Genomic DNA, 47,839 nt, shown 5'->3' with positions numbered 1-47,839 from the left:
AGAAAAAGCCATACTCTGCGGCTAGGCTGATGATGCGTTTCACATCATTGCTGCTTTTCTCGTACATATTGGCGGAAAGGTCTTCGTAGAAAAGCTCTCCGGTGCGCACATAGTAACCTTCTCCGGCGTAAATGTAGGAGAAGGCTTCTATCAGTACGGCCAGGGCCGAATCGCCTTCACGCTTCATGAGGCGTCGCACAATCCGGTTGTGTATGAAGTCGATGTCGATGGGGAAGTAGTCGAGTCCCCGTTTCTTTATTCTGGGCATGGGTTTAATTTTTAACTATTAATTTTTAATTATTAATTTGCCTGTCAATCGCTGAGGGCTTCTTTGAGTTTTCTGCGTTTGCGGGCTATGCTTTCGTTCACCACCTGCTGGGCATGGCGGATGAGTTTTATGCGCAGTTCGCGCTCCGCTACTTTGGTGAGTACCAGATAGCAGTGTGGCTTGTTTACTAACCGTGAACACTCCAATTCTTTCCGTTGCTTACGGCTGCTTTGCTTGCGACATGCTTTGCAGTAGTTGTCCGGACATTGTTTTTTGCTGTTGAAGTAAAAATTTGCCAAGGGAAGCTCTTGTTTGCAGCATCCGCAGAAGTGGGTGGTTTTCATTATTGTCTGTTCCATGACTGATGACTTTTAAAAGATGAATATAAAAGATGTACTTTTTGCTTAATGGTCTGTTTTATAAAGTGTTCTTTCCATAGGCTTTGCGGATGTATTCCCAAAGCTTTACGAGCGTGTTCCCGAAGCTTTACGATCACGTTCCCAAAGCTTTCGGAATATACAGGGGTCGGACGTGTGTTTTTTGTTTGTCGGTGGACTTTCTTGTCGGCGGCGGCTTGTTCTGGAAAATAATTTGCTGGTTTTTCATAATTTGTTTCTCTTTTATTTGTAATTCTAAAACCTACTGATTACTTTTGTTGCTGTAAAATAAATAAGTTTTCGTAAAGAAAGCAAGTGGTTTTAGAAATTAATTTTTAAATAATGCGTAAAGGCGTATAAATGAGTCGTTAATGGCTTTCAAAATATTTACAACCATAAAATAAGAAGAAAATGGATACACTACTGAACGTTTCGGATATAGTGAAAAGAGCAAAGATGGTGCTGAATCTCAGGACTGATGCTGAATTGGCTACTTACTTGGGTGTCTCACGCTCAACATTGAGTAATTGGTGCGCGCGCAACAGGATTGACTTCCCGCTGTTGCTTGAAAAATTGGAAGGCGTGGATTATAATTGGCTGCTGCTGGGTAGGGAAATGCCTGCCGGAGAGATGAAATGTTGCTACAGTGGAGTTCTGCCGGGAGAGGTTGAGGTGATACACGGTGCGAAAACGGCAGAGGTCATGGACGAACGCATTGTATCGCTATACGATATTACTGCTGCTTCAAATCTGCAAACGTTGTTTGCCAACAAACATCAGTACGTAGTGGGGAGGATACAGATTCCGAGTATTCCGGTATGCGATGGCGCGGTTTATATCAGTGGCGACGGCATGTATCCTATTCTGAAATCGGGTGATATCATAGGCTTCAAGGAGATAAGTAGTTTTAGCAGTGTGATTTACGGTGAAATGTACATGGTTTCGTTCAATAAGAATGGCGACGAGTATCTGGGGGTGAAGTATGTGAACCGTTCGGATGTGGAAGGTTGCATCAGGCTGGTGAGCTACAACTCGCACCACGAGCCGATGGATGTCCCTTTCGAGTGCATCCAGGCGATGGCGATTGTGAAGTTTTCAATCAGGAAGAATATGATGATGTAAAGGAGGGATGGCAGGCGGGTGAAGCGCGTTTCATTATACTTCACTCGGCCGCAGCCCGAAGGACCGGCACGTCATTTCCTCTACCCGGACTTCCCACACTTTTACGTTGCGCACGGCAGGTTCGCTGTATTTGAATTCGTAATCGACGTATTGTTGCATGATGATGTCGAGTATGCCCCGTTTCTCATCCATGTCTTCGATGAAGCGGACGTTACCCCGGCACATCACGCTGCGCGACTTCATGCTGTAGCTGCATGCCACCTGCCGGTGCATATACACCAGTTCGTGCCCTTCACAGAAGGTGATGCAGACGCGTGGATGGCGTTCGGCCATTTCCACTTTGCCGCCTTCGGGGCCGGAGTGCAGATAGATTACTCCATCCCGGTAGGCAAAGTTCATGGGAACCACGTAGGGGTTGCCTTCCGGGTCGGTGATGCCCACCATGCAGTAAGGGCATTTGCGGATGATTGCTTCAATTTCCGTTGATTCGGTGATTGCGATTGTCTTCATAAGGCTGAATGGGTGTTTTATCCGGTGCAAAGGTAATCATTTTATTGATAAAGCCCAGACGGCGGTTGAAGAAGCGTGCGAAAAGGCCTACAATCAGTGCGGCGATTATCGTGCCCTCGCGCACACCTTCTATGGTGCCTGCTAATAGCAGGGATGCGGCACAGGCCAGAAGCGCCAGTGTTGTATCAAAACCTATCTTGGTGATTCCGAACTCTTTCCCCGTGCGCTGGGTGATGGCTTTCACAAAGGCTTCGCCGGAGAGCATCACCACGTTGGCAATCACTTCTATGCTCACTCCCAGGCCGAGTATTGCGCAGCCGGCCACCAGTGACAGTATCTGCGAAGTGTATCCCGCAGGAGCAAAGTCTCCCAGCAATGCCATGGAGCAATCTATGAAGAAACTGAAAAGTATTGCCACAGGTATTTGCAGGAATTGTTCTTTCTTGAAGTCCTTTTTCAGGAGCCATATTTGTCCGGCTATCAGCAGGGCATTCAGCAGGAGTGTGAATTGTCCCAGTGTGACGGGGAATTTTAAACTCAATGTATAGGGCAGGCTCGATATGGGCGATGACCCCAGATTTGCTTTAATAATTAAACTAATACCGAATGCATTTACAAATAAGCCCATGATGAAAAATAAATAACGGGCTGTTAGTTCTCTTTTTGACATATTGTTTTCTTTAATTAGGTTCATTGGGTAAATGATAATTTATCGCGCGAAGCGCGATAAGTGACGAGCTACAAGCTACGAGTGACAAGTGCCTTTCAGTGTGATAGCCGGGCGAATAATTATTCAGCCACGAGTACAGCGCAGCAACTCGTTACTGGTAGCTCGTAGCTCGTAACTTAATTTAGCGCGGAGCGCTAAATTATCATTTACTGAATACCCCCATTCTATTGTTGCCGCAAAGTTACTGCTTTTCCCCGCCTCCCCACGGTTCAATATTCGAAGCGGATTGTTCAAAAAGTGGGATTTTCTTGTGTTGTAGGTTCTCAAAGACTATATTTGTACTTCAAAAACGGAACTTTATGCCTGAAGAATACCTATTGCACACCCGCCGGAGAGCGGACCTGCTTTCTTATCCCTGCCGAATGGAAAACGGTGAGGCAGATTGTGTTCTATGAAGATGCCACGGACGATCTGGAACTGACGGCTTTCGCCTTCTCCGCCCAATTCAGGCATGAGATTTTCTACTCGTTGCCATCAGATAAGGTATCTTTCCTGCGCGAACATAACTATAGCTCGTTCCAGGGTGAAGCATGGGACGGGATACGCAGCCATTACCTGCAACTCCTGCAGCAGAAGTCGGCGGACGGCGGAAATGTGTATCAGCGTGAACTGGTCATCTATTGTTGCCGGATGCTGTTCTATGAAATCTGCAACCAGTCGGAGAGACTTTACCAACAGACAAAGTCGAACCATCTGCGCTGGCGCTTGAAGGACAGGTTTATTGCGCTTGTCATAGAGTCGTTCAGGGAAGAACGCTCGGTGGATTATTATGCGGATAAGCTCTGCGTTACCACCCGGCATCTGAGTAAGACGATTCAGCAAACGGTGGGTTGCACGGCGAAGGAGTGGATAGACGATTATGTGATACTTGAACTCAAAGTGACGCTTCACTCCACGGCGCTTTCCATACAGGAGATAGCCAACCGGTTTAACTTTCCGGACCAGTCGTATCTGGGCAAGTACTTCAAACATCACACAGGGATGTCGCCCACGGCTTACAGGGGGAATGAGTGGCAAGCTACAAGCTACGAGTGACGAGATAACAAAGAAAGGCTGTATCAAAATAGATTCTGATACAGCCTTTCTTTAGATTCAGTTATGTTATCACCAGCCCGGATTCTGCTCTATCACCGCACCTGTATTCGTATCGATTACAGTCTGTGGTATAGGGAAGAGGTTCCACTTCGTTACCTGGGCCTTGTCCGACTTGAAGTATCCGCCCCAGAAAGGTTGGTCTGCAATGTACATTGCATGATTGTTGAGGCTCTCGATTCCATCATTTCCCATGCGGAGCAAAGTCACCCATCTTCTTTCTTCACCGAACAATTCGCGTACACGTTCATCGAGGATGTACTGCAACGTCATATCATCTGCTGTAGCCAGTTTCGTGCATTGTGCACGGTTTCTCAGCTTGTTGATGTCGGCGGCAGCGGCAGCTTTGTCGCCTGCACGCAGATTGGCTTCGGCACGTAGCAACAGGGTTTCTGCCGAGCGGTGGGCATACTGGTCGCAATACATGTTAGAGCGGTTGCCGCCATCGGCCAGGTCGTCATAGCCCCAGTCGTCAATCGGGGCAAGTTTGGTCCAGACGGGGAAGAACTCCGTTATCTTCTGCGTATTGTAATCCAACATTTCATAGGGTACCGGCTTGCCGTACATGCTGTGCTTTGTATCCATGCACACAAACTCGCGGCGGATGTTGCAGGGCGCATTGCGCATATCATCTTTGTAATCGCCTGCCCACACGTCACTGATTACATAAGTGGTGGGAGCCATGTTGGCTACACCGCGTCCGCCCACATAGGCCGATACGTTTCCGCCCGGATATACGCTTTCGTCGATATTACCAGCCCACGGTCCGGCTGCCGCACCGTTTTCGGCATATTCAGCTTTCCACACTACATCGCGGAGCACGGGAGACATTTCACGCGGATAACCTACCCAGTTATTTCCACCATATTCATGGTAAACTGCATAATCATTCTGTAGCGTCCATAATGCTTCCGTATTTCCTTCGGCATAATCATAGTTTCCTTCTTGGAAGAGGTCGAAGAACACGTTGCCGTCTGCATAGTAGGCAGCCACACCATTCTTTGTGGTTCCGCCACCGGGGATGCTACGCGTACCGAAACGCTGCGTCATCAGTGAGTGCAATGCCATTACCTTGTCGGCATACTCGATGGACTTCTTCAGGCATTCGGAATCATTATTCTTAATGGTGGCAAGTGCCAGGTAGGCTTCGGCCAGAAAGTGATAGGCGATTCCCTTGGACACCCGACCGGCTTCCGACGGATAATCGGGCAAAGCCGCTGCGGCTGCTTCGAGGTCGGTGATGGCAAAGTTATAAGTTTCTTCGCGGCTGGAACGCACGAAGTCCAGTTTCAGTGTCTGATAGAATTGGTCTACCAGGGGCACACCGCCAAACAACTCACCCATCGTCAGGTAGCCGTATCCGCGGAAGAACATGATTTCACCGTAAGCCTCGTTTCGCTGTGCTTCGCTCTCCCAGGGAAGTCCCTCCTTATTATAACCCTCCAATGATTGGTTGGCATAGTTCACCATCTGGAACATGGCATCGTAAATCTTATTGGAATTGCTGTTGGTGCTCGACCAGTTCGCAAAGTTACAATAACCGTTGCCCGTGCTGCGGAAGTAGGGGGTATCCAGCACATCGGTACCCAGTCCTTTCAGGAAGTAGTCCTGCTGATACCAGTAGCGGATGTGGATGTACAGGTTCGTGATACAAGCCTTCACCTGGTCAATCGTTTCGTACGAGTTATCGGTGGTGTAGATTGTTTTCGGCTTTTCCGTCAGGAAGCCTTCATCGTCACAAGACGTCGTCATGCCGAGCATGGAAGCTGCGGCGGCTATGAATATGTATTTTTTTGTTTTCATCTTTAGTGTTTTTAATAGAGTTAGAAAGTTAAGTTCACACCCAACGAAACGGTACGCGACAATGGGTATCCGTAGGTGTAACCACTACCCAGCGTTTGTTGAATTTCAGGGTCGCCGCCTTCCCATCCGGAGAGGGTGAAAAGGTTCTTGCAAGCCATGTAAACCTTCAGGTTCCCGATGCCTGCCTTCTGCACCCAGGGCTGGCGGAAAGTATAAGACAGACTGAGGTCCTGCAGACGCACGAAACCATATCCCTGCAACGGAGTGTAGCGTCCATCGGTGTAATTGATGCGCGGATATTTGTTGCTCTTGTTTTCAGGAGTCCACCAGCCGTGGTTGAAGTTGTTGTCACCCTGCACGTCGGAAGAAGTGCGGAAAGCGTAGTAGTTCACGGCCTGTCCATATCCGTTGCCGCCGAAGATGCCGGTGAACAACATGTAGAGCTCGAAGTCTTTGTAGCGGAACGTGTTGCCGAAGCTCATGCGGAAGTTTTCTTTCTTGTATCCCAGGATGGTGCGGTCGTCGGCTGTGATTTTGCCGTCTTCGCTGCCGTCCAGGTTGGCAAACTTCACGTCGCCCGGTTCTGCACCGTTGGCTGCCATATATTCGGTATCATCTTCCTGCACGATGCCGATGTTCTTGTAGCCATAGATGGCGCCCAGTGACTTGCCCAGGAAGAGGGAGTTCGTGATGTCGTCCTGCCCGTCTCCGTAGAGTTCCTTTAGTTTGTTGCGGTTCATGTAGAAAGTCAGTGTGGAACCCCAGTTGAAATCCTTTGTCTGGATATTGGTAGTATTCAGATTGATTTCCACGCCCCAGTTGTTCACCTGTCCCATAGTGGCTTTCATGCCGGTCAGACCATTGATCATAACCGGAATGCTACGGTTGAATATCTGGTTGGTAGTCTTGGAGAAGTATCCGTCGAATTCCAGGCGGATGCGGTTGTCGAGTACGCCCAGGTCGAAGCCGTAGTTGAATGATTCGGTTTCTTCCCATCCCAGGTCGGTGTTACCCATGGAGGTGATGCGCTGTCCCCAGCTCACGATTGAAGTGTTGCCGAAGGGATAGCTGTAACCGCCCGACTGTCCAAGGGTGATTTTTGAAAGAGTTTCGTAAGGAGAGAGGCTTTGGTTACCGTTCTTACCCCAGGATGCTTTCAGTTTCAGGTAGCTGATGGCTTTGATGTTCTTCATGAACTCTTCGTTGGATGCAGTCCATGCCAAGCCTACTGCGGGGAATGTACCCCATTTATGGTTGGCGCCGAATACGCTGGAACCATCACGGCGTACCGATACGCTCAGGTGGTACGTGTCGTTGTAGTTATAGTTGGCACGGCCCAGATAGCCCACATTGGTGTGGCGGGTGTATTCCAGCTTGTTGATTTTCTGTGTGGTGGCCAGGTTCAGACCGTCGTAGCTTAGGTTGGTGTTGCCCAGTGCGGCAAAGTCGGAACCGTCGAAACGGCGTTGGCTGTATTCGTAGGAGTCACGTGTGTATACGTAAGTCAGGTCCACATAGTGCTTGCCGAACTGGCGTTGCCAGTTGATAATATTATCTAATACCCATGATGTATTTTTAGTACGTGCACTGTATCCGTTGGCTGAAGCCAGATAATCGGATACGGTAGACTCGGAGTAGCGGTCATCGCTTGAACCTTCTTTTACGTAATAACCTTCGTGGGTGAAGTAATCGCGTTCGATGTTCTCTATGGAGTAGCTACCGTTCAGGCGGTAAGTCAGCCCTTCAATCCAGGGGCATTTCACCAACACGTGTCCTTTCATGGCAACGGTGGTATACGTGTCGTGGTCGTCGATAGTGCCGCTCTCTACGTTCCACATTGGGTTGATGCGGTAAATACCCTCATTACAGGGGAACTTCTCCAGTCCGCCGCCATCGGCACGTTCGGCACGACCGTAGGGACTCAGACGGATGGCCTGATAGAGGTCGTACACGCTGGCACCTGAGTAGTCGTTATAGGCGTAGTTCACTTGTCCGCCCACTTGCAGCCAGTTGGTGATGTCCGATTGCAGGCGTGCCGTCAGTACGGTGCGGTCATAATCGTCGCCCTTCACTACGCCTTCTTGGTCGGTGTAGGTGCCGGACAGGTAATAGTTCACTTTTTCTGTGGCTCCCGAAACGGATGCTGAATAGTTCTGCATGATTCCGGTGCGTGTGCAGTAGTCAAACCAGTTGATGGTATTTCCATTCTTGTAGTTTTCGTACTCAAACTCGCGCATCCATGTCGGGTCGGCATCTTCTGCCAGACCACTCAGCAGGTTTACTTTCTTTACGTAGTTTTCCGGACTCAGCAAGTCAGGTTTTGCGGCTGCCGTAGAGAAAGCCCATGAAGTATTGACGTTGATGACAGGCTTACCCAGTTTACCTTTTTTAGTCGTAATCATAATCACACCGTTGGCAGCCTGCGAACCGTATGCAGCCAGTGAAGTGGCATCTTTCAGGATACTCATGCTTTCAATTGTGGTAGGGTCGATGTCGCGGAAACTTCCCATGTAGATGACGCCATCCATTACAATCAGCGGGTCGGAACCACCATTCACCGATTTCTGTCCGCGCACCTGCAAGGAAGGTGCTTGACCTGCTCCCTGTTGTTGCGAAACCGTGATACCCGTAGCCGTACCGCGCAGAATGTCCATCGCATTCGATGTCGGCATCAGTGCCAATGGAGTTTCCGAAGCTTTTACGGTGGAAACCGAACCGGTGAAGTTCTTGCGTTTGGTAGTACCATAGCCCACTACTACCACTTCATCCAGCATTTCCGCATCTTCTTTCAGTTGTATGTCCATTACTTTGCCTGAGACGGCAGGTATCTCCTGTGTCTGGTAGCCGATATAAGAGATGACTAATGTTGCGTTGGGAGCGACATTCAGATTGAATTTACCATCCAAGTCGGTGATTGTACCGTTTGATGTGCCTTTCTCCAGAACACTGGCTCCGATGACGGCCTCCCCTGTTGCATCTTTGATGATACCTGAAACGGATTGTTTCTGTTGTTGAATAGCTTGCACGGACGTAGCAGCGTTTTCGGCCATCATGGCGAGTGGTTGGGCTGCGATGAAACCTGTGCAAATCAATAAGGCTGTGAGTGCCTTCCGATTTCTTTTGAACGAATTTTCTTTCATCGTTTTTCTTTTTTATTAGATTAAATAAGGTGATTGAAATAATAACATTATTTAGTTTCCTACATTTGTCATTGCAAAATTAAAGGCTAAATAGAAAGTAGTGGATAGAAAAATAAGCAAGTAGAATAGAAAAATCGTTCAAGACGAGTTTTTGATTGGTTTATGTTGAATTTTTAGTGCATCTTTGAAACAAGTAAAACAGATTCAAATGAAAAACACTCTGCTATTTCTGGGGTTGGTTGTTCTGTTGGCAATGAAAGCGGAAGCACAACCCTATACAATTAAAAGGCTGGGGGTAGAAGACGGACTATCCAGCAACTATGTGGTGGGAATCACCCAAGACAAACAAGGGTGCATGTGGTTTGCCACTGAAGGAGGATTGAATAAGTTCGATGGCAGGCAATTTACGGTTTACAAAAAGTACACTTCGGGATTGAGTGCCAATGAACTGAACGCTGTGTGTGCCGATCCGCGTGATAATAAGGTGTGGATAGCTACCCAGCGTGAAGGGCTGTGCGTGTTCGACTGTGATGCGGGTACGTTTACTTCATACAGGGCCGGAAGCGGAACCATTGCGACCAACGATGTCACCAATATCATTCCTTCTTTTGATAAAAAGGGCTTGTGGATTACTACCTATCACGTCGGTATCCATTATTATGACATCGAAACGCAGAAATTTACCCATCTCTACGAGCACAATGTAAAGGGCTTGGGCGGACTTAAAAGTAACGTCGCGTGCGACGACGGACAGGGACGCTTATACGTGGGTCATTATGACAAGGGGATGAGCATTATCTCTCTGAGAGATTCCACGATAAAAAGATATATGCCTGTTCCCGGTGATCCGAACAGTTTGCCGGGAAGTATAGTTGATGCTATTTGTGTGGATGAGCAGGGGAATGTATGGTTGGGAACCAGTAACGGACTTGCTCTGTTTAATCCTGATAATGAAAAGTTCACCTCATTCAGGCATGTTCCCGGAGATGATAATTCTCTATTATCCAATTATGTGATGGATATAAAGCAGATGAAAGACGGGCGGCTGTGGATATGTACAAATATAGGAGGAGTAAGCATCCTCGATATGAAGCAAAACACATTTACTTCTCCCGGTGATATTCATTTTCAGAATATACCTGCTACCAACGATGGACACGGGCTCTCAGGCCCTAACGCCAAATGCGCTTTTCAGGATACTTTTGGTAATATCTGGCTGGGGAACTACCGCGGTGGGGTGGATTTTATCAGTTATGCACAGCCCATCTTCAACATGCTGCCCTACACGGTTGAAAAGGGTGGTAAGCAAAGCAACAGGCAGGTGTGGGGATTATTTGCAGAAAATGATGAGGTGCTGGTTGGCGGCGAGGGGGAGTTTGCTGTTTTCCGGAAAAATAAGTTGAAAGAAACTTTTGCATTGCACCCTTTGCAGCCCAACACTCATATTAATGTTGTGTACAAGGACTCCCGGGAAAAGCTCTGGATGGGAACTTATCTGAATGGCATCTTGCTGCTTGATCCCAAGAACAGGCGGATGGCCCGTATTGGCAAGACACCCTATGAAGGAACCCTGAACGTGCACTGCTTCTATGAAGATAAAGACGGGAGCCTCTGGATAGGAACCGAGAGCGGGCTTTATATGTATAAGGAGGGTGAACTGCAACTGGCAAACTTTATCCAAAGCCAACTGCCGGATACAAAGATACATGGCATTCTGCGGGATAAGGAAGGCAAATTGTGGATAGGAACATTCGGAAAAGGTATTTCGGTGTTCGACCCGAACAATAAACTCATATGTAATTTCGTGGTTGAGAACGGTTTCTGCTCAAATGCCGTGAATCATATGATACAGGACTCCCGGAACAGGATACTGGTTGCCACGCGTGAAGGGGTGGTGATTTTCCATGATACGGCGCAACCGGAAGAGTTTGAAGTGTTTAAGGAACAGAACGGACTGCAGAATAGCCAGGTGCGTGCCATTGCCGAAGACCAGTTTCACCAGATATGGGTGAGCACGAATAGCGGAATCTCCCGGCTGGATGAGGCTAAGAAGATTTTCTATAACTATAGCCATCACGATGGCGTGCCTATGGGCGACTTCATGAACGGGGCTACCTGCATGGCTCCCGACGGAACGATGTACTTCGGCTCACAAAATGGTGCATGTTACTTCAATCCGCGGGAGATTCCCACCAACCGTGAGATTTCTTCCATCACTATCACACGCTTCTGCACCTATCACCGCATGAAGGAAAGCCACGACGAGGAACTGCCCATGTCCATTGCAGGCGGAGAGATAGAACTGCCGTACAATCAGAATACGTTCAAGATATCATTCAATGTGCTGGATTACACCCAGAGCCCTCAGGTGGAATTCACCTATATGCTTGAAGGATTGGAAAAAGCATGGTACAACACGCAGGGCGAGAATCAGGTAACTTTCCGCAACCTCTCTCCCGGAACTTACGTTTTCAAGGTGAAAACGCGCATCCGCAATCAGGAGTGGGACAAGAAGGAGGCTTCGCTGGTCATCCGTATTCAGCCACCGTTCTGGCTTACCTGGTATGCTAAACTGGTTTATGCATTGCTGTTCATCCTCGCTCTTTATGCGCTGTTGCGTTTCTATAAGCGTAAGATAGACCTGGAAAGTTCACTGGAAGTGGAGCGCAGGAAGAGCCAGAATGAACAGGAACTGAATAATGAGCGACTACGTTTCTACACCAACATCACCCATGAGCTGCGTACACCGCTGACTCTTATTTTAGGTCCGTTGGAGGATTTATTGAGTGACGCTACTTTGTCTCCCAAACATGCCAATAAGATTAGCATTATCCATGATAGCGCCACCCGTTTGCTGAATCTCATCAACCGCATACTGGAGTTCCGGAAGACGGAAACGCAGAACCGCAAGCTGACTGTGGCGAGGAGAGACTTGGCGCAACTGGTGCAGGAGGTAGGATTGCGTTATAAGGAGCTGAATCCGAATAGGAAAGTGAATTACCACATTAATATTGAAACTAAGGATACGGAGTTGTTTTATGATGTCGATATGGTCACTATCATCCTGGATAATCTGCTGAGCAATGCTGCCAAATATACTTCGGAGGGAGATATCACACTGGCATTGCGCTCGGTGGAGGACAAACAGATAAAATACACGGAAATCAGCGTGAGTGATACGGGGCATGGCATCGAAGCGGAGGCATTGCCTCATATCTTCGACCGCTATTATCAGGCAAAGAGCAAATACCAGGCTTCGGGTTCGGGCATCGGACTGGCACTTGTGAAAGGGCTGAGCGAATTGCACGAAGCGAACCTGAAAGTGGAAAGCACATTGGAAGTGGGGACTACCTTTACCCTGCGCCTGCTGACGGAAAACACGTATCCGAATGCCATCCACGTTGAAGATAAGGCAGAGAAAAGACCGGTTATTGCGGAGGACGCCGCAAGCATGGAGGCTTTTATGGACGGTCGTCCGATTGTGCTGGTTGTGGAAGATAATTCCGATATCCGGGAGTACATCCGGAGCTCATTCTCCGAGATTTATGAGGTCGTTACGGCCAAAGACGGTCAGGAGGGTTGGGAACTGGCGCAGGCGCGGATTCCGAATGTGATTGTCTCCGACATCATGATGCCGATTATGGATGGTGTGGAACTTTGCAAGCGGGTGAAGGAGGATATGCGTACCAGCCACATTCCTGTTATCTTGTTGACGGCTAAGGATTCTTTGCAAGATAAGGAGGAAGGTTACTCATCGGGTGCGGATACTTATCTGACGAAACCGTTCAGTGCGAAGTTGCTGCATAGCTGTATCAACAATCAGTTGGAAGTGCGTAAGAAGATTGCTTCGCAGTTGGCACTGGCGGATACGAAGCCTATAGAGGAGGGAGTGGTGAGCTCGCTAAACAGGCTGGATAATGAATTTATGCAGAAGATTACGCAGATTATCGAAGAGAATCTGGAAATGGAGAAGATGGATGTGGCGTTTATTGCGGACAAGATGTGCATGAGCCATTCCACGCTTTATCGCAAGATTAAGGGATTGGCGGATATGTCGGCCAATGAGTTTATCCGTAAGGTGAAGATGCGTAAGAGTGTGGAGATGCTGTTGTCCGGTGAATATACTATTTCGGAGATAGCGTATATGACAGGATTCAGCAGTGTGGCTTATTTCAGGCAGTGCTTTAAGAATGAGTATGGGATGTCGCCTTCGGGATATGTGAGGCAGAAACAATGAGGGGGGGAAAGTTGACAAGTTGACGAGGGGAGAAGTTGACAAGGAGACAAAGGGGTAAGGGAAGAAGTTGACAAGGAGGCAGGAGCCATAGCGCAGCCCCTCGTCCCCTCGTCAACTTCTCCCCTCGTCAACTTCCTTTTTACATCAGTGCAAAGTCCAACTGCTTCTTTTCCAAGTTGGCGCGTGCCACTTTAATCGTGATTGCATCGCCCAGACTATACGTGCGGTGCTTGCGGCGTCCGCGCAGACAGTAGTTCTTCTCATCAAATTCGTAGTAATCATCGTCGAGGTCGCGGATGGGTATCATGCCTTCGCACTTATTCTCGTTCAGTTCAACGTACAATCCCCACTCCGTTACGCCGGAGATGACACCGTCGAACACTTGTCCCAGGCGCTCTGTCATAAACTCTACTTGTTTATACTTGATGGAAGCACGTTCGGCATTGGCTGCAATCTGTTCCATGTTGCTGGAATGGTCGCAGAGGTCCTCGTACTTCTTCTCGGAAACACTGCGTCCGCCATCCAGATATTTGGTCAGCAGGCGGTGCACCATCATGTCCGGGAAGCGGCGGATGGGCGAAGTGAAGTGTGTATAGAAATCGAATGCAAGTCCGTAGTGTCCGATGTTGTGCGTGGAGTAACGCGCTTTTTGCATGGCACGTATGGATACGGTTTCAATAAGATTCTCTTCCTTCTTTCCCTGAATGTCATCCAGCAAGTGGTTGATGGACTTGGAAACGTCCGTCTTCGTTCCGCTGGTGCGCAGCTTGTAGCCGAAACGGGCAATGAATTGCGCCAGGTTATCCAGTTTCTCCGGGTCGGGCAGGTCGTGGATACGGTAAGGAAATACTTTGGGCTTCTTGTTCTTGGGCACACGGCCTATCTTCTCGGCTACGGTGCGGTTGGCAAGAAGCATAAACTCTTCTACCAGTTTGTTAGCATCTTTGGATTCCTTGAAGTAAACGCTGATGGGCTTACCCTTCTCGTCTATCTCGAATTTCACCTCATAGCGATCGAAGTTGATGGCTCCCGCCACGAAGCGCTTCTGCCTTAATGCCTTGGCAATGGTATCCAGCATGAGGACTTCTTCTTTGAAGTCACCTTCTTTCGTCTCGATAATCTGTTGCGCTTCTTCGTAGGTGAAGCGGCGGTCGGACTTGATGACGGTGTGAACGACACGTGCATTCTTTACGTAGCCCTTTTCGTTGATGTCGAAGATGACGGAGTATGCCAGCTTCTCTTCGTTGGGACGCAGAGAGCAGATGAAGTTACAAAGGCGTTCGGGTAGCATCGGGATGGTGCGGTCTACCAGGTAGACGGACGTGGCGCGCTTCTCGGCTTCCTTGTCGATAATGCTGCCTTCGGTGACGTAGTGGCTGACGTCTGCTATGTGTACACCCACTTCCCACAAACCTTCTTTCAGTTTGCGGATGGAGAGGGCGTCGTCAAAGTCCTTGGCATCCTTCGGGTCGATGGTGAAGGTGGTCACACCCCGGAAGTCCTCGCGCTTGGCAATCTCTTCATCGGAGATTTCAGCAGGAATCTTGTCCGCAGCTTTCTCTACGGAAGCGGGGTAGACGTAGGGCAGGCCGAACTCGGCAAGAATGGCATGCATCTCGGTGGTGTTGTCGCCCGCTTTGCCGAGGATGTCGATGACTTGTCCGATGGGGTTCTTAGCCTTGTCGGGCCACTCCACTACTTTCACGATGGCTTTGTCGCCTGTCTTTCCACCTTTCAGCTTCTCTTTGGGGATGAAGATGTCGTTGGCGAGCGTGCGGTTCTCCGTCACCAGGAAGGCGTAGGAGTTGGCAACTTCCAGCGTGCCTACAAAGGTGTCGTTGGCGCGTTCCAGTACTTCGATGACTTCACCTTCGGCTTCGCGTCCACGGCGTTTGGCATAGAAGGAGATGCGCACTTTATCGTTGTTCATGGCGTGTGCCGAGTTGCGTTCGGCAACGAATATCGGGTCACCGCCACCTTCGGGGATGAAGGAATTCTTTCCGTTGCTCTTGCGCTGGAAGGTGCCCACCATCTCCACGCCATGGTTGTTCAGCTTATACTTGCTTTTATCCACTTCGGTGATGTAGTCGTCCAGCGACAAGTCGCTCAGGATGTCCTTGCACAGCATCTTCAGGGGATGCGTGGTGAGGTGAAGTTGTTCGAATATGTATTTCAGGGACAGTACTTCGTCAGGTTTTGAATGGAAAAAATCCATGAGTGCGCCCACAAGCTCTTTCTTTTTCATGCGCTTGCCGGCTTTCTTTTCTTTGTTCTTGCTCATAATATATATCTTTTTTATGTTAGTGGCAGATAAGTGACGAGCTACAAGCTACGTGTGATGAGTACCTTTCGGCGTGATAGCCGGGCGAATAATTATTCGCCCTGAGTACAGCGCAGCAACTCGTTACTTGTAGCTCGTAGCTTGTAGCTCGTCACTCGTCACTTCATTCTCTATTTGCAAAGTAAACAAATAATAGTTATCCCTCGTTCAATCTGCCCCTAAAATCTTCTTCTCTGGCAGAAAATAACCGGTAAATTGCAGAAGCAAACGGATTTATGTACTATATTTGCAACGATTTATAAAATGGCTGAATGGCAGAACAAGCATTACAGATGACAGATACCCAACGGGAAAAAGGCATTTACCGGGTGACCGTGGCAGGGAGTATAGTGAACTTCCTTTTGCTTGTGTTCAAGTTCTTTGCAGCAGTTTTCGGGCATAGTGCCGCTATGCTGGCGGATGCGGTTCATTCACTGTCGGATTTTGTCACCGATATTATTGTGATTGTGTTTGTGCGCATATCTGCCAAACCCGAGGATGAGAGCCACGATTACGGGCATGGGAAGTATGAGACACTGGCTACTGCTATTATCGGTATTCTGCTGTTGTGTGTCGGCTTCGGTATTCTCTGGAGTGGGGCGTCGTCCATTTTCCGTTTCTTGCAGGGAGATGCTTTGCAGGAGCCGGGCATCGTGGCGTTGGTGGCAGCGCTGCTATCCATTGTCTCGAAAGAAACTCTTTATCGCTATACGGTATTCAAGGGGAAGAGACTGAACTCGCAGGCGGTGATTGCCAACGCGTGGCATCACCGGAGTGATGCGCTTTCTTCCATAGGTACGGCTGTGGGCATTGGCGGTGCCATTGTGTTGGGCCCTCATTGGCGGGTGCTCGACCCGATTGCGGCGGTGGTTGTGAGCTTTTTCATTATGAAAGTCTCCATCCGGTTGCTGATACCTTGTGTGGACGAGCTGTTGGAGAAGTCGTTGCCTGCCACGGTGGAGAACAAGATACAGGAGACCATCCTGTCGTTTCCCGGTGTCAGTTCACCGCATCATCTGCGCACGCGCCGCATCGGAAGCTATTGTGCCATTGAGGTACATGTGCGCATGGACGGGAAAATATCCCTGGAAGAGGCGCACCGGACGGCCACGGCGATAGAGAATAAACTAAAAGATATGTTTGGCAGGAATACGCATGTGGGTATTCATGTGGAACCGTTGAAATAATGATTAGTGGCTAGTGATGAGTGATTAGTGCTATGCGGCGTCATAGCGCAGCCTACTAATCACTCATCACTTACCGTTAATCACTAAATAAAAAGTAGCGAGTGGAAAGTATATTAATTACAGGAGCCAGTGGATTTATCGGAAGTTTCATCGTAGAAGAAGCGTTGAAGCGGAAGTTCGGCGTGTGGGCGGGTATCCGCTCAAGTAGCAGCCGCGAATATCTGCGCAACCGCAAGATACACATTCTCGAACTGGACTTTGCACATCCCAACGAACTGAGGGCACAACTCTCCGGTCATAAGGGAACCTATAATAAGTTCGACTACATCATCCATTGCGCCGGCGTCACCAAGTGCACGGATAAGCGGGAGTTCGACCGCGTGAACTATCTGCAAACGAAATACTTTGTCGATACCCTTCGCGAACTGAACATGATACCGAAACAATTCATCTATATCAGTACGCTGAGCGTCTTCGGTCCCGTCCGGGAGAAAACCTACCAACCCATTACGGAAGACGACTCCCCCATGCCCAATACCGCTTACGGACTGAGCAAACTTAAAGCCGAGCTCTACTTGCAGAGCATTCCCGGCTTCCCCTATGTCATTTATCGCCCCACGGGAGTCTACGGCCCGCGTGAGAAAGATTACTACCTGATGGCGAAGTCCATCAAGCAGCATACGGACTTTGCGGTGGGCTTCCGCCGCCAGGACCTGACGTTTATCTATGTGAAAGATATTGTGCAGGCTGTGTTCCTTGGCATCGAGAAGCAGGCATGCCGCCGCGCCTACTTCCTGGCAGACGGACAGGTGTACCGTAGCCGTGCTTTTTCCGACCTGATAAGGAAAGAATTGGGTAATCCGTTTGTTATTCGGGTGGTATGCCCGTTAATTATATTGAAAGTTGTATCTTTGCTCGCTGATTTCTGGGCGATGCGCAGCAAGAAGCCCGGTACTCTCAATTCGGATAAGTATAACATAATGAAACAACGCAATTGGCAATGTGACATCGGCCCGGCTGTCCGGGAGTTGGGATTCGCGCCCCAGTACAACCTGGAGCAAGGCGTGAAGGAAACCATTGCCTGGTATAAGAACGAGGGATGGCTTTAGATTTATTTAAAAAGGTAGAAACCCGGAAGGGGTTGTTTGCAGTAGAGAAGATAACACTTATATACAATTTGTTGACTTCTATTTTGATCTTGTTCCTTTTTCAGGAAATGGATCATCCTGGACAGATGTTGATTGACCGTGCCATGATTGCCGGTATGACATTCCTGTTGATGTATCTTTACCGGCTGGCACCCTGTAAGTTCTCCGCCTTTGTGCGCATAGCCATACAGATGTCTTTGCTTTCCTATTGGTATCCCGATACATTTGAGTTCAACCGGATATTCCCCAACCTGGACCATGTATTCGCTTCGGCGGAGCAGTGGATGTTCGGCGGACAACCGGCGGTGTGGTTCTGCCTCCGCTTCCCGCATATGTGGGTGAGTGAGCCGTTCAATATGGGATACTTCTTCTATTATCCGATGATACTGATTGTAGTGGTCTGGTACTTTATCTACCGGTTTCAATTCTTCGAGAAGCTGTCGTTCGTGCTGGTCACTTCTTTCTTTATCTATTATCTGATTTATATCTTTGTTCCGGTGGCAGGTCCGCAGTTCTATTTCCCGGCTATCGGGGATGATAATGTGGCGCAGGGGGTATTCCCTTCCATTGGAGACTACTTCAACCATAACCAGGAGTTGCTGCCCGGACCGGGATACGATCATGGTTTCTTCTATAATCTGGTAGAGGGTTCGCAGCAGATAGGTGAACGCCCCACGGCGGCTTTCCCCAGTTCGCATGTGGGCATATCCACTATCCTGATGATTATGGCGTGGCGCGGAAGTCGCTGGCTGTTTGCTTTCCTGTTGCCGTTCTATTTGTTGCTTTGCGGTGCAACGGTGTACATTCAGGCGCATTACCTTATTGATGCGATTGTGGGCTTTGTTTCAGCATTCGGACTCTACATTGTGGTGACGTGGATGTTTAAGAGGTGGTTTGCACAGCCGATGTTCAAGTAAGATAAAGAACTACTTGTAGACACTCATTTACGGGGTAAGTAGCCTTTTGTTTTTGCCACCGTAGTGGCAAACTTTTGCCATAGGCTTGGCAAAGTCTTGCCACTGCGATGGCAAAAGTTTGCCAAGCCTATGGCAAGACATTGGCAATATAGCGTCAATAATTACCCTATGTAGAGAACAGGGAACCTTCGATGCTGTCGAATATTCGGAACAGTTCCTCCTTTGTTTCCGCACGCAGCATGGCGATACGCGTATCCCGGAAGTTCGGTATCCCCTTGAACAGAGGGCTTGCTGCCAGATGGCGGCGTACGTGCAGAATCCCTCTTCTTTCATCCAGCAGATTGACGCTGTCTTCCACTTCCTGCCGCAGCACGTCCAGTCTCCATTCGGCACTCAGCGGGGGGAGTTCCTCACCCGTTTCCAGATAATGCCGTATCTCCTTGAATATCCACGGGCGGCCGAAACTGGCACGTCCTATCATAATGGCATCTACACCATAGAGGTCGAAGCACTCTTTTGCCCTTTGAGGGGTGGTGACGTCTCCGTTCCCGATGATGGGGATGTGCATCCGAGGGTTCTTTTTCACTTCGCCGATAAGTGTCCAGTCCGCTTCGCCGGTGTACATCTGTGCGCGGGTGCGGCCGTGGATGGTGAGGGCGGCAATGCCGCAATCCTGTAGTTGTTCGGCAAGTTCCACAATGATTTTGTTGTTGGCATCCCAGCCCAGACGAGTCTTTACGGTGACGGGTATTTTCACTGCATCCACCACGGCACGGGTGATTTCGAGCATCTTAGGAATGTTCTGTAGCATACCTGCTCCTGCACCTTTGCCTGCTACGCGCTTCACGGGGCAGCCGAAGTTGATGTCGAGAATATCCGGACGCGCTTCTTCCACAATGCGCGCGGCTTCCACCATTGTTTCCGTGTCCTTACCGTATATCTGTATGGCTACAGGACGCTCCTTATCGCTGATATTCAACTTCTGTTCGGTCTTACTGACGGAGCGTATCAATGCGTCGCTCGATACGAATTCCGTGTATACCATATCTGCACCGAACTTCTTGCACATCAGTCGGAATGCAGGGTCGGTGACGTCCTCCATCGGGGCTAAAAGTATGGGGCGTTCGCCCAGGTCTATGTGGCCTATCTTCATGGACAAATTGAACTAAATGATTATTTCGCTGCAAAAATACGGAAAAAAGCCTACCTTTGTATCATTCATTTATTTAACTAATATGGAATTATGAAAAAAGGTTTGGTTTTAGTTGTGATGTGTGTGGCTATGCTGTTTGCTGCCGCACCTTCGGTTTCGGCACAAACTCCGAGTAACGAATACAAGGCTACGTTGGAAAAAATGCTGGAAGTATCCGGTTCTATGGCATCGGCAAAGGCTATGGTGCCGCAGATGATTGCTATGTTGAAACAACAATCACCTTCGGTTTCAGCTTCTTTCTGGGATAGTTTCCAGAAGAAATGGGAATCTAAATTCGGCTCTAAACTGGCGGAACTTTATGCTCCTATATATCAGAAATACCTGACACTGGATGATTTGAAGAAAATAGTCGCTTTCTATGAATCACCCGTCGGAAAGAAACTGGGTACTTCTACCCCTGCCATGATGACTGAGGGTATGCAAATAGGCCAGCAGTTGGGCATGGAAATTGCTACTGAACTACAACAGGAGTTGCAGGCACAGGGAAAATAGTTACAAGTTACGAGCTACAAGTTACAAGCTACGAGTGCCTTTCGGAACATAGCGCAGCCACTTGTAGCTCGTAGCTCGTAACTTGTAGCTTATAAATATATGATTTATGGATTTAAAAGATTTTGAAATCATGGCCCCTGTCGGCTCACGCGAATCACTCGCAGCAGCTATCCAGGCAGGAGCCGATTCTATCTATTTCGGTATTGAGAACCTGAATATGCGGGCCCGTTCAGCGAACACTTTCACCGTTGAAGACTTACGGGAAATAGCGCAGACGTGTGACGAGCACGGAATGAAGAGCTACCTCACCGTCAATACTATTATTTACGACCAGGACCTTGCACTGATGCGCACCATTATAGATGCGGCAAAGGCTGCCGGCATCTCTGCGGTGATTGCGGCAGATGTGGCTGTGATGAGCTATGCGCGGCAGATTGGTCAGGAAGTGCACCTCAGCACCCAATTGAATATCTCCAACGTAGAAGCCCTGCGCTTCTATGCACAGTTTGCAGATGTGGTGGTGCTGGCACGCGAGTTGAATCTGGAACAGGTAGCGGAGATTTACCGCCATATCTGCGAAGAGAATATCTGCGGACCCGGCGGTGAGCCTATCCGTATCGAGATGTTCTGCCACGGTGCGCTCTGCATGGCAGTCTCCGGAAAGTGCTATCTTTCTCTGCACGAGATGAACCACTCGGCCAATCGCGGCGCTTGCATGCAAGTGTGCCGCCGCTCTTACGTGGTACGTGATAAGGAGACGGATGTGGAGCTGGAAGTGGACAACCAGTATATCATGTCGCCCAAAGACCTGAAAACCATTCACTTCATGAACAAGATGCTGGACGCAGGTGTGCGTGTGTTCAAGATAGAAGGGCGTGCCCGCGGACCTGAGTACGTCCGCACAGTGGTGGAATGTTATAAAGAGGCCATCCGCTCTTATCTGGACGGCACGTTCACGGATGAAAAGATTGCCGTCTGGGATGAACGCCTGAAAACGGTTTTCAACCGTGGCTTCTGGGACGGATACTATCTGGGACAACGCCTTGGTGAGTGGACGAAGAATTATGGTTCGGCGGCTACGGAACGGAAAATCTACGTAGGCAAAGGCATCAGGTACTTCTCTAATATCGGTGTTGCCGAGTTTCTGGTAGAAGCTGCCGAGTTGAATGTGGGAGACAAGATATTGATTACGGGTCCTACTACGGGTGCAGTGTTTATGACGCTCGACGAAGCCCGTGTCAACCTGGAACCGGTACAAACAGTGAAGAAAGGGGAGCATTTCTCGATGAAAGCGGGCAAAATACGCCCCAGTGACAAGTTGTACAAGCTGGTTTCTACAGAGGAATTGAAGAAGTTTAAGGGACTGGATATTGAAAAGAAACGGGGATGACACACTTTTGACACACTTTATAAGTGTAAAGCTATACCTGTAAAATAATTCAGATAGAGTGTGTCACAAGTGTGTTATTTTCGAGTAGAGTGTGTCATAAGTGTGTCATTTAAGTTTTATTATGGAAAAATATATCTATGAATTGGAGATGAAGGTGCGCGATTATGAATGCGACCTGCAAGGCATCGTGAATAATGCGAACTATCAGCATTACCTGGAACATACCAGGCATGAGTTCCTTTCTTCTACAGGTGTCAGTTTTGCCCGTTTGCACGAACAGGGAGTAGACCCGGTTGTGGCACGCATCAACATGGCGTTTAAAACTCCGTTGAAGAGTGCCGACGAGTTTGTTTCCAAACTCTATATGAAGAAGGAAGGCATCAAGTATGTCTTCTATCAGGACATCTTCAGGAAGAGTGACAATAAAGTAGTAGTCAAGGCAGTGGTGGATACGGTCTGTCTGGTGAACGGACGTTTGAGCGACAGCGAACTGTTTGATAAAATCTTTGCACCCTATCTTACCGATAACCTCTAATTACTAACTATCGTGAATAACGACGAACGTATTTGCAGTATAGCCCTCACGCTTTGCCCCGGTATTGGACATATCGGGGCAAAGCGTTTAATAGAGGGTATGGGTAGTGCCGCCGAAGTCTTCAGCCGGCGTCAGGAACTGCCCGGACTCCTTTCCGGCGTAAGCCCTGCCGTGGTTGCAGCTCTTGATAATCCCGCCGCTTTTCTGCGTGCCGAACATGAAATGGAGTTTGTGGAAAAGAACCGTCTAATGTGTCTCACCCTAAAAGATGAGGCCTACCCCTCCCGTCTGCGCGAATGTGAAGATGCTCCGGCAGTTCTTTTCTTCAAGGGCAATACTGATTTCAACCGCCTTCGTGTAATTGACATGGTGGGCACCCGTAATGCCACGGAATACGGTAAGCAGTTCTGTGCCGATTTCCTGCATGATTTATCCGTTCTTTGTCCTGATGTTCTGGTCGTCAGCGGTCTGGCCTATGGTATCGATATACATGCCCATCGTGCCGCCCTTGCCAATAACCTCTCCACCGTGGCCGTTCTTGCCCATGGGCTCGACCGTATTTATCCATATGTCCACCGCAAAACAGCCATTGACATGCTGGAAAATGGTGGGCTGCTCACTGAATTTCTTACCGAAACCAATCCCGACCGTCATAACTTTGTCAGTCGCAACCGCATTGTGGCGGGTATGAGTGATGCTACCATTGTTGTAGAGTCTGCCGATAAAGGCGGTTCCCTTATTACGGCAGATTTGGCTATAGGCTATCATCGAGATTGCTTTGCCGTTCCCGGGCGCATCACGGATGCTTCTTCGAAGGGCTGTAATTTGTTGATACGCGATAATAAAGCCGCCCTCATCCAGTCTGCCGAAGATTTCGTGCAGACGGTGGGTTGGAATACTACGGAGCAGTCTGCCAAACCGGAAGGTATTCAGCGCAACCTTTTTCCCGAATTATCCGGAGAAGAGGAGTCTGTTGTTCGTATTCTCACCCGCTTGGGCGACTTGCATATCAATACGCTGGTGGTAGAAGCTGATATTCCCGTGAACCGTATGACCAGCCTGCTTTTTGAGTTGGAGATGAAAGGTGTAGTGCGCGCATTGGTGGGCGGAGTGTATCATTTATTAGTATAGATGGCCTTAGGAGCCATCTTTTTTTATACCTTTGCTCCCATAACCATATCATTGTGCTATGAAATACCTCTTCCTCTGTATATTCCTTTTCCTGGGAGAATTGTCTGTAAGTGCACAGCATATGCTCTCCCGGCAATTCCCTTTCTTCTACCAATTGTCTTCCAATGAAATTTTCGATATCTATCAGGACCGCACAGGTTATCTCTGGATTGGTACTACAAACGGACTGGCACGTTATGATGGTTATGGATTGCAGACTTTTCGCTCCGACTACAAAAATCTGAACCTATTGAGTGATAACTCCATTGTATGCATCACTGATAATAATGCCTATGTATGGATTGCTACAAGAAAGGGGCTCAACCTCTACGACAAACAGACTTGCCGGATTCTACCTTTTCCCGATGAAAGGCTTCGGACTCAAGCAATCGACTATATAGTGACTGATAAAACCGAAACCACCTGGGTAGGTTCCGGAGGAAAAATCTATAAGTGCGATTCCACCGCCCATGCCATACAGGAATATGAACTCTCTCCCGCATCGGGCAAGCGGTCTAATATTAATTCTATATATGTTGATCGTGAGGGACAGGTGTGGATACTTTCCAGTGCAGGTTTGTTCGGATATGACAGGCAAACCAATTCTTTTGTGAATTACCCGCAACTTGGGAGAAGCAATTCAACGTTTACTATGTTTCAGGACAAATCGGGCAATTACTGGATAGGCACATGGGGAGAAGGATTGTGGCAGTTTTTCCCGGATAAGGCAGGAGAAGAATGCTACAAACGGCACCATGTATTGAATCCCCGGAGTGGTGAAACCGAACCGATTTTCTTTAGCATGACGCAGGATGATACTTTCGGTTACCTTTGGCTGCTATCTTACGGAGGGCTCTACGCACTGCAACATACAGATGAAGGAACATTGGAACAGGTTGACATACACGATCTGGTGGATACGCAGATGATGTACACCAGAATCTGTAAAGACCGGGAAGGTAATTTGTGGCTGGCTTCCTATGATATGGCTTACACCATTTTCTTTGATAATTCGAACATAGACAATTACCGCCTGCATCAATTTAAAGAGCAAACAGGATGGGATGCCAATCTCTTGAATCTTTGTGTGGACGGGAATAATGTCATGTGGATGAGTCAGGACAGATATGGACTTTGCCTGTACGATTTGTCCCGGGAACTTTTTGCAGACGTTAGCAAAACAGCCAACCTGGGGGAGGCGGATATTCTGATAAAATCCGCTTCCAAACCCGGAGTGTGGGCAAGTATCCGCGGAGTTACCCGTTTGATGAGGCTGACCTGTCAGGAAATGAAAGTCCGGGTGGAAGAAGATGTTGATTTAAGCAAGTTGATTGAGAGACAAGAAGCAATCAAAGAGCTGGTGGAAGATAGGGATGGTAATTTGTGGATAGCTACATGGAACAATGTGTATGTGAAGCATCCTGGCGACCGGAGTTTGATAATTCAGGATGCCAGCCTTCCGGTGATGTCTTCTCTGGCCTCCGATATGCAAGGGAAAATCTGGGGAGTATCAGTGGATAAGCAAATCTACCGGTTGCATTATGCCGATGGTAAGATTAACCATGAACCGGAGGGTAGCTTTTCAGCGTATTTTTATGAGAAGGAAGGGGTAAAGAATATCTGTGTGGATGAAGAGGGGTGTTTGTGGGTAATCTCCTCTCTGGGGAAAATCTTCAAGTCCGATAAAGAGAAGCAGACGTTTGAAAATATGCCCTTGGATGACGTCATAGACAACTGCTCCGTGCTGGGCTTGCTGGCTGATAAGGGGTATGTCTGGATTGTAACGAATAAGAAGGTGCTCCGGTATGATATTTACCGGAAGGTCTATACAGACTATACCACTTCGGATGAGAATGTGTTGGTGGATGTTTTCAGGTACAGGGCCTTTAGCGTAGACGGGCGGGGCGGACTGTATGCCGGCGGGCATCGCGGATTTACGCATATTCGTTCCGGCGATGCCTTGTCGGTGGGCAAAGTTTATCCCCATCCGGTCATCACGGATGTCAAAGTGGGAGATAAGAGTGTTTTCTTTCCCTATGCTTCGGAGAAAAATACAGTGGAAAGTATATCTCTCAACCCGAACGACCGGAATATAGAAATATTTTTCTCCCCCCTGCAATACTCGCTGAATACCAAACTCAGGGCTGCTTATAAGCTGGAAGGAGTGGATAGGGAGTGGGTTATCCTGAATAATGATAAATACTCGGCTTTCTATAATCAGTTGAAGAAAGGAGTTTATAAATTCAGGCTGAAACTGGAATATGAACAAGGCAAATGGACTGAAGACGAAGTGTTGCTGACCCTTGAGAAAAGACCGGCTTTTTATGAAACCTGGTTTGCCAGTCTTGTTTATATTCTCCTGACCGGGCTCTGCTTCTATACCGTAATCCGGCTCTACATGCGCCGCATCAGGCTGAAAAATGAAGTCAAGCTGCAAGAAGAACTGACACGCACGAAGTTGATTTACTTCACCAATGTTTCCCATGAACTGCTGACGCCTCTCACCGTCATATCCTGCATATCCGATTATTTAGACCAGAAAGCGCCTGCCATGCAACAGCAGACCGTCATGCTGAGGGCCAACGTGGACAAGTTAAAACGGCTGATACAGCAGGTGCTCGATTTCAGGAAAATGGATGTGGGGAAATTGAAGTTGAATGTTTCCGAAGGAGATATTAATGAGTTCATCCTGAATATCTGCCGGATAAACTTCCTGCCTCTTGCCGGGAAGAAGAATATCACATTGGAACCCCGTATCCATATAGAAGAAGGGGCTGGGTATTTGGACTTTGACAAGTTGGATAAGATATTGCACAACCTGCTGTCCAACGCTATTAAGTATACGCCGGAGAATAAACGGATCGTCGTCGAAGCATGGGCGGAAGCAGGTGAAGAAAATCATAGAATGTTGTTGTTGAAGGTGAAAGATGAGGGTATCGGTATTCCTGCCAAGGAGATAGAGCATGTCTTCACCCGCTTCTATAGTAGCCGTAAAAACAGGGGAATAGAGTCGAACGGTATCGGGCTTTCTTTGACGAAAGACCTGGTGAACCTGCACCACGGCACTATCGTGGTGGAAAGTGTTCAGGGACAAGGTACGTGTTTCACGGTGAAGCTGCCCATTGATAAGGAGAGTTACACAACGGATGAACTGGTGGATGAAACGATGGTCTTACCATCTGCTCCGGACGGACAGTATTCCGAAGATTGTACCGTTTCGTCCGATGATGCGGACAAGCTCACGCTGTTGCTTATTGACGACAATACCGAACTGCTCTCCATGATGAGGGAGATATTTAAGGAACGGTTCACCGTGCTGACGGCTGTAGACGGGTGGCATGCCTGGGAAAAGCTGAATAACAATGAGGTAGACGTCATCCTGTGCGATGTCATGCTACCCGATGTGAATGGTTGGGAGCTTTGCACACGTATCAAGGGGGATATGCGTTTTAATCATATCCCTGTTATTATACTTACAGCCAAGAATGGCATCGACGACCGGGTGGCAAGCTACGAGGCCGGTGCCGACGGATATATTGCCAAGCCTTTCGAATTGAAGATACTCTTTGCCCGGGTGGATAACCTGATACGGTCTTCGAAGATGCGCCAGGCTGCTTTCCGTAAAGAGGAAAACATCAATCTGGAAGGGCTTGCCTATCCATCGGCGGACAAACAGTTCCTGCAATCTATTATCGATAGTATAGAACAACACCTTGAAGAGTCGGAGTTCGACCTGGAACATCTCTCTACGGAAATGAACATGTCCAAATCTACCCTGTACCGCAAGATAAAGTCCATGACCGGAATGACGCCTTTGGATTTCGTGCGGAATGTCAAGATGAAACGTGCCTGCATGATGCTTCTTGCCCGGACACTGAATATATCGGAGATTGCTTATGCGGTGGGTTTCAGTAGTCCTAAATATTTCACTAAATGTTTCAAGGAAGAGTTTGGTGTTACGCCGACGGAGTATTTGCAGAAGCAGGGGGAGATGGGTTCCTAAGCGGAGGTATTTTACTATAATGCTTCTTCTTTAGGGTATAAAATCCTTTCATCAGGGTATAGAAACGTTTCATGACAGGAATTTACCCCTCCGGCAATCTGTTTTTGTCCCCTCTCCTTTATTGAATATAGCTTGTTTTGCCACAAGATTTTAAACTTGAGTCATAACTATTATGAGAAAAGCAAGCAAGCTATTGTTGATGTGTATGGTGATGTTAGTCACTACCTTTCCGGACGCCACACTTCGCGCATCCGGGCGTAAAATCCTTTTTGATAAGGATTGGAAATTCCATCTGGGCATTGTAGCCAATGCCGAACAGCCGGAGTACAATGACAGCCGTTGGAGAGTACTCGACCTTCCCCATGACTGGAGCGTAGAACCACTACCCTTTCAGAAAGAAGGAATCACCGTCGGGCCCTTCTCGCGCATGAGCGAAGGGGATATCGATACCGGGCAGACCGTGGGTGGTGAAGGCTGGTACAGAAAGGAATTCACTCTCTCCGGAAGCGATGCCGGTAAACGCATTGTCCTTTATTTCGAAGGAGTATACAACCAATCCGAACTCTGGATAAATGGTAAAAAGGCAAACTTTAATGCTTATGGCTATACCTCTTATAAGGTAGACATCACCCCCTATCTGAACGCTCCCGGCACTTCGAACACCCTTGCCATGAAAGTGGTGAATGCAGGGCGCAACAGCCGTTGGTATGCCGGTTCGGGCATCTTCCGCCACGTATGGTTGATGAAGACGGAGAAACTCTATCTGGACAAGTGGGATACTTTTGTCGATGCTTCCGAACTGCAAAAGAAGAATGCTGTAATTAAGTTCTCCACTATCATACATAACGAGGGCCTGCAAAACAAATCAGGTAAAATAGGTATTAAAATATATTCGCCTGCCGGCGACGAAGTGCTTTCAACCTCACAGGACGTGGTACTCTCCGAAGAGACTCCGGTAGCAACATCTTTCTCCATCAAAAAGCCCGAATTATGGTCGGTAGATACACCTGTGCTCTATACGGCAGAAGTATCGCTGTTTTCCAACGAAAAGGAATATGATAAGATTACCGTTCCTTTCGGCATCCGAACCATCTCCTTCTCTGCCGATGAAGGTTTCCTGCTGAACGGCAAACCTATGAAGCTGAAAGGAGGCTGCATCCATCACGACAACGGATTGCTGGGAGCGGTTGCCATAGACCGTGCCGAAGAGCGGAAAGTGGAACTTATGAAAGCCAATGGTTACAACGCTGTCAGATGCTCTCATAACCAAGTGTCCGAGTACTTTCTTGATGCATGTGACAGACTTGGCATGCTGGTTATTCACGAAACTTTCGACCAGTGGCAAGCTGCAAAACGCGAACAAGACTATCATCAGTTCTTTGACGAATGGAGTGACAGAGACCTGTCTGCATCTGTCCGCCGCGACCGCAATCACCCTTCCATCATCATGTGGAGCATCGGAAATGAGGTGGCACAACGTGCCGATGAACCCGAAGGAGACTTGATTTCCAAGAGACTGGTTAACACAATCCGCAAATACGATCAATCCCGTTTCACAACCATAGGTTCGAATGATTTCTGGGACAGACGCCAGTTCACCTGGGATAAAGACTCCTACAGAATCTTCCGGAGCCTGGATGTGGCAGGCTATAACTACATATGGCGGAAATATGAAAGTGACCATGCAGCCTATCCCGACCGCGTCATTTATGGTAGCGAATCTTATCCGAAAGAAGCCGCCCAGAACTGGAATCTTGTAGAAAAGCATCCGTATGTGATAGGTGATTTTGTCTGGACGGCTATCGACTATCTGGGTGAAGCCGGACTGGCTCATGCCTTGTACTTGGGTGAGGGTGAACACAATCCGCAATTCATGGGTTGGCCTTGGTATAATGGCTGGTGCGGTGATATCGACCTTTGCGGTGACAAGAAGCCTCAGTCTTATTATCGCGATGTGCTTTGGCGGGAACGTCCGGTGACAATGGCCGTGCATGCCCCCGTTCCCGATAATAAGAAAGAAGTGGTGAATGGCTGGGGATGGCCCAACGAACTTGTAAGCTGGAACTGGAAGGGATTGGAAGGACAAACCCTGTCAGTCAACGTATACAGCCGTTCGCCGAAAGTGAAACTTTACTTGAACGGCAAGCTGATAGGTGAGAAAGAAACCGGCAAGGAGAATTATACAGCCACCTTTGAGGTGCCTTATGAACCGGGAACCCTGAAAGCGGTGAACTCAAAAGGTAAGGAAGAGTTCATATTGAAAACTGCCGGAGAGCCTGCCGCCATCCGTTTGACGGCCGACAGGAGTACTATCAAAGCCTGCAAGAACGACCTCTCTTACGTGAAGATAGAGTTGGTGGACAAAGACGGAAATGTGGTTCCCGATACTTCCCTGCCTGTCAAGATAGAATGCAGTGGCAAGGGAACCGTCATTGCCGGTGGAAATGCTGCTTATGATGACATGAAGAGCTTCCGCTCGCTTACCCCCAACACGTTCCGGGGAAGAGCCATTGCCATTGTACAGCCCAATGAAGAAAAGGGTGAAATACGGGTGACGGTTTCTGCCGAAGGAATGGAGGATGCCTCTGTACTGATACATGCCGAATGATAGAAGTAGTGCCGTCGCACTCTTTAAACACACATATATCTACGTTTAAGTACATAACCCTAATTAACTTACTGTCATTCTGAGCGCAGTCGAAGAATCTCTTCTCTGTGCATTCGGAGAGAGTAGATCCTTCGACTGCGCTCAGGATGACAGATACTCTCAAGATATAAACAATTTATGACGATTTACTTAACTTTAAATATATTATTATGAAAAACAAATGTCTGAATTTCCTTTTGTTTGTCGTTGTTGCCTTTGTGAGCCCGGTTTTGCTATGGGCTCAGAACCAACCTGTCAAAGGAAAAGTATTGGATGAGAAAACGAAAGAGGCTCTGATAGGAGTTTCTGTTCTGGAAGCGGGTAGCACGTCTAACGGTACGGTGACCGATCTGGACGGTAACTTCTCCATCTCCGTGCCCGAAGGCGCCACGCTGCGCATCTCTTATGTGGGATACTTGGTACAGGAAATTCCTCTTAACGGAAGAAAAAAACTGGAGGTGCTTCTAAAGGAAGATACTGAAATGCTGGACGAAGTGGTAATCGTGGGCTATGGTGTTCAGAAGAAGGCTACCTTGTCCGGTTCCGTAACCAGCATCGGCGGCGAAAAGCTGGCAAACACCCCTGTAACTAATGTCAGTCAGGGACTTGCCGGACGCCTGCCCGGTGTGGTTGCCATCTCCAATACGGCAGAACCCGGTTATGATGGAGCTACCATCAGAATCCGTGGTGTCAACACTTTCGGTAAAGCCGACCCGTTGGTGGTAGTGGACGGTGTTCCGGGACGCTCGCTTGAACGTATCGACCCCAGCACCATTGAAACCATGTCCGTCATGAAGGATGCTTCGGCTGCCATCTATGGTGCACAAGCCGCCAATGGTGTAATTATCATTACTACCAAGCGGGGCAAAAAGGGTAAACCCACCGTAAACCTTTCCTATAATTACGGTATATCCCGCCCTACCGTTATTCCCGAAATGGCGAATGCTTCCGAATACGCCACTTTGTTGAATGAGATTGATAAGTACGCAGGTAACAAAGAACGCTATACTCCGGAAGATATTCAGAAATACCGTGACGGCTCCGATCCTTGGTCGTATCCCAACACCGACTGGTTCAAAGAAACCTTGAAACCCTGGTCTCCCCAGACCTATGCCAATGCCACTATCGACGGCGGTACGGACAACATGACCTACTTCGTCAGTGTGTCTGCCAAAAGCCAGGACGGATTTTACCGCAACAGCGGAACCAAGTACAACCAGTACGACCTGAAATCGAATCTGGACCTGAAACTCAATAAGTACATCAATCTCTTCATGAATCTCACCGGACGTATGGAAGACCGTAAATACCCCACCCGTTCGTCCGAGAATATTTTCAGAATGCTGATGAGGTCCAAGCCCAACATGCCTGCTTATTGGCCCAATGGCCTCCCGGGTCCCGATATCGAGTTCGGTGACAACCCGGTAGTGATTGCCACCGACGCTACAGGCTACGAGCGAGACAAACGCTACATCCTGAACGGAGACTTCGGCGTCAATATCAATGTTCCCTATGTGGAAGGGCTCACCCTTAAAGCTACTGCCTCACTGGATAAGAACTTCCGTTTCCGCAAGATATGGCAGACTCCTTGGACCCTGTATTCATGGGACGGGACATCCTTGGACGAAAACAATAATCCCCTTCTGGTAGAAGGTAAGAAAGGTTTCAGCGATCCCCGTCTCCGGGAGTCTATGGAAGACAACCAGAATATCCTGCTTAGCGGTATTATAAACTATAACCGTACTTTTGCTGAGAACCACTCTGTGAATATACTGGCGGGTGCAGAAAGAATCACCGGCAAGGGAGACTCCTTCGAGGCATTTCGCAGATACTTCATTTCCACTGCCATCGATGAGTTGTTTGCCGGTGGACAGGACGAAATAAACAATACCGGTAAGGGGTATAAAGAGGCGCGCCTCAATTATTTCGGTCGTGTGAATTACAGCTATAAGTCTAAGTATCTGGCCGAATTTGTATGGAGATACCAGGGCTCATATATCTTCGACCATTCCAATCAGTTCGGCTTCTTCCCGGGTGTTTCATTGGGCTACGTCATCTCCGAAGAAAACTTCTTTCAGAAAGCATTGCCTTTCGTTCACTTTGCCAAAGTCCGTGCTTCCTGGGGAAAGACGGGTAACGATATGATCGATCCGTATCAGTACCTTGCTTCTTATACCTTCAACAACTTGATGTACCTCACGAATGGCGGTGCAACTGCCAATCAATCCCTGATGGAAAACGTAGCCCCCAACGTCAATGTAACCTGGGAGACAGCTACCCAACAAAACATAGGTTTAGACTTGCAGTTTCTGAATGGCGACCTGGCTGTAACCGTCGATTACTTCTACAATAAGCGGAAAGACATCCTCTGGAAACGGAATGCTTCTGTTCCCAATACTTCGGGACTCACCTTACCCGATGAAAACCTCGGAAAGGTGAAGAACCAGGGTGTTGATTTCAGTATCGATTATCGCAAACGTTTCAAAGATTTCTCTCTGGGTGTGGGCTTGAATGGAGTGTATGCCAAGAACAAAATCCTCTTTTGGGATGAAGCTCCGGGTGCTCCCGATTATCAGAAGTCAACAGGGATGCCTATCAATGCCGGACTTTATTATGAAGCCATCGGCATCTTCAAAGATGAAGCTCACGTGGAATCCTATCCGCACTGGGCAGGTGCCCGTCCCGGAGATATTATTTTCAAGGATGTAAATGGTGACAAAGTGATTGATGGCAACGACCGTGTGCGGAATGACAAGACCAAGACTCCCACCTTCACGGGCGGCTTGAACGTTGACCTTACCTATAAGGATTTCGACTTCTCCGTATTGTTTCAGGGTGCGTTTGGCGGTGTATTCCAGCAAAGCACGGAATCGGGTGACTTCGGAAACTTCCTGAAGAGTTTCTATGATAATCGCTGGACGGAAGATAACCCTACAGCCAGTTTCCCGCGTACCTACAATCGTAGCAATGAATATTGGGTGAACCAGCCTAATACATTCTGGCTGCATAAAACGGACTATGTCCGCCTGAAGAACATCGAGTTGGGCTACACCGTGCCCAAAGTCTTTACCAAACAAGCCGGCATCGAGAGAGTACGCGTGTACATCAGCGCTTATAACCTGCTGACGTTTAGTCCCGACATGAAGGACTACGACCCTGAGAATACGAGTGGTTCCGGCTACAACCACCCGTTGAACAAAGTATTGAATTTTGGAGTAAATGTAACCTTTTAATTGAAATGTTATGAAACAGTTTAAGATATTCGCTATGCTGATGATGCTGACGTTCACGGCATGTAATGATGATTTCCTCAATGTAGACCCACTGGACCGCTATTCGGATGCTGCGGTCTGGACGGACAAGGCGCTGGTGACTTCGTTTGTCAACAACATCTATCAGGGGCAGTATTATGGCTTCCACACCGTGATGTTCTCTTCCCTTTGCGATGAAGCGATGGAAGTATGGTCGTGGGAGAGCCAGCCCGTTGTGAAGAGTGAGATTAACCCGAGTTATTTGGGCATCCTGGGACCCGGGTTCTGGATTTATGCTTTCAATAACGTCACGTGGAACAGGCTGTATAAGAATATCCGTGCTTGTAACATCTTCTTTGAGAATGTGGAAAAGTACGAATTGCAGGGGGGTGACATAGACCAGTTGCGGGGAGAAGTGCACTACTTGCGCGGTTATTTCTACTATTGGCTGATGAGCTTCTGGGGTGGTGTGCCACTTATCGACAAGTCTTATTCACCTTCGGACGAACTGTTGGTGACGAGGAATACACTGAAAGAAACGGTTGACTATATTGTGAAGGAGTTGGATGCTGCTGCTGGCTTGCTACCTCTGAGCGGCGATAAGGCGCGTGCCACTAAAGGTGCGGCATTGGCATTGAAGTCGCGGGTGTTGCTTTATGCAGCAAGCGACCTGTACAACTCTCAGGCATCGTGGTCATCCGGTTACAAGAATCCGGAATTGGTGAGCTATGTGGATGGTGACCGGCAAGTCCGTTGGGAAGCAGCCCGGAAGGCGGCAAAGGATGTGATGGACCTTAATATCTATCGTTTGTACGGCGAAAATGGGTTCTCAACGGCGGAAGAAGCGACTGACAACTATGTGAATCTCTTCTTGAATAATGGCAATGATGAAGATATTATGCTGACATATTATGACATTGTAAATAGCAACAACGGGGATTTCCAGTGCCCGAGCCTTGGCTTGTTCAATTCTCCTAACGGTTTTCACGGTTGGGGTGGCAATGTGCCTACGGGGCAGATGGTAGATTCTTATGAAATGATTGATGGCAGCAAGTTCAGTTGGGACAACTCGGAACATAAGGCGGAACCTTATAAGAACAGAGACCCGCGTTTTTATGCCTGTGTGCTTTATGATGGAGCGACATGGAGGCAACGTCCTGATGACGTGATTGGTTCCGACCCGGAGGGAATTGTGCAAACGGGATTTTATGAGAATGCAAATGGTTCTTATAATCCGGGCTTGGATACCCGCCAGGGGCCGATAGAAGACTGGAACGGGACATACACAGGATATTATATGCGTAAGTTTATCGGCCCTGCCGTTAATCATCAGTATGACCGCCAGAACTATCCTTTCCGTCAAATCAGGTATGCCGAAGTGTTGCTGAACTATGCTGAGGCTTGTCTTGAATTGGGGGATGAAGGTGAAGCTGTGAAGTATATCAATAAAATCCGTACCAGAGCCGGAATGCCCGATATTCCTGTAGGAGAGACCGGCGCGGCGCTGATGGAGCGTTACCGCAATGAGCGGAAGATTGAGCTGGCCTACGAACAGCATCGTTACTTTGACATCCGCAGGTGGATGATTGCTCCCGATGTGATAAAGAATGCACAGGGCATTGATATCCGTTATCCTTATGGAGGAGGCAAACAGGTGTATTCAATCACAGAAGTACAGGAACGGGGATGGAAGAATAAATCTTATTTCTTACCTATCCTTTTGGACGAGATGCAGAAGAATGAACTGTTGATACAGAATCCGGACTATTAATCTTTCTTTTTTCTTTGTCAGGCGAATCTGTCTTTTCAGATAATCGTGTAATCGCATTGTGGTAGGCTTATACTGCAATGCGATTATTGTATTTGTGGCTTTTGACTTAAAAGCAGCATTTTTTGGCAAAATACTATCCCATCTCTTTGTTTCTCATGCCCTATCTTTGCAATTGAACAGATATATCTAATACCAAAACAAATAACTTTATGAAGCAAAATCTTTTATGCCTTGCGGCAGCCGCATTGTTGATGAGCTCGTGCGGCGGCGTTACGCCGGAAGAAGAACTCGTAATCAACCTACAGGAGAAAGGTGCCGAAGTGGCATCCTCCATGTATGGCATCTTCTTCGAAGAAATCAACCACGCTGGTGATGGCGGCTTGTATGCCGAACTGGTGAAGAACCGTAGTTTTGAAGAACTGGAAATGCCCGAAGGCTACTATGCCGAAGGCGATGTGCTCCATCCGAAGGAAGTTTGCAATCACCTGACGGGCAAAGTAAGCCACGGCAGTTTCCGCTGGACCACCGAACCTGTTCCGGGATGGGCTCTGCAAACCAAGGACGCCTCGGCTGCCGGGATGAAACTGACGAAAGAGAACCCGAAGTTCTCCTCCGCCCCGAACAATCTGAAAGTAACCATTAAGGACGCTTCCACCCCCGTCCGACTGATAAACGAGGGATACTGGGGGATGAATCTGGTGAAAGGCGACTCTTACCGCCTGCGCACCATCCTCCGCCCTTCTGCTGATTATAAAGGTAAGATAACCGCCTTCTTGCTATCCGATAAAGACGAAGTGCTTGCTTCGGTCCCTGTTGAAGTGGTCGGAAGCAATGTATGGGGCGACGTCCAACAAATGCTGAGTCCTTCGGCAACTGCCGCAAGAGGAAAGCTGGCACTGGAATTTGACGGTACGGGCACGGTTAGCCTGGACTATGTATCCCTCTTCCCGGAAAAGACTTTCCGCAACCGCCCGAATGGCTTGCGCACCGACGTAGCCGAAATGCTGCAAGGCCTGCATCCCGCCTTTGTCCGCTGGCCCGGTGGCTGCGTGGTGGAGGGCATCTCACTGGCGAACCGCTTTGAGTGGAAAAAGACATTGGGCGACCCTGCTGCACGTCCGGGAGAGTACAGCACCTGGGGTTACCGTTGCTCGTATGGTTTTGGTTATCATGAGATGTTGCAGTTCTGCGAAGATATTAATGCCGATGCCATGTTTGTCTGCAACGTCGGACTGGGTTGCCAGTACCGCATGGGCGACGCTTCACCCGAAGACAAGATAGCTTATTATCTGGACGACTGCATGGATGCCATAGAATATGCCATCGGCGACGTCACCACCGAATGGGGTGCCAAGCGTGCCGAACAGGGTCATCCGGACACTTTCCCTCTGAAATATGTGGAAATCGGTAATGAGAACTGGGGCGACGAGTACGACAAACGCTTTGACATCTTCTATAAAGCGATTAAAGCCAAATACCCCGGGCTGATTCTTATTTCCAACCACGGTCTGGGCGGAACGGGCAAGATTGAAAAGACGGATATGATTGACCCGCACTGGTACGTCAATCCCGAATTCTTCTTCCAGAATACGACGATTTTCGACAACCATCCGCGCGGCAAATACGATGCGTATGTAGGCGAATATGCCTGTAACGCCAACGTGGGCGGTGGAAACATGCGGGCTGCCCTCTCCGAAGCTGCTTTCATCTCTGGCATGGAACGCAACGGCGACTTGGTGAAGATGGCTTCCTACGCCCCACTTCTGGAGAACCGCAACGACCGTTCCTGGGCTGTTAATCTTATCTGGCTGGATACGGACCAAGTGTTGGGACGCAGCTCTTACTATGTGCAGCAGATGGCGGCCGAAAACCGTCCGACGTACAATCTAAAGAGCAATATTACAATGAGCACTCCCCGTTCTCTCGAATACAGTGCCGGCAACTTAGGTTTCGGTTCATGGAACACGCAGGTGGAATTTAAGGATGTGAAAGTGACCGGGGAAGACGGTACAGCCGCCAACCTGGATTTGAACAATGCCACAGACCGGAAAGGCACGTGGGCGCTGAAAGACGGCGTACTGAGCCAGACTTCTTCGGAAACGCCGAGCCGTTATATCGTGGACGGCTTCAGCAGTAACCACTTTACGCTGGAGTGCAAAGTTCGCAAAGTGGGTGGTGACGAAGGCTTCTTCCTCTACTTCGGTTTGTCGGAGGGCGCGAAGCAGGGGTACGTATACAACGTTGCCGGCTGGAACAACCAGACTACGGCTGTGGAAAGCGTTTCGGATGGCCGTACGGGAGGTGTGGTCAGCGAGCGTGTATCCCAGAGCCTCGAAAACGATAAATGGTATGACGTGAAACTTGTGGTTGCTCCGCAGAAGAGCGAACTCTACATGGACGGTAAGCTGATAGTGTCTTATGCGCCCGAAACGACTCCGCTCCAGTTTTTCTCTTCGGGCTACGATGAAGCCACGGGCGAACTGATTGTGAAAGTGGTGAACGCTGAGGCCGTGGCCTATCCGTTGAGCGTGAAGCTGGACGGAGTGAACCAGGTGGAGAAAACGGGTAAAGTCATCTCCCTTTCTGCCGCCAGCGATATGGACGAGAACTCTTTTGAAGAGCCCAAGAAGATTTATCCGCAGGAAAGCGAGTTCAAAGGCTTTGGAAAGAGCTTTAGTTATACGTTCCCGCCGTTCTCTTATACTATATTGAGAGTGAAAGCGAAATGATAAGCATAGAGGCGCTTTTGATGCAATACGTCATTAAAAGCGCCTTTTTTGACTTTTTCAACATAACAGGATTGTCCGTATTTTTATATCCTGTTATTAGTTAAGCAGATGCGATTTTTCTTTTGCGTATTTCCGATGTTCCTGTACTTCGGATCTAAAGAAACGATTCTCGATGGCTTAGAGATGCAAAATGTCACAATGTAACTTCGTATCCCGGACAGTTTATCTGCCGAATAGGCTTTGTTTTAAGACCGGCTTTGTCCGGTTATGAATAAAAAGACTTATATTTGCATTACCGTACCTTTTTTAATTTAATACACTTGACGGTCAATGACAATAGATCTGAATTTTTTTAATAAGTTCTTTATTGACTATCAGCAGCGCTTCGTTCACTTTGCCTGTACCTATGTGCACGATGAAGCCGTTGCCGAAGACTTTGTCATTGAGTCCATGATGTATTATTGGGAAAATAAAGACCGCCTGCCTGTCGATACAAACATCCCCGCCTACGTGCTGACTGCTATCAAGCATAAATGTATAGACCACCTGCGCCATCAACAAATCCGGCAAGACGTTTCGGATGAGATAGCTCGGGTGCATGCTTGGGAGTTGTCCAACAGGATCGTTACCCTGAAAGAATTCGAACCCTATGAAATTTTCACCGCGGAGATACAGGAAATTGTGGAGAAAACTCTCGAAAGCCTGCCCGAACAGACTAGGCGTATCTTTATTATGAGCCGTTATGAGAACAAGTCTCATAAAGAAATCGCTTCCTTGTTGAACATAACGCCTAAAGGAGTAGAATTCCATATTTCCAAATCAACCAAGGCATTACGCACGGCTCTACGGGATTATCTGCCTGTTTCCCTTCTCTTTTTCTATCTTAATTGAAAAAAGTTTGTTTTTTCGCTAGGGATTCTTTCCTATGGTTCGCTATTGCTATAGATACACCAATAAAGTATTTATGGACAGAGACTTATTATATCGCTTTTTCGAGGGTGACGTTTCCGTGGAGGAGATGAAATTGGTGAAAGAATGGGCTGAAGCTTCCGAAGAGAACGGCAAACTGCTTCGTCGGGAACGGAAACTCTTCAATGCCATGATTCTGGCCGGACATGTAGAACCTGCGGACAGGTCAACTATCTCGTATAAGAAAAAGAACTATTTCATCAGGGAATTCTTGAAAATAGCTTCTGCTGTCTTGATAACGGTAGGCATAACGGCTACATTGTTTTCAATAGGAAAAGATACGGATGATGTGAATGTAGCTATGCAAACCATTACTGTTCCGGCAGGCCAACGGGTGAACCTCGATTTACCTGATGGTACAAACGTTTGGCTGAATGCCGGAACTAAAATGCAGTATCCCGTATCCTTCATGAAGGATAAACGCGAAGTGATACTGGACGGAGAGGCTTACTTTGAAGTGGTACACAACGCGAAGTCCCCGTTTATAGTGCGCACTCATGCCATGGATGTGGAAGTGCTGGGAACCAAATTCAATGTAGAGGCCTACTCGAAGAGGAATATATTCGAGGCGTCACTAATGCAGGGAAGAGTGAAAGTGAAATCGCCCAATAATGAAAAGATGGCTGTAGTGCTTCTACCTCATTATAAAACAACATTGATAGATAGACGCCTGGTAGTGAGTAATATTGACGACTACAATGTATATCGTTGGAAAGAAGGTTTGTATTGTTTCAAGAACAAGCCTTTTGCCCGGATTATGGAGGACCTGGAGAAATACTATGATTTGAAAATACAGTTAGACAAGAAGAGCATAGCGAACGTGATATTAACCGGAAAGTTCCGTATATCCGACGGATTGGACTATGCTTTACGTGTGTTGCGGAAGGATGTAGCTTTCACCTATAGAAGGGATAAAAACAATGACGTCATTTATATAAAGTAAAAAAGCGAGTATTAACCTCTTAAAACAAAATATTAGCCTATGATGAAATACTGATGAAAAACAAAGGAGCCGATAGATGTTTGTCCCATCCACCGGCTTTGATTAACACAACTTATTTTATAAATCGTATTAATAACTTATTCTGCAAAGATATGAAAAACATTCCTTTGTCGGATATTCATTGCCTTGAATATCCACAATCAAAACAATTATTTAGAATTATGCGAATATCAATATTCCTTTTATTCTTTTCTGTTTTCAGCCTGATGGCAGAAAATAGCCGTTCTCAGAATGCTATAGTATCAATTCATAAGGTCCAGGTGCCTCTCGAAGACATTCTTACTGAGATTGAAAATCAAACGGACTATCTATTTCTCTACACTAATGGCGTTGATGTAGAAAAAACAATGAGTGTAAAGGTAAAAAGCCAACCTGTATATCAACTTCTGAATAGTTTGCTTGCCAACCTTGATATAACGTATCAAATGGAAGGTAATCATATTATACTTTCACGGAAGAAGGTGGAAGAAAATCAGTTGCTTCCTGATAAAATAAAAGTGACTGGAACTGTGAAAGATGTGTTCGGGGAGGGGATAATCGGAGCAAGCATTGTGGAACAAAATACGGCAAATGGTACCATAACCGATGTTTCCGGTAATTTCACATTAATAGTTTCAAAAGATGCAGTGATAAAAATATCCTATATAGGATATATTCCTTTGGAGGTAAAGGCTGTTGAAGGAAAACCTTTGGATATTGTGTTGCAAGAAGATACTAAAACTCTTGACGAGGTGGTCGTTATCGGCTACGGAACTCAACGCAAAGGGGATATAACAAGCTCTGTTGCAAGCGTTAAATCAGAAAATTTCAGTAAAGGGGCGGTAAAAGACGTCGGGCAGTTGATTCAAGGTAAAGTGGCGGGATTAGCAATTACAAACCCGAGTGGCGACCCAACTGCGGGCACACAGATAAAATTACGTGGAACAAATACTATTGGAGGGGCAAATACAGATCCTCTTGTTTTGATTGATGGGGTACCCGGCGCTTTGAATACGGTTGCGCCCGAAGATGTTGAAAGTGTCGATGTTTTGAAAGATGGTTCTGCAGCAGCCATTTATGGTACCCGAGGTACTAATGGGGTAATTCTGATTACAACCAAACAAGCAAAAGGTACCCAGATAAACTCCGTAGAATATAATGGCTACATCAGTACTTCGAAAATAGTGAAAAAGCTGAATATGCTTAGCGCAGACGAGTTTAGAGCAATGTATCCTGACGAGGATCATGGATTTAACACGGACTGGCTCGAAGAAATAACCCGTACGCCGGTTACCCATGTCCACAACCTTTCTTTGCAAGGTGGAAATTCTACAACCAGTTATATTGCTAATCTGAATTATAAGTCCGGTCAGGGAATCATGCTAAAGTCTGGTATCGAGAGCTTCCAGGGGCGTATAGAAGTTTTGCACAGGATGTTTGATGGCAAACTTCAACTGAAGTTCGGGATGATTGGCAGAAAAAACCAATTCTCATCAACCAGTAGCTCAGGCAGTTTTAATGGTTATGCCTATCGTCAGGCTATTTTGAGAAATCCCACCGATCCTGTGAAAAATGAAGATGGATCGTGGTATGAAAATCTGAATAAGTTTGAATATGAAAATCCGGTTGCCCGTTTAGAGGAATCGGAGGGTAATGTGAAGAATACAGAGATGCGGTATCTGGGTAACATTATTTATAATCCATTTCAAGATTTGAAACTGACTGCCATGATGTCATATGTCCGTTCAAACAGAAACCATGGATATTCTGAAAGTCTTGAACATATTTCTGCATTAAGGGATGGTTATGACGGATGGTCGTCGGTTGGGGCCAACACACGCATGGAGAAGCTTCTTGAACTGACAGCACTGTATAGCAAGTCAGTTAAGAATCATAAGTTTTCTGTCTTGGGAGGATATAGTTACAATGAGACGGATTATGAAGATATGTATTTTGCGAATTATGGTTTTCAGGATAATTATTTTGGTGGCTGGCATAACATCGGTATCGGCTCTGCTTTGAAGTTGGGTAAGGCTGATGCCAGTTCTTCCAAATCAACTACTAACTTGATTGGTTTCTTTGGGCGTGCCACCTATTCCTTTTTAGACCGATATTTATTGATGGCCAGTTTGAGATATGAAGGCGCCAGTCAGTTATGGGGTACGGATAATGAATGGGGACTTTTCCCATCGGTTTCTGTGGGATGGAGAATCACTCAGGAGGCTTTTATGGAAGGACAGAATTTGTTTGATGACTTGAAATTACGCGTAGGCTATGGTGTCACCGGTTCGCAACCGGCCAACCCTTTTCTGGGCATCGCTATGTTGAAATATGACAAGTATGCTTATGTAGACGGTAATTGGGTGCAGACCATCGCCCCCGCATCTAACGCGAATCCGGACTTGAAGTGGGAAGAAAAAAGAGAAACCAATATTGGTCTTGATTTTACCATGCTTAAAGGACGCCTTTCCGGTACAATTGATTTCTATAGCCGTGATGTTGAAGGATTGATTTATAACTATACTGTGCCTACTCCTCCCAATTTTTATCCTACCACTACAGCCAATGGAGGCAAGATGCAGAATAGAGGCGTTGAAGTTCTTGTGAATGTTATTCCATTCATAACCAAGGATTTTGAGTGGAATACCACCTTTACTTTCTCCAAAAACTCTAATGAATTAAAGAGTTTGGATGGCAGTGTCTTTAAAACAGATTATGATTACTTTGATACCGGGTGGTTGGCCGAACCGGTAAAGACTTCTTCACATCGCGTACAGGTAGGTGAGAAGATTGGTAATTTCTGGGGATTTAAAATTGTAGACATAGATGAGAAAGGCAAGTGGATTTATGAAGACAAAGATGGTAATTCTGTACCGTATGATGAATTTTCCCGTGCTCCTGAAGAGAAAAAAGTGATTGGTAACGGTTTGCCGCAGATATATGCTGGCTGGAATAATTATATACGATACAAGAATTTTGATTTGAGTATTTCTATGCGTGGTGCGTTCGATTTTGATATTATTAATGAAGCACGTATGTATTTTGAGAATCCAAAGAATAGCCGTCTTGAAAACCGTCTGAAGTCAGTAAATGATAAAATATTTGGGAAGACTATGCTTAGTAAGGAGGTTGATCCGGAATTCAACAGCTATTATGTAGAAAAAGGGGATTATTGGAAAATAGATAATATAACCCTTGGGTATACACTGAAAAATGTAGGAAGGTACGTGAAATCTATACGATTGTATTGCTCCGTATTAAATGCTTTGACCATAACGGGATATAAGGGTGTCGATCCGGAAGTAAGTACCTCAGGACTCAATCCGGGATATGATAGCCGAGATCAGTACCCCAGTATCAGATCGTTTACTTTTGGTGTTGGATTTAAATTCTAATTAAAAAATCGAAGATATGAAAACAATTATATATAAAGGGCTGATTATATTATTTTTATCTTGCACGGTATGCTCTTGTACAGAACTGAAAGATGACAGTTATGGTAATGTTGTTTCCTCACAATATAAACCTGAAACAGAAGCTGATATAAGCTATCTGGTAAATGCGGCGTATGTGTCGTGGCGCGAAACGATGTTACTTTGGAATGGTGTGGTGCGCGGTCAAGAATTGTGTGCGGACCAAGATGTTATTCCTGCTCGCGGCAATGGCTGGGTAGATGGCGGCGTGTATAAAAGATGGCATCAACATGCATGGACTACTGATGACGACTCAGTTTTACAACCTTGGTCTCGAACTTATACGGGCATAAATACCTGTAACCGGTTGCTTTCTCAAATAGAAGATGGAGTAATAAATGTAGTGGGTGAGACTAAAGATAAACTTGTAGCGGAACTAAAAGTATTGAGGGCTTCCTATTATTATATCTTAGTTGACTTTTTCGGTAATGTTCCTATCGTTACAGATTTTAAAGATACGTCTCTTCCAGTACAGTCATCCCGAAAAGAAGTTTTTGACTTTATTGTGAAAGAAATCTCTGATAATGTTGCACTTTTATCAGAAACACCAAGGGGATACTATTATGGTCGTTTGACCAAATGGGGGGCTTATACTTTACTTGCCAAAATGTATCTTAATGCCGGTGTATGGTCAGGTTCTGTAGAATGGCAAAAGTGTATAGATATTTGCGACAAAGTGATCGCATTTGCTGAAAGGACAGGTGAATATGCTTTGGAAACAAACCAGAAGGATATATTTGTTACAAAGAACGAAAACTCCAAAGAAATTATTTTTGCTCTGCCTATGGATGAAATTTATGTAACTGACTGGAATGCTTTTGACTTCCATATGTATACTTTGGCTTCGGAGAGCCAAGCTACCTATAATTTTACCAATACGCCTTGGGGGGGAGTTTGTGTAATACCTCAATTTATAGAAAGTTATGATCCGGACGATATTCGTTTAAAAGAGAATTTCATTTACGGACAACAGTATAAATCGTCGGGGGAAATCCTAACCAGAAGTGACAATGGCAAACCTTTTGCTTATGTAAAGGATGTACCTAGCATCGACCAGTCTGATGTGGTGGACGGTTACAGATGGGGGAAATTCGAATACGCATTGGGTATAACCAACCGTTTGAGTAATGACTGGCCTTTGTTTAGGTATGCTGATGTTTTATTGATGAAAGCAGAAGCGTTATTAAGGAGCGGACAGCCAGGTGCAGGTGCTTTGGTCACAAAGGTACGTGAAAGGGCTTTTAAAAATAATCCGGAAAAAGCAATTGTTACGGATGATGAATTAAAAATGGGTAGTGTGTATGATTATGGAAGGCGTGATACTTACCAAACAACTAATGAGGGGGGAGCTGATATCATGTATGGACGAATGTTGGATGAGTTGGGATGGGAGTTTACACAAGAAGGCCGGCGCAGACAGGATATGGTTCGTTTTGGGGTATTTACCCAAAAATCATGGTTTTCACATGATGCAAGTGTAGATTCAAAAAATCTATATCCGATTCCAAATACGGCTATGCTTACAAACTCAAATTTAAAGCAGAACCCGGGGTATTAGTATAAGTGGATCAACTGAGCGAGTAAATAGCCTCGTTTAGATAATAAATGTAAAAGCTGTCTGTGTAAGGCAGCTTTTACTATATTGTCGGTGTATGGCCATATATTCTTCAAAACGTAAGTAATAGTTGTTTAGGGTGCTTTTATTTGGCTTTTGATTCAAAACTATCCTTCTTTTGCATTCTTTTTAGGCTTAATTATTAACAGGATGGCTTATCTTTGTGACTGAACACTAAGTGTTATTAGTGACCGGAACGTAATTTATAAAAAACACTGTATATGAAAAGCCATAAAAGTCGCCTGTTGTCAGCCTTATTCGTATGTATTTCGTGTGTCACTTTGTTGCATGCCGCAGGCAACCCTGTTTCCATCGGCAAGCTGAAAGTGGAATATGCCGAAACTCCTCTGGGAATAGATGTGGAGAAACCCCGCTTCAGTTGGCAGATGGAAGTGGCAGACCATGAAAGGGGATACTTCCAGACGAACTATCAGGTTTTGGTTGCCACTGAGAGAGGGCAACTGGTGTGGGATAGCGGAAAGATAAAGAGTGACCTTTCATTGAACATTGAATACGGCGGTGAGCCTTTGCAACCCACCACCCGCTATGCCTGGCGGGTGAACGTCTGGAACCAGAGAGGCGAACAATCCTCGGCAAGCTCTTGGTTTGAAACCGGACTGATGAGCAACGACTCCGCTTATCAGGGATGGAGCGGCGCCAAGTGGATTGGTGGGGGAGATGAGGACATGGTGCTGTATTCGCATTATCTTCCGGTGTTTAAGCTGAACTTTTCCCTCCAACTGGATGAGGCATCCGCAACTACCCGTGCAGCTCTTATCTACGGTGCCAATGACGAACGCCTGATGGATAAGAACAAGAACCTGTATCATCTGGAAAACCAACCGGATGAATCTTATATCAAGATAGAACTGGACATCGCTCCGCTGACTGAGGGAAGGGAAGCCCTACTGAACATTTACAGGGTGGGCTATCATCCGGACGACAAACGGGATATTCCTTTCAAGAGTTTCCCTGTCCCGCAACACTTGATTAATAAAGACAATCAATATGTCCGGCATGCGATAAGCCTTACATCCGACCTGGGATTTACGAAATTCTATATCCATCGTGCAAAAGGAGAGACTAACCATGCAGAGGCAGGGAGCAATCCGGCAAAGGCGGAGGCTGATGGTGCAAAGTCTGAAATCGGCTCCGTAAATCTGAATCCTTTGGGGCAAGGTGGCGACTTCATCGCCTTTCCGGTAGTGGGAGACCTCGGCTTTGCCGTGCCCGCCGGACAAGCAGCTTCCTTCTCAAAAGTGGAAATTGCCAACCTCAGAAGCCCCGCGCATGTGATAGCAACGGTGAAGGACAGGAACTATCGGGTAGTGGGTGATGCTTCCGGTGCTTTTGAAACGTTCACCCCGAAAGGAAACTCCACTCCGATGCTTCGTACTGTCTTTACCTCTTCCGGTGAGGAAGTTGCCAAAGCGCGTCTGTACGTCACCGCACGCGGCATTTATGAAATCTATCTGAATGGCAAGCGGGTGGGAGACGATTACTTCAACCCCGGAATCACCCAGTACAATAAAACTCATTTATATCAGACGTTCGATGTGACGGAATATCTGCATTCCGGCAAGAATGCCCTCGGTGCTTTACTGGCGGAGGGCTGGTGGAGTGGTGGTTCCACCTTTATGGGCGGCTACTGGAATTTCTTCGGAGACCGCCAGTCACTATTGGCAAAGCTGGTCATCACGTATGCCGATGGACAGGAAAAGGTGATAGTCACCGAGCCCTCCACTTGGCAATACTTCAATAACGGGCCTGTGCTCTATGGCAGTTTCTTCCAAGGCGAAGTGTACGATGCCCTGAAAGAAACCAACGTGGAAGGCTGGAGTACCGTCGGTTATCGTGCATCGGGCTGGAAACCGGCTAAGGAGATTGCTCTGGAAAGCAATATCTGCCGGGAAGGATATCCCGGCGTGAATGATTACTCCGGCTTTGCACTCCTCGGACAGTTCGGACAGACGGTGAAAGAAATTGATGAACTGACAGCTATCTCGGTTGAAGAAGTCCGCCCCGGCGTATTTGTGTACGATATGGGACAAAACATGGTGGGTGTGCCTAAGATTAGTCTTTTGGGCGTGAAGCCGGGAACAAGGATTAACCTTCGCTTTGCCGAAGTGAAATACCCTGATTTGCCCGAATATGCGGGAAACACCGGCATGATTATGCTTGAGAATATCCGTGCGGCCATGGCACAGGACATTTATATTGCCCGGGGCGGACAGGAAACCATCCACCCCCGCTTCACTTACCACGGTTATCGCTTCCTGGAGATAACGGGCATTGACCGGCCTTTGCCGTTGGAATCCGTGAAAGGTGTGGTGCTCAGCTCCATCCATCACCTGGCTTCCCACTACGAAACCTCCAATGCGAAAGTGAACAAACTCTGGGAGAACATCACCTGGTCTTCCTATGGCAACTTCGTCTCCATCCCCACCGACTGTCCGCAACGCAATGAGCGTCTGGGATGGATGGGGGATATTTCGGTATTCTCCCGCACGGCAACCTATCTGGCGGATGTGCCGCAATTCCTGAGGAGGTATCTGCGCTCGGCACGCGACTCGCAGCATGCCGACGGGCGTTTCCCGGACATTGCCCCTCTCGGTATTGGCTTTGGCGGCCTGTTGTGGGGAAGTGCGGGGATAACGGTGCCCTGGGAGTGTTATCAGCAATACGGCGACAAGGCTTTGCTGGCGGAGCACTACGACGCCATGAAGCGCTATATCTTCTATATTCTCG

At 47.4% G+C, this 47,839-nt stretch carries 28 protein-coding genes (1 of these 28 running past the window's edge); 20 read left to right on the top strand and 8 right to left on the bottom strand.

The window, feature by feature from the left end; genetic code table 11:
* Nucleotides 1-268, bottom strand: a 268-nt coding sequence (locus QZ135_RS06350) for a DUF4373 domain-containing protein (protein WP_294606910.1), incomplete at its 3' end; no start/stop codon positions are given.
* A 44-nt stretch (nt 269-312) separates the two neighbouring features.
* Nucleotides 313-627, bottom strand: a complete 315-nt coding sequence (locus tag QZ135_RS06345) for a hypothetical protein (protein WP_294606908.1) — start codon at nt 625-627, stop codon at nt 313-315.
* 429 nt (nt 628-1,056) lie between these two features.
* Here QZ135_RS06345 and QZ135_RS06340 point away from each other — a divergent pair, with 429 nt between their 5' ends.
* Nucleotides 1,057-1,767 (top strand): helix-turn-helix domain-containing protein, encoded by a 711-nt coding sequence (locus tag QZ135_RS06340; protein WP_294606906.1) that lies wholly within the window; start codon nt 1,057-1,059, stop codon nt 1,765-1,767.
* Between the two features lie 33 nt (nt 1,768-1,800).
* On the opposite strand, the gene QZ135_RS06335 is transcribed toward QZ135_RS06340, so the two are convergent.
* Both QZ135_RS06335 and QZ135_RS06330 read right to left on the bottom strand, forming a co-directional pair.
* Nucleotides 1,801-2,277 carry a pyridoxamine 5'-phosphate oxidase family protein gene (locus QZ135_RS06335; RefSeq protein WP_294606904.1) on the bottom strand — a complete coding sequence of 159 codons (477 nt, stop codon included), beginning with the start codon at nt 2,275-2,277 and terminating at the stop codon, nt 1,801-1,803.
* Nucleotides 2,240-2,947 (bottom strand): DUF6198 family protein, encoded by a 708-nt coding sequence (locus QZ135_RS06330; protein WP_294606902.1) that lies wholly within the window; start codon nt 2,945-2,947, stop codon nt 2,240-2,242. Before QZ135_RS06330 ends, QZ135_RS06335 begins: the two co-directional genes overlap by 38 nt.
* A gap of 336 nt (nt 2,948-3,283) precedes the next feature.
* On the opposite strand from QZ135_RS06330, the gene QZ135_RS06325 reads away from it, so the two are divergent.
* On the top strand, nt 3,284-4,042 hold the full coding sequence (locus QZ135_RS06325; protein ID WP_294606901.1) for a helix-turn-helix domain-containing protein: 759 nt from the start codon (nt 3,284-3,286) through the stop codon (nt 4,040-4,042).
* A gap of 69 nt (nt 4,043-4,111) precedes the next feature.
* On the opposite strand, the gene QZ135_RS06320 is transcribed toward QZ135_RS06325, so the two are convergent.
* Complete coding sequence (locus QZ135_RS06320; protein ID WP_294606900.1) at nt 4,112-5,902, bottom strand: RagB/SusD family nutrient uptake outer membrane protein; 1,791 nt, start codon at nt 5,900-5,902, stop codon at nt 4,112-4,114.
* A gap of 20 nt (nt 5,903-5,922) precedes the next feature.
* A complete protein-coding gene (locus QZ135_RS06315; protein WP_294606898.1) occupies nt 5,923-9,042 on the bottom strand; it encodes a TonB-dependent receptor in 3,120 nt (1,039 codons plus the stop codon).
* A gap of 208 nt (nt 9,043-9,250) precedes the next feature.
* Here QZ135_RS06315 and QZ135_RS06310 point away from each other — a divergent pair, with 208 nt between their 5' ends.
* Nucleotides 9,251-13,279 carry a hybrid sensor histidine kinase/response regulator transcription factor gene (locus QZ135_RS06310; RefSeq protein WP_294606896.1) on the top strand — a complete coding sequence of 1,343 codons (4,029 nt, stop codon included), beginning with the start codon at nt 9,251-9,253 and terminating at the stop codon, nt 13,277-13,279.
* A gap of 139 nt (nt 13,280-13,418) precedes the next feature.
* Here QZ135_RS06310 and rnr read toward each other — a convergent pair whose 3' ends face one another.
* Nucleotides 13,419-15,560, bottom strand: coding sequence for a ribonuclease R (gene rnr / locus QZ135_RS06305; RefSeq protein WP_294606894.1), 2,142 nt, complete (start codon nt 15,558-15,560; stop codon nt 13,419-13,421).
* A gap of 311 nt (nt 15,561-15,871) precedes the next feature.
* On the opposite strand from rnr, the gene QZ135_RS06300 reads away from it, so the two are divergent.
* The 3 genes from QZ135_RS06300 (at nt 15,872) to QZ135_RS06290 (ending at nt 18,851) form a co-directional block, all read left to right on the top strand.
* Complete coding sequence (locus QZ135_RS06300; RefSeq protein ID WP_294606892.1) at nt 15,872-16,786, top strand: cation diffusion facilitator family transporter; 915 nt, start codon at nt 15,872-15,874, stop codon at nt 16,784-16,786.
* 101 nt (nt 16,787-16,887) lie between these two features.
* A complete protein-coding gene (locus tag QZ135_RS06295; RefSeq protein WP_294606890.1) occupies nt 16,888-17,895 on the top strand; it encodes an NAD(P)-dependent oxidoreductase in 1,008 nt (335 codons plus the stop codon).
* Nucleotides 17,886-18,851, top strand: a complete 966-nt coding sequence (locus tag QZ135_RS06290; RefSeq protein WP_294606888.1) for a phosphatase PAP2 family protein — start codon at nt 17,886-17,888, stop codon at nt 18,849-18,851. Before QZ135_RS06295 ends, QZ135_RS06290 begins: the two co-directional genes overlap by 10 nt.
* A 166-nt stretch (nt 18,852-19,017) precedes the next feature.
* Here the strand turns inward: QZ135_RS06290 and dusB are convergent, their stop codons facing one another.
* On the bottom strand, nt 19,018-20,004 hold the full coding sequence (gene dusB, locus QZ135_RS06285; RefSeq protein WP_294606885.1) for a tRNA dihydrouridine synthase DusB: 987 nt from the start codon (nt 20,002-20,004) through the stop codon (nt 19,018-19,020).
* Between the two features lie 90 nt (nt 20,005-20,094).
* Here dusB and QZ135_RS06280 point away from each other — a divergent pair, with 90 nt between their 5' ends.
* The 14 genes from QZ135_RS06280 to QZ135_RS06215 all read left to right on the top strand — a co-directional run.
* Nucleotides 20,095-20,556, top strand: coding sequence for a DUF2059 domain-containing protein (locus QZ135_RS06280; protein WP_294606884.1), 462 nt, complete (start codon nt 20,095-20,097; stop codon nt 20,554-20,556).
* 106 nt (nt 20,557-20,662) lie between these two features.
* On the top strand, nt 20,663-21,946 hold the full coding sequence (locus QZ135_RS06275; RefSeq protein ID WP_294606882.1) for a peptidase U32 family protein: 1,284 nt from the start codon (nt 20,663-20,665) through the stop codon (nt 21,944-21,946).
* Nucleotides 21,947-22,067: 121 nt separating this feature from the next.
* Nucleotides 22,068-22,481, top strand: a complete 414-nt coding sequence (locus QZ135_RS06270; protein WP_294606880.1) for an acyl-CoA thioesterase — start codon at nt 22,068-22,070, stop codon at nt 22,479-22,481.
* Nucleotides 22,482-22,493: 12 nt separating this feature from the next.
* Nucleotides 22,494-23,612: a DNA-processing protein DprA gene (gene dprA, locus QZ135_RS06265; protein WP_294606878.1), complete on the top strand. Its 1,119-nt coding sequence runs from the start codon at nt 22,494-22,496 to the stop codon at nt 23,610-23,612.
* Nucleotides 23,613-23,670: 58 nt separating this feature from the next.
* Nucleotides 23,671-27,654 (top strand): hybrid sensor histidine kinase/response regulator transcription factor, encoded by a 3,984-nt coding sequence (locus QZ135_RS06260; protein ID WP_294606876.1) that lies wholly within the window; start codon nt 23,671-23,673, stop codon nt 27,652-27,654.
* Between the two features lie 172 nt (nt 27,655-27,826).
* A complete protein-coding gene (locus QZ135_RS06255) occupies nt 27,827-30,262 on the top strand; it encodes a glycoside hydrolase family 2 TIM barrel-domain containing protein (RefSeq protein ID WP_294606874.1) in 2,436 nt (811 codons plus the stop codon).
* Nucleotides 30,263-30,471: 209 nt separating this feature from the next.
* Nucleotides 30,472-33,534 carry a TonB-dependent receptor gene (locus QZ135_RS06250; protein ID WP_294606872.1) on the top strand — a complete coding sequence of 1,021 codons (3,063 nt, stop codon included), beginning with the start codon at nt 30,472-30,474 and terminating at the stop codon, nt 33,532-33,534.
* A gap of 10 nt (nt 33,535-33,544) precedes the next feature.
* Complete coding sequence (locus tag QZ135_RS06245) at nt 33,545-35,323, top strand: RagB/SusD family nutrient uptake outer membrane protein (RefSeq protein ID WP_294606870.1); 1,779 nt, start codon at nt 33,545-33,547, stop codon at nt 35,321-35,323.
* 209 nt (nt 35,324-35,532) lie between these two features.
* The gene (locus QZ135_RS06240) at nt 35,533-38,052 is read left to right on the top strand and encodes an alpha-L-arabinofuranosidase C-terminal domain-containing protein (protein ID WP_294606868.1); all 2,520 of its coding nucleotides are present in this window, start codon (nt 35,533-35,535) and stop codon (nt 38,050-38,052) included.
* Between the two features lie 330 nt (nt 38,053-38,382).
* Complete coding sequence (locus tag QZ135_RS06235; protein ID WP_294606866.1) at nt 38,383-38,943, top strand: RNA polymerase sigma-70 factor; 561 nt, start codon at nt 38,383-38,385, stop codon at nt 38,941-38,943.
* A 73-nt stretch (nt 38,944-39,016) separates the two neighbouring features.
* Nucleotides 39,017-39,964, top strand: coding sequence for a FecR domain-containing protein (locus QZ135_RS06230; RefSeq protein ID WP_294606864.1), 948 nt, complete (start codon nt 39,017-39,019; stop codon nt 39,962-39,964).
* A 152-nt stretch (nt 39,965-40,116) separates the two neighbouring features.
* On the top strand, nt 40,117-43,398 hold the full coding sequence (locus QZ135_RS06225; RefSeq protein ID WP_294606861.1) for a SusC/RagA family TonB-linked outer membrane protein: 3,282 nt from the start codon (nt 40,117-40,119) through the stop codon (nt 43,396-43,398).
* A gap of 16 nt (nt 43,399-43,414) precedes the next feature.
* On the top strand, nt 43,415-45,034 hold the full coding sequence (locus tag QZ135_RS06220; protein ID WP_291550460.1) for a RagB/SusD family nutrient uptake outer membrane protein: 1,620 nt from the start codon (nt 43,415-43,417) through the stop codon (nt 45,032-45,034).
* A 278-nt stretch (nt 45,035-45,312) separates the two neighbouring features.
* A protein-coding gene (locus QZ135_RS06215) for an alpha-L-rhamnosidase (RefSeq protein ID WP_294606859.1) crosses the window boundary here: on the top strand, nt 45,313-47,839 show its 5' portion. The gene runs 1,064 nt beyond the window's last position; the window shows 2,527 of its 3,591 coding nt (coding positions 1-2,527); the start codon lies at nt 45,313-45,315; its stop codon lies off the right edge, out of view.

This window comes from uncultured Bacteroides sp., from assembly GCF_905207245.1.
Lineage (GTDB): Bacteria > Bacteroidota > Bacteroidia > Bacteroidales > Bacteroidaceae > Bacteroides.
Note: the sequence above shows the minus strand (reverse complement) of the source record. Positions and strands in the feature narration are given on the sequence as shown.

Bases quoted from the DNA above. Each gene is read 5' to 3' on its own strand.
- QZ135_RS06290 (WP_294606888.1), top strand. From the start codon at position 17,886: ATGGCTTTAGATTTATTTAAAAAGGTAGAAACCCGGAAGGGGTTGTTT.
- QZ135_RS06330 (WP_294606902.1), bottom strand. From the start codon at position 2,947: ATGTCAAAAAGAGAACTAACAGCCCGTTATTTATTTTTCATCATGGGC.
- QZ135_RS06315 (WP_294606898.1), bottom strand. From the start codon at position 9,042: ATGAAAGAAAATTCGTTCAAAAGAAATCGGAAGGCACTCACAGCCTTA.
- QZ135_RS06300 (WP_294606892.1), top strand. From the start codon at position 15,872: ATGGCAGAACAAGCATTACAGATGACAGATACCCAACGGGAAAAAGGC.
- QZ135_RS06335 (WP_294606904.1), bottom strand. From the start codon at position 2,277: ATGAAGACAATCGCAATCACCGAATCAACGGAAATTGAAGCAATCATC.
- QZ135_RS06250 (WP_294606872.1), top strand. From the start codon at position 30,472: ATGAAAAACAAATGTCTGAATTTCCTTTTGTTTGTCGTTGTTGCCTTT.
- QZ135_RS06275 (WP_294606882.1), top strand. From the start codon at position 20,663: ATGGATTTAAAAGATTTTGAAATCATGGCCCCTGTCGGCTCACGCGAA.
- QZ135_RS06225 (WP_294606861.1), top strand. From the start codon at position 40,117: ATGAAAAACATTCCTTTGTCGGATATTCATTGCCTTGAATATCCACAA.
- dusB (WP_294606885.1), bottom strand. From the start codon at position 20,004: ATGAAGATAGGCCACATAGACCTGGGCGAACGCCCCATACTTTTAGCC.
- QZ135_RS06255 (WP_294606874.1), top strand. From the start codon at position 27,827: ATGAGAAAAGCAAGCAAGCTATTGTTGATGTGTATGGTGATGTTAGTC.
- QZ135_RS06240 (WP_294606868.1), top strand. From the start codon at position 35,533: ATGAAGCAAAATCTTTTATGCCTTGCGGCAGCCGCATTGTTGATGAGC.
- QZ135_RS06260 (WP_294606876.1), top strand. From the start codon at position 23,671: ATGAAATACCTCTTCCTCTGTATATTCCTTTTCCTGGGAGAATTGTCT.
- QZ135_RS06345 (WP_294606908.1), bottom strand. From the start codon at position 627: ATGGAACAGACAATAATGAAAACCACCCACTTCTGCGGATGCTGCAAA.
- QZ135_RS06220 (WP_291550460.1), top strand. From the start codon at position 43,415: ATGAAAACAATTATATATAAAGGGCTGATTATATTATTTTTATCTTGC.
- QZ135_RS06340 (WP_294606906.1), top strand. From the start codon at position 1,057: ATGGATACACTACTGAACGTTTCGGATATAGTGAAAAGAGCAAAGATG.
- QZ135_RS06280 (WP_294606884.1), top strand. From the start codon at position 20,095: ATGAAAAAAGGTTTGGTTTTAGTTGTGATGTGTGTGGCTATGCTGTTT.
- QZ135_RS06235 (WP_294606866.1), top strand. From the start codon at position 38,383: ATGACAATAGATCTGAATTTTTTTAATAAGTTCTTTATTGACTATCAG.
- QZ135_RS06320 (WP_294606900.1), bottom strand. From the start codon at position 5,902: ATGAAAACAAAAAAATACATATTCATAGCCGCCGCAGCTTCCATGCTC.
- rnr (WP_294606894.1), bottom strand. From the start codon at position 15,560: ATGAGCAAGAACAAAGAAAAGAAAGCCGGCAAGCGCATGAAAAAGAAA.
- QZ135_RS06310 (WP_294606896.1), top strand. From the start codon at position 9,251: ATGAAAAACACTCTGCTATTTCTGGGGTTGGTTGTTCTGTTGGCAATG.
- QZ135_RS06230 (WP_294606864.1), top strand. From the start codon at position 39,017: ATGGACAGAGACTTATTATATCGCTTTTTCGAGGGTGACGTTTCCGTG.
- QZ135_RS06245 (WP_294606870.1), top strand. From the start codon at position 33,545: ATGAAACAGTTTAAGATATTCGCTATGCTGATGATGCTGACGTTCACG.
- QZ135_RS06270 (WP_294606880.1), top strand. From the start codon at position 22,068: ATGGAAAAATATATCTATGAATTGGAGATGAAGGTGCGCGATTATGAA.